At 63.7% G+C, this 55118-nt stretch carries 55 protein-coding genes and 1 pseudogene (2 of these 56 only partly in view); 31 read left to right on the top strand and 25 right to left on the bottom strand.

Annotated features, from left to right (window positions below):
• Positions 1-427: the 3' portion of a glutathione peroxidase gene (locus J4E58_RS04490; protein WP_007929844.1), read on the top strand. Its footprint begins 56 nt before the window's first position; 427 of the gene's 483 nt are visible here — the last part of the coding sequence; its start codon lies beyond the left edge, outside the window; the stop codon is at positions 425-427.
• 206 nt (positions 428-633) lie between these two features.
• The gene (locus J4E58_RS04485; protein ID WP_053259662.1) at positions 634-1737 is read left to right on the top strand and encodes an NADH:flavin oxidoreductase; all 1104 of its coding nucleotides are present in this window, start codon (positions 634-636) and stop codon (positions 1735-1737) included.
• A gap of 85 nt (positions 1738-1822) precedes the next feature.
• On the opposite strand, the gene J4E58_RS04480 is transcribed toward J4E58_RS04485, so the two are convergent.
• Both J4E58_RS04480 and cysZ read right to left on the bottom strand, forming a co-directional pair.
• A complete protein-coding gene (locus J4E58_RS04480) occupies positions 1823-3022 on the bottom strand; it encodes a glycosyltransferase family 1 protein (RefSeq protein ID WP_087091265.1) in 1200 nt (399 codons plus the stop codon).
• Positions 3023-3062: 40 nt separating this feature from the next.
• Positions 3063-3818: a sulfate transporter CysZ gene (gene cysZ, locus J4E58_RS04475; RefSeq protein WP_087091266.1), complete on the bottom strand. Its 756-nt coding sequence runs from the start codon at positions 3816-3818 to the stop codon at positions 3063-3065.
• Between the two features lie 312 nt (positions 3819-4130).
• On the opposite strand from cysZ, the gene trxB reads away from it, so the two are divergent.
• Entirely contained in the window at positions 4131-5087 is a 957-nt protein-coding gene (trxB, locus tag J4E58_RS04470) for a thioredoxin-disulfide reductase (RefSeq protein WP_007929833.1), read from the top strand.
• A 165-nt stretch (positions 5088-5252) separates the two neighbouring features.
• Here trxB and J4E58_RS04465 read toward each other — a convergent pair whose 3' ends face one another.
• From J4E58_RS04465 to J4E58_RS04440, 6 genes are all read right to left on the bottom strand, one after another.
• A complete protein-coding gene (locus tag J4E58_RS04465) occupies positions 5253-5591 on the bottom strand; it encodes a HopJ type III effector protein (protein WP_172963039.1) in 339 nt (112 codons plus the stop codon).
• Positions 5584-5880 carry a DUF1244 domain-containing protein gene (locus J4E58_RS04460; RefSeq protein WP_143481892.1) on the bottom strand — a complete coding sequence of 99 codons (297 nt, stop codon included), beginning with the start codon at positions 5878-5880 and terminating at the stop codon, positions 5584-5586. Before J4E58_RS04460 ends, J4E58_RS04465 begins: the two co-directional genes overlap by 8 nt.
• A 94-nt stretch (positions 5881-5974) precedes the next feature.
• Entirely contained in the window at positions 5975-6346 is a 372-nt protein-coding gene (gene folX / locus J4E58_RS04455; protein WP_007929829.1) for a dihydroneopterin triphosphate 2'-epimerase, read from the bottom strand.
• Positions 6347-6348: 2 nt separating this feature from the next.
• Positions 6349-6909 (bottom strand): GTP cyclohydrolase I FolE, encoded by a 561-nt coding sequence (gene folE, locus J4E58_RS04450; protein ID WP_007929828.1) that lies wholly within the window; start codon positions 6907-6909, stop codon positions 6349-6351.
• A gap of 21 nt (positions 6910-6930) precedes the next feature.
• Positions 6931-7641, bottom strand: coding sequence for a dihydromonapterin reductase (gene folM / locus J4E58_RS04445; protein WP_087091478.1), 711 nt, complete (start codon positions 7639-7641; stop codon positions 6931-6933).
• A gap of 158 nt (positions 7642-7799) precedes the next feature.
• Entirely contained in the window at positions 7800-8372 is a 573-nt protein-coding gene (locus J4E58_RS04440; RefSeq protein ID WP_087091268.1) for an antibiotic biosynthesis monooxygenase, read from the bottom strand.
• Positions 8373-8585: 213 nt separating this feature from the next.
• Here J4E58_RS04440 and J4E58_RS04435 point away from each other — a divergent pair, with 213 nt between their 5' ends.
• Positions 8586-9545 (top strand): MerR family transcriptional regulator, encoded by a 960-nt coding sequence (locus J4E58_RS04435; protein WP_087091269.1) that lies wholly within the window; start codon positions 8586-8588, stop codon positions 9543-9545.
• A gap of 31 nt (positions 9546-9576) precedes the next feature.
• On the opposite strand, the gene J4E58_RS04430 is transcribed toward J4E58_RS04435, so the two are convergent.
• Both J4E58_RS04430 and J4E58_RS04425 read right to left on the bottom strand, forming a co-directional pair.
• Entirely contained in the window at positions 9577-10182 is a 606-nt protein-coding gene (locus tag J4E58_RS04430) for a hypothetical protein (protein WP_087091270.1), read from the bottom strand.
• Between the two features lie 55 nt (positions 10183-10237).
• Positions 10238-10711 (bottom strand): PAS domain-containing protein, encoded by a 474-nt coding sequence (locus tag J4E58_RS04425; RefSeq protein WP_087091271.1) that lies wholly within the window; start codon positions 10709-10711, stop codon positions 10238-10240.
• A gap of 156 nt (positions 10712-10867) precedes the next feature.
• On the opposite strand from J4E58_RS04425, the gene J4E58_RS04420 reads away from it, so the two are divergent.
• Entirely contained in the window at positions 10868-11323 is a 456-nt protein-coding gene (locus tag J4E58_RS04420) for a flavodoxin (RefSeq protein WP_053259670.1), read from the top strand.
• Here the strand turns inward: J4E58_RS04420 and J4E58_RS04415 are convergent.
• Positions 11304-12200 carry a LysR family transcriptional regulator gene (locus tag J4E58_RS04415; protein WP_007929807.1) on the bottom strand — a complete coding sequence of 299 codons (897 nt, stop codon included), beginning with the start codon at positions 12198-12200 and terminating at the stop codon, positions 11304-11306. The genes J4E58_RS04420 and J4E58_RS04415 overlap by 20 nt on opposite strands.
• A gap of 109 nt (positions 12201-12309) precedes the next feature.
• Here J4E58_RS04415 and J4E58_RS04410 point away from each other — a divergent pair, with 109 nt between their 5' ends.
• From J4E58_RS04410 to J4E58_RS04365, 10 genes are all read left to right on the top strand, one after another.
• The gene (locus tag J4E58_RS04410; protein WP_007929806.1) at positions 12310-12696 is read left to right on the top strand and encodes a CidA/LrgA family protein; all 387 of its coding nucleotides are present in this window, start codon (positions 12310-12312) and stop codon (positions 12694-12696) included.
• On the top strand, positions 12686-13372 hold the full coding sequence (locus tag J4E58_RS04405) for an LrgB family protein (protein ID WP_087091272.1): 687 nt from the start codon (positions 12686-12688) through the stop codon (positions 13370-13372). Before J4E58_RS04410 ends, J4E58_RS04405 begins: the two co-directional genes overlap by 11 nt.
• Before the next feature lie 154 nt (positions 13373-13526).
• Positions 13527-14309 (top strand): class II aldolase/adducin family protein, encoded by a 783-nt coding sequence (locus J4E58_RS04400; RefSeq protein ID WP_053259672.1) that lies wholly within the window; start codon positions 13527-13529, stop codon positions 14307-14309.
• Complete coding sequence (locus tag J4E58_RS04395; RefSeq protein ID WP_087091273.1) at positions 14309-15211, top strand: alpha/beta fold hydrolase; 903 nt, start codon at positions 14309-14311, stop codon at positions 15209-15211. The genes J4E58_RS04400 and J4E58_RS04395 overlap by 1 nt, the downstream gene beginning before the upstream one ends.
• Positions 15212-15425: 214 nt before the next feature.
• Positions 15426-16337 (top strand): SDR family oxidoreductase, encoded by a 912-nt coding sequence (locus J4E58_RS04390; RefSeq protein ID WP_087091274.1) that lies wholly within the window; start codon positions 15426-15428, stop codon positions 16335-16337.
• A 114-nt stretch (positions 16338-16451) separates the two neighbouring features.
• Complete coding sequence (locus J4E58_RS04385) at positions 16452-16808, top strand: hypothetical protein (RefSeq protein WP_087091275.1); 357 nt, start codon at positions 16452-16454, stop codon at positions 16806-16808.
• A 24-nt stretch (positions 16809-16832) separates the two neighbouring features.
• Positions 16833-16973 carry a hypothetical protein gene (locus tag J4E58_RS04380; RefSeq protein ID WP_156376433.1) on the top strand — a complete coding sequence of 47 codons (141 nt, stop codon included), beginning with the start codon at positions 16833-16835 and terminating at the stop codon, positions 16971-16973.
• 424 nt (positions 16974-17397) lie between these two features.
• On the top strand, positions 17398-19191 hold the full coding sequence (locus J4E58_RS04375) for a DUF1302 domain-containing protein (protein WP_009042224.1): 1794 nt from the start codon (positions 17398-17400) through the stop codon (positions 19189-19191).
• A gap of 25 nt (positions 19192-19216) precedes the next feature.
• On the top strand, positions 19217-20584 hold the full coding sequence (locus J4E58_RS04370) for a DUF1329 domain-containing protein (RefSeq protein WP_087091276.1): 1368 nt from the start codon (positions 19217-19219) through the stop codon (positions 20582-20584).
• A 148-nt stretch (positions 20585-20732) separates the two neighbouring features.
• A complete protein-coding gene (locus tag J4E58_RS04365) occupies positions 20733-23276 on the top strand; it encodes a LuxR C-terminal-related transcriptional regulator (protein ID WP_087091277.1) in 2544 nt (847 codons plus the stop codon).
• Between the two features lie 197 nt (positions 23277-23473).
• Here J4E58_RS04365 and J4E58_RS04360 read toward each other — a convergent pair whose 3' ends face one another.
• Positions 23474-24265: an IclR family transcriptional regulator gene (locus tag J4E58_RS04360; RefSeq protein WP_087091278.1), complete on the bottom strand. Its 792-nt coding sequence runs from the start codon at positions 24263-24265 to the stop codon at positions 23474-23476.
• Between the two features lie 166 nt (positions 24266-24431).
• Between J4E58_RS04360 and hmgA the strand changes: the two genes are divergently transcribed.
• From hmgA to J4E58_RS04340, 4 genes are all read left to right on the top strand, one after another.
• Positions 24432-25736 carry a homogentisate 1,2-dioxygenase gene (hmgA, locus tag J4E58_RS04355; RefSeq protein ID WP_087091279.1) on the top strand — a complete coding sequence of 435 codons (1305 nt, stop codon included), beginning with the start codon at positions 24432-24434 and terminating at the stop codon, positions 25734-25736.
• Between the two features lie 3 nt (positions 25737-25739).
• On the top strand, positions 25740-27044 hold the full coding sequence (fahA, locus tag J4E58_RS04350; protein WP_087091280.1) for a fumarylacetoacetase: 1305 nt from the start codon (positions 25740-25742) through the stop codon (positions 27042-27044).
• 15 nt (positions 27045-27059) lie between these two features.
• The gene (maiA, locus tag J4E58_RS04345) at positions 27060-27698 is read left to right on the top strand and encodes a maleylacetoacetate isomerase (RefSeq protein ID WP_087091281.1); all 639 of its coding nucleotides are present in this window, start codon (positions 27060-27062) and stop codon (positions 27696-27698) included.
• A 231-nt stretch (positions 27699-27929) separates the two neighbouring features.
• Positions 27930-29300, top strand: coding sequence for an aromatic acid/H+ symport family MFS transporter (locus J4E58_RS04340; protein WP_087091282.1), 1371 nt, complete (start codon positions 27930-27932; stop codon positions 29298-29300).
• A gap of 12 nt (positions 29301-29312) precedes the next feature.
• Here J4E58_RS04340 and J4E58_RS04335 read toward each other — a convergent pair whose 3' ends face one another.
• The 3 genes from J4E58_RS04335 to J4E58_RS04325 all read right to left on the bottom strand — a co-directional run bounded on the left by J4E58_RS04335 (position 29313) and on the right by J4E58_RS04325 (position 31521).
• Complete coding sequence (locus J4E58_RS04335) at positions 29313-29780, bottom strand: GNAT family N-acetyltransferase (protein WP_087091283.1); 468 nt, start codon at positions 29778-29780, stop codon at positions 29313-29315.
• Between the two features lie 56 nt (positions 29781-29836).
• Positions 29837-30649, bottom strand: a complete 813-nt coding sequence (locus tag J4E58_RS04330) for a class I SAM-dependent methyltransferase (protein ID WP_172963040.1) — start codon at positions 30647-30649, stop codon at positions 29837-29839.
• A gap of 68 nt (positions 30650-30717) precedes the next feature.
• Positions 30718-31521 carry a SirB1 family protein gene (locus J4E58_RS04325; RefSeq protein ID WP_007932379.1) on the bottom strand — a complete coding sequence of 268 codons (804 nt, stop codon included), beginning with the start codon at positions 31519-31521 and terminating at the stop codon, positions 30718-30720.
• A gap of 183 nt (positions 31522-31704) precedes the next feature.
• On the opposite strand from J4E58_RS04325, the gene J4E58_RS04320 reads away from it, so the two are divergent.
• The 4 genes from J4E58_RS04320 to J4E58_RS04305 all read left to right on the top strand — a co-directional run bounded on the left by J4E58_RS04320 (position 31705) and on the right by J4E58_RS04305 (position 36017).
• Positions 31705-32724, top strand: coding sequence for a Glu/Leu/Phe/Val dehydrogenase dimerization domain-containing protein (locus tag J4E58_RS04320; protein WP_007932382.1), 1020 nt, complete (start codon positions 31705-31707; stop codon positions 32722-32724).
• A gap of 99 nt (positions 32725-32823) precedes the next feature.
• Entirely contained in the window at positions 32824-33918 is a 1095-nt protein-coding gene (gene pdhA, locus J4E58_RS04315) for a pyruvate dehydrogenase (acetyl-transferring) E1 component subunit alpha (RefSeq protein ID WP_087091285.1), read from the top strand.
• Positions 33911-34897, top strand: a complete 987-nt coding sequence (locus tag J4E58_RS04310; protein WP_087091286.1) for an alpha-ketoacid dehydrogenase subunit beta — start codon at positions 33911-33913, stop codon at positions 34895-34897. The genes pdhA and J4E58_RS04310 overlap by 8 nt, the downstream gene beginning before the upstream one ends.
• 10 nt (positions 34898-34907) lie before the next feature.
• Positions 34908-36017 (top strand): dihydrolipoamide acetyltransferase family protein, encoded by a 1110-nt coding sequence (locus J4E58_RS04305; RefSeq protein WP_087091287.1) that lies wholly within the window; start codon positions 34908-34910, stop codon positions 36015-36017.
• A 155-nt stretch (positions 36018-36172) separates the two neighbouring features.
• On the opposite strand, the pseudogene J4E58_RS04300 reads toward J4E58_RS04305, so the two are convergent.
• A pseudogene (locus J4E58_RS04300) lies at positions 36173-36430 on the bottom strand (YebG family protein); the annotation flags it as partial.
• A gap of 365 nt (positions 36431-36795) precedes the next feature.
• Here J4E58_RS04300 and J4E58_RS04295 point away from each other — a divergent pair.
• The gene (locus tag J4E58_RS04295) at positions 36796-37296 is read left to right on the top strand and encodes a phosphate-starvation-inducible protein PsiE (RefSeq protein ID WP_009042237.1); all 501 of its coding nucleotides are present in this window, start codon (positions 36796-36798) and stop codon (positions 37294-37296) included.
• On the opposite strand, the gene J4E58_RS04290 is transcribed toward J4E58_RS04295, so the two are convergent.
• The 3 genes from J4E58_RS04290 to J4E58_RS04280 all read right to left on the bottom strand — a co-directional run bounded on the left by J4E58_RS04290 (position 37293) and on the right by J4E58_RS04280 (position 40722).
• The gene (locus tag J4E58_RS04290; RefSeq protein ID WP_007932393.1) at positions 37293-37610 is read right to left on the bottom strand and encodes a DUF3509 domain-containing protein; all 318 of its coding nucleotides are present in this window, start codon (positions 37608-37610) and stop codon (positions 37293-37295) included. The genes J4E58_RS04295 and J4E58_RS04290 overlap by 4 nt on opposite strands.
• Before the next feature lie 218 nt (positions 37611-37828).
• Positions 37829-39130 (bottom strand): serine/threonine transporter, encoded by a 1302-nt coding sequence (locus tag J4E58_RS04285; RefSeq protein ID WP_087091288.1) that lies wholly within the window; start codon positions 39128-39130, stop codon positions 37829-37831.
• A gap of 215 nt (positions 39131-39345) precedes the next feature.
• Complete coding sequence (locus J4E58_RS04280) at positions 39346-40722, bottom strand: L-serine ammonia-lyase (RefSeq protein ID WP_087091289.1); 1377 nt, start codon at positions 40720-40722, stop codon at positions 39346-39348.
• A gap of 135 nt (positions 40723-40857) precedes the next feature.
• On the opposite strand from J4E58_RS04280, the gene J4E58_RS04275 reads away from it, so the two are divergent.
• Positions 40858-41805 carry a LysR substrate-binding domain-containing protein gene (locus J4E58_RS04275; RefSeq protein ID WP_009042241.1) on the top strand — a complete coding sequence of 316 codons (948 nt, stop codon included), beginning with the start codon at positions 40858-40860 and terminating at the stop codon, positions 41803-41805.
• Positions 41806-42017: 212 nt separating this feature from the next.
• Entirely contained in the window at positions 42018-42425 is a 408-nt protein-coding gene (locus J4E58_RS04270; protein ID WP_007932409.1) for an HPF/RaiA family ribosome-associated protein, read from the top strand.
• A gap of 239 nt (positions 42426-42664) precedes the next feature.
• Here J4E58_RS04270 and J4E58_RS04265 read toward each other — a convergent pair whose 3' ends face one another.
• The 5 genes from J4E58_RS04265 to J4E58_RS04245 form a co-directional block, all read right to left on the bottom strand.
• A complete protein-coding gene (locus J4E58_RS04265; RefSeq protein WP_087091290.1) occupies positions 42665-44005 on the bottom strand; it encodes an ABC transporter ATP-binding protein in 1341 nt (446 codons plus the stop codon).
• Positions 43989-44738: a DUF6875 domain-containing protein gene (locus tag J4E58_RS04260; protein ID WP_087091291.1), complete on the bottom strand. Its 750-nt coding sequence runs from the start codon at positions 44736-44738 to the stop codon at positions 43989-43991. Before J4E58_RS04260 ends, J4E58_RS04265 begins: the two co-directional genes overlap by 17 nt.
• Before the next feature lie 595 nt (positions 44739-45333).
• Positions 45334-47694, bottom strand: a complete 2361-nt coding sequence (gene fecA, locus J4E58_RS04255) for a TonB-dependent Fe(3+) dicitrate receptor FecA (RefSeq protein WP_087091292.1) — start codon at positions 47692-47694, stop codon at positions 45334-45336.
• A 231-nt stretch (positions 47695-47925) separates the two neighbouring features.
• Positions 47926-48891: a FecR domain-containing protein gene (locus J4E58_RS04250; RefSeq protein ID WP_087091293.1), complete on the bottom strand. Its 966-nt coding sequence runs from the start codon at positions 48889-48891 to the stop codon at positions 47926-47928.
• The gene (locus J4E58_RS04245) at positions 48888-49376 is read right to left on the bottom strand and encodes a sigma-70 family RNA polymerase sigma factor (protein WP_087091294.1); all 489 of its coding nucleotides are present in this window, start codon (positions 49374-49376) and stop codon (positions 48888-48890) included. The genes J4E58_RS04250 and J4E58_RS04245 overlap by 4 nt, the downstream gene beginning before the upstream one ends.
• 220 nt (positions 49377-49596) lie before the next feature.
• Here J4E58_RS04245 and J4E58_RS04240 point away from each other — a divergent pair, with 220 nt between their 5' ends.
• The 4 genes from J4E58_RS04240 to dacB all read left to right on the top strand — a co-directional run bounded on the left by J4E58_RS04240 (position 49597) and on the right by dacB (position 53386).
• Entirely contained in the window at positions 49597-49902 is a 306-nt protein-coding gene (locus J4E58_RS04240; RefSeq protein ID WP_087091479.1) for a DUF3649 domain-containing protein, read from the top strand.
• On the top strand, positions 49899-51473 hold the full coding sequence (locus J4E58_RS04235; RefSeq protein WP_087091295.1) for a PepSY domain-containing protein: 1575 nt from the start codon (positions 49899-49901) through the stop codon (positions 51471-51473). The genes J4E58_RS04240 and J4E58_RS04235 overlap by 4 nt, the downstream gene beginning before the upstream one ends.
• Entirely contained in the window at positions 51474-51797 is a 324-nt protein-coding gene (locus J4E58_RS04230) for a DUF3325 domain-containing protein (RefSeq protein WP_087091296.1), read from the top strand. It abuts the gene before it with no gap.
• Between the two features lie 140 nt (positions 51798-51937).
• Positions 51938-53386, top strand: coding sequence for a D-alanyl-D-alanine carboxypeptidase/D-alanyl-D-alanine-endopeptidase (gene dacB / locus J4E58_RS04225; RefSeq protein ID WP_087091297.1), 1449 nt, complete (start codon positions 51938-51940; stop codon positions 53384-53386).
• Between the two features lie 133 nt (positions 53387-53519).
• Here dacB and J4E58_RS04220 read toward each other — a convergent pair whose 3' ends face one another.
• Positions 53520-54395 (bottom strand): helix-turn-helix domain-containing protein, encoded by an 876-nt coding sequence (locus tag J4E58_RS04220; protein WP_087091298.1) that lies wholly within the window; start codon positions 54393-54395, stop codon positions 53520-53522.
• Between the two features lie 260 nt (positions 54396-54655).
• On the opposite strand from J4E58_RS04220, the gene J4E58_RS04215 reads away from it, so the two are divergent.
• Positions 54656-55118, top strand: partial view of a DMT family transporter gene (locus J4E58_RS04215; protein WP_053259695.1) — the 5' end (the start) only. The gene runs 509 nt beyond the window's last position; only the first 463 of its 972 coding nucleotides appear in the window; it begins with the start codon at positions 54656-54658; its stop codon lies off the right edge, out of view.

Below are 55118 nucleotides of genomic sequence, written 5' to 3'. Positions count from 1 at the left end.
CGCGCCTTTCAAGGGGCACGTCGTGCTGGTGGTCAACGTCGCCTCCAAGTGTGGTCTGACACCACAATACGCGGCGCTGGAGAACCTCTACCAGCAATACAAAGGCCAGGGGTTCAGCGTGCTGGGCCTGCCGTGTAATCAGTTCGCCGGGCAGGAGCCGGGCTCCGAGCAGGAGATCCAGGAATTCTGCAGCCTCAACTATGGGGTGACCTTTCCGTTGAGCAGCAAGCTGGAAGTCAACGGTCCGGAGCGCCATCAGTTGTACCGTCTGCTGGCGGGCGAAGGGGCGGAATTCCCGGGCGACATCACCTGGAATTTCGAGAAATTCCTGCTGGGCAAGGACGGCCGCGTCCTGGCGCGTTTCTCACCACGCACCGCGCCCGACGATTCGACGGTCATCCAGGCCATCGAAAAAGCCTTGAGCTGAATCTGCACGCCGGGCCCCGCTGCCCGGCCGGTTTTACCGCGCGTTCGCGCACCTTCGCTTTCCTCCGCTTTGGCACCTTAATCACCCCGATCAATAGTGCTGGGCGTTGCCTGGGGCACGGAATATTATCGCCATCATAAGGCCGTCGGTGTACCCGCCCGACTTGCCATTTCCCGCGATTAAGACCGTCAGCCCTGGAGTACCGCATGCCCGTTCAAGCCTTGTTCAAACCCTTTCAGCTGGGTGCCCTGGAGCTGTCGACCCGGGTGGTGATGGCGCCGATGACCCGCTCGTTTTCCCCGGGTGGCGTGCCGAACTCGAAAGTCATCGAGTACTACCGTCGTCGCGCCGCGGCCGGGGTCGGCCTGATCATCACCGAAGGCACCACGGTCGGGCACAAGGCCTCCAACGGCTATCCGAACGTTCCGCGCTTTTATGGCGAAGCGGCCCTGGCCGGCTGGAAGAAGGTGGTGGACGCGGTGCACGCCGAAGGCGGCAAGATCGTTCCGCAGCTGTGGCATGTGGGCAATGTGCGCCGCCTGGGCACCGAGCCGGACGCCAGCGTGCCGGGTTACGGCCCGTCGGAAAAACTCAAGGATGGCCAGGTGGTGGTCCACGGCATGACCCGGGACGACATCGGCGAAGTGATTGCCGCCTTCGCCCAGGCCGCCAAGGATGCCCAGGACATCGGCATGGACGGCGTGGAGATCCACGGTGCCCACGGCTATCTGGTCGACCAGTTCTTCTGGGAGGGCAGCAACCAGCGTACCGACGAGTACGGTGGCGACCTGGCCCAGCGTTCGCGGTTTGCCATCGAGCTGATCCAGGCCGTGCGCGCCGCGGTGGGCCCAGGCTTCCCGATCATCTTCCGTTTTTCGCAGTGGAAGCAGCAGGACTACAGCGCCCGCCTGGTCCAAACCCCCGAGGCCCTGGGCGAGTTCCTCAAGCCGCTGGCGGACGCTGGTGTGGACATCTTCCACTGCTCCACCCGGCGTTTCTGGGAGCCGGAGTTCGAGGGTTCCGAGCTGAACCTGGCCGGCTGGACCCGTCAGCTCACCGGCAAGCCGACCATTACCGTGGGCAGCGTCGGCCTCGACGGCGAGTTCCTGCAGTTCATGGTCAATACCGACAAGGTGGCGCAGCCGGCGAGCCTGGAAAAGCTCCTGGAGCGTCTGAACAACGACGAATTCGATCTGGTAGCGGTAGGGCGCGCATTGCTGGTGGACCCGGACTGGGCGCAGAAGGTGCGGGACGGTCGCGAGCAGGACATCCTGCCGTTCAGCCGTGAGGCGTTGATGACGCTGGTCTGAGTGCAGCCCGGGAAACGTTATCGCGAGCAAGCTCGCTCCTACAACGGGCACTGTCTATGTAGGAGCGAGCTTGCTCGCGATGTTTTCAGGGCAACAACCGCCCCTCAGGCACCACCACTTCTTCCGTGCAAGCGCCGCGCAGCTGGGTTTCAAACTGCTCGATGATCGCCGCCCAGCCCTGGCGGCTGGCGTGCTGGCGGGCATTGAGGCGCACCCGGCGCAAGGTCTCGGGATCTTCCAGCAGCCAGCTGGCTGCATCGCAGAACGCGCATTCGTCCCCGGGCATCGCCAGCACACCGTTGTAGCCATGGCGAATATGCTGGGCCGCCGCAGCCTGGTCGTAAGCCACCACGGCCAGCCCCGAGGCCAGGGCCTCGAGCACCACGTTGCCGAAGGTTTCGGTCAGGCTCGGGAACAGGAACAGATCCCCCGACGCGTAGTGACTGGCCAGCGCTTCGCCGCGTTGCGAGCCGCAGAACACTGCGTCCGGCAACTCCTTCTGCAGGACCGCGCGTTGCGGGCCATCGCCCACCACGATCAATTTCATCGACTGCTGTGGATAAGTGTCCTGCAGCTGAGCGAAGCAGCGTTTGAGCAGGCCCAGGTTCTTCTCCGGCGCCAGGCGGCCAACGTGAATCACCGCGATATCGTCATTGCCCAGACCCCAGCCTTGGCGCAGTTCGTTGAGGCGCTTGGCCGGGTGGAACAGCTGGCTGTCGACCCCGCGCGACAGCAGCGCCAGGCGTTCGAAGTTGCGCCGCTCCAGCTCCAGGCGCTGGCTGGCGCTGGGCACCAGGGTCAGCTTGGAACGGTTGTGGAACCAGCGCAGGTAGTGGGTCAGCAGGCGGGTCAGCAAACCCAGGCCGTACTGGCTGGAGTACTGCTGGAAGTTGGTGTGGAAACCGCTGACCACGGAAATCCCCAGGCGCCGCGCCGCCCGCAGCGCGGACAGGCCCAGCGGGCCCTCGGTGGCGATGTACAGCACATCCGGGCGATGACGTTTCCAGCGCCGCAACAGCTTGTGCATCGACGACTGGCCCCATTGCAGCCCCGGATAACCCGGCAGCGGCCAGCCACGGCACAGCAGCAGACCCTCGTCGCTGATCCGGCTCTGATCGGCGCCCTGACGCGGGCGGATCAGTTCCACCTGGTGTCCACGGGCGCGCAATCCATCGCACAGGCGGCCAAGGGTATTGGCCACGCCATTGATTTCCGGTGGGAAGGTTTCGGTGATCAGAGTGATATGCAGAGCTGTCGTCATGGCCTCAGTTTCAACCGAGGCCATGTCGTCATTGTGACGTTGCGATGATGGATTTGTGACCCGCTCAGCGCTGCTGGGTCACCAGGCTTTCCGCGCCGCGCTCACTCACCCAGAACAGCGTCGCCCCGGCCACCGCCGCCGGCATCATCAGGATGTTGACCACCGGGATCAGCAGCACCAGATAGACGATCCCGCCAAAGCTCATGCTCTGCCAGCGCTTTTCCCGCAGCCAGGCGAGCATCTCGTTCCAGCCCAGCTTGTGGTTGTCCGCCGGGTAGTCGATGTACTGGATCGCCATCATCCATACGCCGAACAGCAGCCACAGCGGCGCGGCCACCAGGTTCACCACCGGGATGAAGGACAGGATGAACAGGCCGATGGCCCGCGGCAGGAAATAACCCAGCTTGCGCATTTCCCGGGCCAGGGTGCGCGGGATCATGGCCAGCAGTTCGGCCCAGCTGAAGGGCGGGAAATCGTCGGTGCCACGGACCACCACTTCGACTTTCTCCGCGAGAAACCCGTTGAAGGGCGCGGCAATCACGTTGGCCAGCATGGTGAAGGTGAAAAACACCATCAGCAGCACCAGCACCACGAACAGCGGCCAGAGGATGTAGCTGAGAAAGCTCAGCCAGTCCGGCAGGGACGGCATCAGGGTGTCGACCCACAGGCTGAACTGATGGCCGGCGAAATAGATCAATCCGACGAACAGCACCAGGTTGATGGCCAGGGGCAAAAGGACGAACAGACGCAGGCCGGGGCTGAGCACCAGCTTGAGGCCTTCGCGCAGGTATTGCGGGCCGGACAGAACGGGGGCGGGCATAGGGAGCTCCGTGCAGGGGGAAAACGCGCCGACCTTACCGGCTTTGCCCCACCGGCGAAAGCGCGGTCGTTAGGTCGACATCAACTGTAACAAAGGCGCCGGTAAATACGCCGATACAGGATAGAGACCTCCTATGAGCTGGATTGTTAAACCGTATTTCCTTAATCTTCGCCCCCTCTATACGCTGCACCCATTATTTTTCGGACGGGCGAACCTGAAGCCTTCCCCAAGTGCTTTCGCCGTCCTTTTTTATTCCAGCCGGCAATCCGGCGTTCCGCGCCAGTGATCCGGGCCGGTCGATAGGAGTGAGTCATGTCTGATGTACGTCATTCGCGTGTGATTATTCTCGGTTCCGGCCCTGCCGGTTACAGCGCCGCGGTCTATGCCGCCCGCGCCAACCTGAAGCCGCTGCTGATTACCGGCATGCAGGCCGGCGGTCAGCTGACCACCACCACCGAAGTCGACAACTGGCCGGGCGACGTCCATGGCCTGACCGGCCCGGCGCTGATGGAGCGCATGCGTGAACACGCCGAGCGTTTCGAGACCGAAATCGTCTTCGATCACATCAATGCCGTGGACTTCGCCGCCAAGCCTTACACCCTGACCGGCGACAGCGCGACCTACACCTGCGACGCCCTGATCATCGCCACCGGCGCCAGCGCCCGTTACCTGGGCCTGCCTTCGGAAGAAGCGTTCATGGGCAAGGGCGTGTCGGCCTGCGCGACCTGCGACGGTTTCTTCTATCGCAACAAGCCAGTGGCCGTGGTCGGTGGCGGCAACACCGCTGTCGAAGAAGCCCTGTACCTGGCCAATATCGCCAGCAAGGTCACCCTGATCCACCGTCGCGATACCTTCCGCGCCGAGAAGATCCTGATCGACAAGCTCAATGCCCGGGTTGCCGAAGGCAAGATCGAACTCAAGCTGAACGCTAACCTGGACGAAGTGCTGGGCGACAACATGGGTGTCACCGGCGCGCGCCTGAAGAACAACGATGGCAGCTTCGACGAAATCAAGGTCGACGGTGTGTTCATCGCTATTGGCCACACCCCGAACACTTCGCTGTTCGAAGGCCAGCTGGAGCTGAAGGACGGCTACCTGGTCGTGCAGGGCGGCCGTGAAGGCAATGCCACCGCCACCAGCATCGCAGGCATCTTCGCCGCCGGCGACGTGGCCGACCACGTGTACCGCCAGGCCATTACCTCGGCCGGCGCCGGCTGCATGGCCGCCCTGGACACCGAGCGTTACCTGGACGACCTGCAGAACGCTTGATTCTCAGACCGTTGCAATGAAAAAACCGGCCCAGGCCGGTTTTTTTGTGTCTGTTGTTTCCGTAGGAGCGAGCGGGCGGCGATCCGACTTGCCCGCGATAGGCTCCACGCGGTCTATCTGCAGCACCGTGTTGTCTGGATCGCGGGCAAGCCTCGCTCCTACAGGTCAGCGGCGCTTGAGTGGCTGCTGGGCAAACTTCACACCCGCCAGGCCATGGGCGATCAGCGCGCGGATATTGCCGTGGTCGCTGCCTTCAGGGGTGGCCAGCACCGAGCGGTAATGCTCGCCGAACGCCAACAGCGCTTCCTCGTCGCTCAAGCCTTCCAGCAGGGCCAGGCCCAGGGTCTTGCACGAACCTTCGTTCTGCCCGGCGGCGTTTTCCACGCCACCGTTGTTGAAGGCCTGCGGCTGGTAGTCGTAGCCGGCGGCGATAAAGGCCAGGGTGTCGGCGAAGGCGTGCTCGCCGCTCTTGAGGCTGGCGCGCAGGGTGTTCAGGTCAGCCATGGGGTTTTCCTTTGGCGAACGCCGCTTGCTGCTCGGCGCTGGCTTCTTTCTGGTAGAGGTTCTTCCACTCGGCGTAGGGCATGCCATACACCACTTCACGGGCGTCATCGAGGCTGACCTCGATCTGGCGCTCGTCGGCCTCGGCCTTGTACCACTTGGAGAGGCAGTTGCGGCAAAAGCCGGCGAGGTTCATCAGGTCGATGTTCTGCACGTCCTTGCGGCTGTCCAGGTGCGCGACCAGGCGGCGGAAGGCGGCGGCTTCGAGTTCCAGGCGTTGTTGGGGGGTCATAGGTCTCTCTGAGACAGCTTCAAGCGGCAAGCTTCAAGCTGCAAGATGGATTGCGGTGGCTGGAAGTTTACAGCTTGAAGCTTGCCGCTTGTAGCTAGCGGCTCGCTGCAAGCGTGATCGATACCGACTCGGCGAAACGCAGGGCGTGGGGTTTGTCGACTTCGACCTCGGCGTACAGCACCGACTCGTTGGCCATGATCAGATCGAGGATTTCCTGGGTCAGGCGCTCGAGCAGGGCAAAGCGGTTGCCCTCCACGTGGGCGATGATTGCCTTGGTGATGGTGCGGTAGTTCAGCGCATGGTCGATGTCGTTGTCGCGCACGGCTTCTTGCGCGGCATACAGGATGGTCAGGTTGATCAGCACATCCTGCTTGTTGAGGATCTCGTCCTCGTTGATTCCGATGAAGGTCCGCAGGCACAGGTCCTTGACCCGGATGCGAGCCATTCCTGGCTGAAGTTGTGGCATTGCTACTTGCTCCGTCCGATCAATTGCAGGAATTCCTGGCGCGTGGTGCTCGAATCGCGAAAGGCGCCGAGCATCACCGAAGTGTGCATGGTCGAGTTCTGCTTCTCGACACCGCGCATCATCATGCACATGTGCTGGGCTTCGACGACCACCGCGACGCCGGCGGCCTGGGTTACCCGCTGCACCGCGTCGGCGATTTCCCGCGTGAGGTTTTCCTGGATCTGCAGGCGGCGGGCGAACATGTCGACGATCCGGGCGATCTTCGACAGGCCCAGCACCTTGCCGGTGGGAATATAAGCCACATGGGCCTTGCCGATGAAGGGCAGCAGGTGATGTTCGCACAGGGAGTAGAGTTCGATGTCGGCGACTATGACCATTTCATCGTTGTCAGAGGCGAACAGCGCGCCATTGACCACCTCATCCACCGACTGGCTGTAGCCATGACACAGGTACTGCATGGCCTTGGCCGCGCGTTGCGGGGTGTCGAGCAGGCCTTCGCGCTCGGGGTCTTCGCCGAGACCCTTGAGGATCTCGCGGTAGTGCTGGGGCAGGGAAAGCGTCATGCAACGTCCTCGCGGGAAGCCTTACTTGAGGTGCCGCCCGCCGTTGACGGTCAGGGTCGTGCCGGTGACATAAGGGTTGTCGAGCAGATAACGCAGGCTCTGGTAGACCACCTCGCAACCGGGTTCGATGCCCAGGGCGGACTTGGCCAGGGCCTTGGCGCGGTACGCCGCGTCGTCGTCGGGATTGAACATTAACAGAGCCGGGGCGATGCCGTTGACCTTGATTGTCGGGGCATATTTCGCCGCGAAGGACAGGGTCAGGCTGTCGAGGCCGGCCTTGGTGGCGCAATAGGCGATGTGCTTGCTGCTGCCGCGGCGCGTGACGTCGTCGCCGATGTGCACGATGTCGGCGGGGCTGGAGCGCCGCAGCAGGTCGGCGCAATGCAGGTTGATCAGGTAGGGCGCGAGCATGTGCACGCTGAACATGTCGGCGAAGGCCGCGCTTTCCTGGCCGGGCGTTTCCTCCAGCCATTGCGAGGCGTTGTGCACGATCGCCCGCAGGCTGTCGGTGTGCTCGTGCAATTGGCTGATGAAGGCCTGGATCCCGGCTTCGCTGGAGAAGTCAGCGAACAGGGCAGTCGCGCCACGCTCGCGCAAGGCCTGCACGCCGGGGCGTTCGGTGCGATAGCTGATGATCACCCGGTGACCGTCTTCCAGCAGGCGCAACGCGCAATGCAGGCCGACACGCTGGCCGGCGCCGGTGATCAGGATCGGGGCAGGGGAAGTAGTCATGAACGGCTCGCGTCGCAGGTAGAGCAAAACTATACCAGCGCGGGGCGGGGTTCGCCCAAGCCGCTGCAGGAGCGAGCGGCGATCCGACTTGCCCGCAATGATGGCGCCGCGGTCTATCTGGCAGACCGCGTTATCGTTCATCGCCGGCGAGCCGGCTGCTAGATGTGGCTCTGTGGGGAAGGTGTTGCCGGCAGCGGACGGGGCGGCGTGCTGTTCAGCCACCCGGACAACAGGCGGGTGGACAGTGGAATGAACCAGTAGACCATCAGCGGCGTCAGGGCCAGGGTGCTGACGAGCACCCGCGGCGCCAGGCTGAGTTCGCCCAGCAACGGGCTGAGGATGAAGTTGAAAATCAGTGACACCGGGAAGAACGCCAGCCAGATGGCCACCGCCTGCTTCCAGCGCGGAGGGCGCTGGCCGGCCGCGCCGAACCAACCGTCGATGCCGCTGACCCGGTGTTCATGGGGATGGGCGAACAGGTCGCTGCCGCGGGCCAGCCAGGCGGTGCGCGAGGCGGAGTGCTCCCAGACGTGCAGGGTCTGCTCGTCGGCGAAGCGGAAGATGATCTGGAATTCGTCATCGTCGGGCGGCGGAGCGAGCACGCCGGAGCCGAGATAACCGGGGAAATCGGTGGCCAATTGTTCGCCTTCGCGCAGCCAGGCGATCAGGTCCTGGTAACGGCCATCGGCGACACGCCGGGCGACCATCAGGGTGACGGGTGAGGTAGACATTATGTATCTCCGTAAAACCAATGCGCTGCCTGGGTAAGGCCGTACGCCGGACGCAGCACCGGGGTGTTGGGCTGCGTCGTGAAAGCAAGCAAGGATTATTCCTGATTGTGACAAATACACCAGAGGCAGCGGTCGATTCGCCCTGTGTTGAAGAACTGTCACCGATGGGGAGTAGAATGGCTGTCACTTTATCCATCGGTGTTTTCTGCCCAGATGCCCGTTATTACTGAACTTTCCCGCCCGACACAGCCCCTCGACCAACCCTCGCAGGACGATCTGTTTCCAATCCGGGAAGTTTCACGGTTGACGGGGATCAACCCGGTGACCCTGCGGGCCTGGGAGCGTCGTTATGGATTGATCCAGCCGACGCGCACCGAAAGTGGGCACCGTTTGTATTCGATGCACGATGTCGAGACGGTCCGCGAGATCCTCGGCTGGATCGATCGGGGTGTTGCGGTCAGCAAGGTCGGCAAGATCCTCGCCAAGACCCGGGCCGCCCGCGAGGCGCCGCAGGCCATGCCGGGCAACAGCGCATCGGACGATTACCTGCAGTGGCAGGGGCAACTCAAGCGGGCGGTCGGCGGCTTCGACGAGCCGCACCTGGAGCGGCTGTACGGCCAGATCTTCTCCAGCTATTCGCTGTCAGTGGTGTTCCAGGACATCCTCATGCCGTTCTGGCGGCAACTGGCGCAGCACCAGGAACCTTACGGCCACACCAGCGAATGGCTGTTCTTCGATCACTTCCTGCGTTCGCGGGTCTCCCAGCGCCTGCTGTTGCAGCGCGGCCAAGCGCTGCACCCGGTGCTGCTGGCGGCGCTTGCCGGGCAATGCCGGGAGCTGGAATTGCTGGTGGCGGCGCTGATGCTGGGCAGTGCCGAGTTGGAAGTCCGGGTGTTGGCGCTGGGGCAGCCGTTCGACGAGCTGACCCTGGTCTGCGAGAAGATCAAGCCCCAGGCGCTGGTGCTGTTTTCCAATCACGCGCCGGCGCCGGAGTTGCCTCGACGCTTGAACCGCCTGGCGCTGACCCTGGAGTGTCCGCTGATGCTGGCGGGAGATGTCGCCGAGCTGGCCCAGGACAGCCTGAGTGCTTCGCCGGTGGGCTGCCTGGGGAGTGACGGGCGTTTGATGATGCAGCGCCTGCGGCAGTTTCTCAGCGGTACGCTCGATACCTGAGCGCATACCCAGGCAGCCAAAAGCTGCGATTTCAGATATGCAGGTTGGGGTGTGCCAGGCGGTGCTGTTGCAGGATGAACTGGCGCAGGCGCTCGGTTTCATCCGTGTCGCTCTGGTTCAACCGATAGGCATAGAAACCGGCGTTGGTCTGGCGCTCGAGGCGGCCGCGCAGGGCGATGCGCTCGTAGCCCGACGGGCTGAACCACTGGGCGAACTGCTTTGGCGCTTTGGCCCGGTTGCGGATTTCCAGCAACACGCTGTTGAACGACACCTCATGCACCCACAGCGCAGTGGGCTGCCCCTTGGCGTTTTCCAAGGCCACCGGCTCCGCCAGCGTCAGGCGCCAGGGGCGGACCCTCGGCCCATCCTCGAAGATGCTCGGCACGCCCAGGCGCAGATGCAGCGCGTGGAACTCGTCTTCCACCAGGTGCAGGGGAAAGGTCATCTGCTGGTTTTCAAAGTGCGCCTGAATGGTCACTTGCTCATTGGCCGCCAGGCGGGTGAGCAGGTCGCGGATCTGTGAGCCCCCATTCACCAGCAGGCTCGAGTTCGCATCCCGCATGTTGAGTTGCGGGTTGTGCTGCATGGTCTGAATGAAGTCCAGTTCATCCTGGGTGAGGAGAGCGTCACGGCGCATGATGTTGCTCGAAGGGGAAGGTGAAAAAATCATTGGTGATTAAGCGTACTGACAACTAATTCGGCATCTTGTTAGAGCCGCTCGTCGCCTGGAAAGCGGCGAGTTCCGCGCGGGTTTCGGCCAGCTCCTTTTCCACCTGCGCCAGCCGTTGCTGGGCCTTGACCTGGGCCGTCACATCTTTCTGCACCCCGACAAAATAGGTCAACTGGTCGCTTTCGTTGAACACCGGGGTGATCGACAGTTCGTTCCAGAAGTGACTGCCGTCCTTGCGGTAGTTGCGCAGCACCTGGCGGCAGGGCTGGCCGCTATCCAAGGCCTGGCGAATCAGCGGGATTGCCGGCTGGTCCCGGTCGCCCGACTGGAGAAAGCGGCAATCCTGGTACAGCACCTCGTCGGCGCTGTAGCCGGTGAGCCGTTCGAACGCCGGGTTGACGTAGATGATGATGTTGTCTTCGCCTTCCTGTTCGGCCACGACAATCCCGTCGTTGGAGGCGTTGATCACCAGTTGCAGCAGATGGGCGTTGATCATCGGAGGCTTTCCGCAGTCGATCGGCAGATGGCGGCAATTCTAAGACATGGCGCGAAGCTGTCCACTGGCCATTATGGGTAAATCGCGCTACAAGGCTGGATTTTTTCGCGCAACTGTTAATATCCCAGTCTTTTACTCAGCTTCAGGATCAGATTGATGAAAGTCGCCATCCTTTCCGGCTCGGTGTACGGCACGGCTGAAGAAGTCGCCCGGCACGCCGCCAAACTCCTCAATGCCGCAGGTTTCGAGGCCTGGCACAACCCGCGTGCGACCCTGGCGGATGTCCAGGCGTTCGGCCCCGAGGCGTTCCTGGCCGTGACCTCGACCACCGGCATGGGCGAGTTGCCGGACAACCTGCTGCCGCTGTATTCGGCCATTCGTGATCAACTGCCGGCGGCCTGGCGCGGTTTGCCCGGCGCGGTGATCGGCCTGGGCGATTCGAGTTATGGCGACACCTTCTGTGGCGGTGGCGAGCAGATGCGCGAGCTGTTCGCCGAGCTGGGCGTGCGTGAAGTGCTGGCAATGCTGCGCCTGGACGCCAGCGAAAGCGTGACCCCGGAAACCGACGCCGAGCCTTGGCTGGCCGAGTTGATCAGCGCTCTGCGCGGCTGACCGGCCGCTCGCGCAAAAGCGCCAGCCAGGCTTGCGCGGCCTTGGACAGATAGGCGCCCTGGCGCCAGATGAAGGCGATGTCCCAGCGCAGGTAGTCGGGCGCTTGCAGCGTCAGGCGTACCACGCCGGGCCGCACCAGGCCGCGCGCCACCACGCTGGGCAACAGCACCACGCCTTGCCCGGCGGCCACCAGGGCGGCGAGAAAGTCCGCCTGGCCGCTGCGCCCACCTTCCTTCGGGGTGAACCCCACCTGCTGACAGGCCTGCAACAGCCGGTCGTTGAGCACGAAACTGCGCTGATAAAGCAGGAACGGCGTGTCCGCCAGTTCCTCCAGGCGCACCTGAGCCTTGATCGCCAGTGGATGATCGGCCGGTAGCAAGGCATCCAGCGGTTCGTCGCAGAAAGGCTGGTAGGCGAAGGTTGGATCCTTGGGTGTCAGGCTGCCGCCGATCTCCAGTTCGCCGTTGAGCACCGCCTGCTCGATATTCAGGCTGCCGCCTTCAAGCAACTGCACGCTGATGTTCGGGTAGCGCCTGCGGTACTCGGCGAACAGGCCGGCGAACAGTGCGTCGCTGCCCAGCAGGGGCAGGCCCAGGCGCAATTCCCCACGGGCCAACAGGCTCAGGTCGTCCAGCTCGCTGAGCAACTCATTGCGCAGGCGCAGCATGCCTTCGGCGCGTTGCAGCACCACGCTGCCGGCGGCGGTGAGATGAATGTGCGAGCCCTGGCGATCCAGCAATGGCGTGCCCAGGCTCTGCTCCAGCTGGGCGATTTGCTTGCTCACCGCCGACTGGCTGATGTGCAGGGTCTTGGCGGCCTGGGTGAAGCCGCCCTGGTGAATCACTTCGACAAAACTGCGCAGTTGTTTGAAGTCCATGTTTTGGGTCCGTGCCTTAATTCTATTCTGGAATGGCTTCTAGTCTAACAATTCGCTTCGGTGATGGCAGGCGCTTGCCTAAAATGCAGGCCTGCGAGGACCGAATTCCATGAACGCTTCCACCTTGAAACACCTGGGTCGCCTGTTATCCGAACTGGCGGTGTTGCTGGCTATTTATCTGTTCGGCTGCCAGCTGGCCGGGTGGCTGGCGTGGCCGATTCCTGGCGGCGTGATCGGCCTGGCCCTGCTGTTGCTGGCGTTTGCCCTGGGCTGGGTCAAGCCGGCGGCGCTGCAAATGGGCGCGGGCCTGCTGATGGCCGAGATGCTGCTGTTCTTCATTCCGGCGCTGATGAGCCTGCTGGACTACGGCGGCCTGCTGCGCCAGGACGGCTGGCGGATCCTGCTGGTGATTGGCGTCAGTACGCTGATGGTGATGCTGGTCACCGCGTTCACGGTGGAGTGGGTGTGCCGCTGGAGAATGCGCCATGACGCTTGAACCCATGCCGATGTTCTGGCTGCTGCTGACGCTCGCGGCCTATCTGTTCAGCCGCTGGATCTACCGGCGCACCGGGCGCTACCTGCTGTCGCCGCTGATCCTGGTGCCGGCCCTGCTGTTGGCGATCGCCGTGCCGCTGCACACCGCCTATGCCGAATACGCCGCCAATACCCATTGGCTGATGCTGGTGCTGGGGCCGGTCACCGTGGCTTTCGCAGTGCCGATCTGGCAGCAGCGGCAGCTGTTGGCGCGGCATTGGTCGGCCTTGCTCCTGGGCATGCTGACCGGCAGCGCGGCGTCTATCGCCAGCTCCTTCGGACTGGCGCGGGTGCTGGCCCTGGACAGCTCGGTGACTATGTCGCTGGTGCCGCGTTCGATCACCACGCCCTTCGCCATGCCGCTGGCCCATGACCTGGGCGGCGTGCCCGAACTGACGGCGGTGTTCGTGATGTTTACCGGGGTGTTCGGCGCCATGCTTGGCGGTGTCCTGCTCAAGTGGCTGCCGCTGCGCAGCGCCCTGGCTCGCGGTGCTTTGTTCGGGGTCGGCGCCCACGGCGCGGGGGTCAGCCGCGCCCATGAAGTCGGCGGCGAAGAGGGCTCGGTGGCTGGGTTGGTGATGGTCCTCACGGGCCTGCTGAACCTGTTCGCCGCCCCTTTATTGGCGTCGTTGCTTTGACGTTTGACCTGTGCCGATTGCAACTAAAATAACCACTGACCCGCTCGGTCAGTAAGCTGGCTGCCAAGGCAACTACCTGAACCCGAGGGGCTGACTAGACTGACCCCACGTCCGAAAAAATAATAAAAAAACTGCCGTCACTGAGGTCCTTGCCGTGAGCCTATCCTCCGTTCAATCGACATCGAGTGTGAAAGACCAGGTCAGCACCGCCGAATGGCAAACCCGCGTCGACCTGGCCGCCTGCTACCGCCTGGTGGCGATGCATGGCTGGGACGATCTGATCTTCACCCACATTTCCGCCAAGGTCCCTGGCACCGAAGATTTCCTGATCAACCCGTTCGGCCTGATGTTCCATGAGATCACCGCCTCCAGCCTGGTGAAGGTCGACCAGGCCGGCAACAAGCTGATGGACAGCCCCTACGAGATCAACCCCGCCGGCTACACCATCCACAGCGCCGTGCACGAAGTGCGGCACGATGTGGCCTGTGTGCTGCACACCCACACCGCGGCCGGGGTCGCGGTGTCCGCGCAGCAGCAGGGGGTGTTGCCCATCAGCCAGCAATCGCTGTTCGTGCTGTCGAGCCTGGCCTATCACGCCTATGAGGGCGTGGCCCTGAACCACGAGGAAAAGGCCCGGCTGCAGGCCGACCTCGGCGACAGCAATTTCCTGATGCTGCACAACCACGGTCTGCTGACCTGTGGCGGCACCATCGCCGACACCTTCCTGATGATGTTCACCTTCCAGCGCGCCTGCGAGATCCAGGTGCTGGCGCAGAACGGTGCGGCGCAACTGATCGCCATCGAGCCGCAGATTCTGGCCGGGGCCAAGGCGATGATCGCCGGGGTCACCAAAAGCGCTCAAGGCATGGGCGGCGCGCTGGCATGGCCGGCACTGCTGCGCAAACTCGATAAACAAGACGCGGGTTATAAACTCTGATGCCTATGGCCGAGATTCCTCTGTGCGTGTGGCGCAAGCGCGGACATAGCTTCGCGTTTCGCGGCCATGCCATTCGCTACTGGACCGCGGGGCAGGGCGAGCCGCTGCTGCTGATCCATGGTTTTCCCACCGCCGCCTGGGACTGGCATTACCTGTGGCAGCCCCTGGCGCAGCGCTATCGGGTGATCGCCTGCGACATGCTGGGGTTTGGCGATTCGGCCAAGCCGCGGGACCACGAGTACAGCCTGCTGGAACAGGCGGACCTGCAGCAGGCCTTGCTCGAGCATCTGGGGATCGATAGCCCCGTGCATCTGCTGGCCCACGACTATGGCGACAGCGTCGCCCAGGAAATGCTCGCCCGGCACTACGAAGAGCGTTGCAACATGGCCAGCTGTGTGTTCCTCAACGGCGGCCTGTTCCCGGAAACCCATCGCCCGGTGCTGACGCAGAAGCTGCTGCTCAGCCCGCTGGGCTGGATGCTCGGTCGCGCCTTCAGCCGTGAGGGCCTGGCCAAGAGTTTCAGCCAGATTTTCGGCCCGCAGACCCGGCCCAGCGAAAGCGTGCTGGATGACTTCTGGAGCCTGGTGGAGGCCAATAACGGCCCGCGGATCCTGCACAAGTTGATCGGCTACATTCCCGAGCGCCGGGTGCAGCGCGACCGTTGGGTGAGTGCGATGCAGCGCGGCGAGGTGCCGCTACGGGTGATCGACGGCGCGGTGGATCCGATTTCCGGGGCGCACATGGTCGAGCGCTACTGCCAACTGATCCCCGCCCCGGATACCGTGCTGCTGGCCGGGATCGGTCACTACCCGCAGACCGAGGCCCCGGTCCAGGTGCTCAAGCATTATCTGGCCTTTCGCGAAAGCCTGGAGTTTCCACCGCGAAAACTGGCCTGCTCCTGAGCGCCCCGCGCTGTCCGTAGCTACCGCGGTTCTGCGGCCTTGGCCTGTGCATGCCAGACGCCGATGCGGCCCACGCCGTCGTTCCCCCTCGATCATCCCCCTGCCTTATTGCGCACCATTCAGCTTCAGCCGTGTTTATTGTGACCGCCAGCCGCGTGCCTGACACTCGAAGCCATTGTCCGTCTGTTGTCCATCTGGCCTGTGGGAGTTCGGTATGAGTGAGTCTGTGCGCTTCGAGAATAAAGTCGTGATCGTCACCGGTGCCGGCGGCGGTCTGGGGCAGGCTCATGCATTGCTGTTCGCCCGGCACGGGGCGAAGGTCCTGGTCAACGACCTGGGCGGTTCGACCCAGGGCGAGGGCGCCAATGCCTCGGCGGCCGACCGGGTGGTGGCGCAGATTCGCGAAGCCGGCGGCATCGCCGAGGCCAACCACGACTCGGTGACCGACGGCGACAAGATCGTGCAGAACGCCCTGGATGCCTTCGGCCGGGTGGATGTGGTGGTGAACAACGCCGGCATCCTGCGCGACAAGACCTTCCACAAGATGGAAGACGCCGATTGGGACCTGGTGTACCGCGTCCATGTCGAAGGCGCCTACAAGGTGACCCGCGCCGCCTGGCCGTACATGCGCGAGCAGGGTTATGGCCGGGTGATCTTCACCGCGTCCACCTCCGGCATCTACGGCAACTTCGGCCAGTCCAACTACGGCATGGCCAAGCTCGGCCTCTACGGCCTGACCCGCACCCTGGCCATCGAAGGCCGCAAGAACAACATCCTGGTCAACGCCATCGCGCCAACCGGCGGCACGCGGATGACCGAAGGGCTGATCCCGCCCCAGGTGTTCGAGCAACTCAAGCCGGAACTGGTCAGCCCGCTGGTGGTGTACCTGGGCAGCGAGAACTGCCAGGAGACCTCCGGCCTGTTCGAGGTCGGCGGCGGCTGGATGGGCAAGGTGCGCTGGGAGCGCAGCCTGGGCCTGGGCTTCGATCCGCGTGAAGGTTTTTCCCCGGAAGATGTCGCCGCCCACTGGCAGCAGATCTGCGACTTCGAAGGCGCGGCGCACCCCAAGGACAACATCGAAGCCTTGAAAGAGATGATGCAGAACCTGCAGAAATACGCGATCTGAAGGCTTCCCCCAGCCAAGCTTGCACCGTCCCCACAGCCGCGTCCTGCGCGGCTGTACTCCTTATGCGTGGGTCCCTATCCTCGACGAACATCGACCGCATAAGGAAGGCAGCCCATGTACGAATCAAAAAACCAGCCGCTGTTGTCGCACCTGCTGTTTCTGCGTCGCTTGTTCCTGCACGTCCTGGCCACCCTGGGCCTGATCGGTATCTCGCTGTTGCTGGGGATTGCCGGGCATCTGTATTTCGAGCCGGGCGTCAGCTGGGACGACGCCTTGTTCAATGCCGCGATGGTTCTTGGTGGCATCGGCCCCGCGGCCATGCCCGCCACGGCGGGGGGCAAGCTGTTCTTCGCCAGTTACGGCCTCTATACCAACCTGGTGTTCGTCGCCGCTTTCGGTCTGATCCTGGCGCCGGTGGCCCATCGTCTGTTGCATCGCTTCCACTGCGAACCCGATGAGCGCAAAGGCTGAAATGCCTCCTCTGTAGGAGCGAGCTTGCTCGCGAAGATCGTCAACGATGATGCAATGTGGCTGATGGAGCGCCGCTTTGCGGCTATCGCGAGCAAGCTCGTTCCTACAGAAAACCCCGGGCATAAAAAAGGCCGCTGCAAGGCAGCGGCCGAAGGAAGACGTTAGATCAAGGAGCAACAAATCAACGTCAGTGAACACCCGGTGAAGATCTGAATATCGTTGCTTCAAACCTTCTGAATCCTCTTGCCCCCAAGGTGGCGTGATCACACCTCTGGGCGACTCTGCGTGGCGGTTTGCCGTGAGAGCGAGGCCAGAATAAGGGCTGGCTGTGCAATGAAAAATAGCGATTGTGGACAAGGACTGTTACAGCCTGGGCAATAGTAGTGCACGTCGCGCGGACATGCCCTGCAAGGGCGCAATCCATCCACCTGATACCCGTCCATCCAGCCCGTCGATGCACCGCGCAAAGGCCCGGCTGGCGAGGGCATTCATCCTTTTGGGCGACAACGCGAATACCTCCTTGGTGCGCTTATCGCTCCTGTGCGCCGGCAGTAGGGTGAGGCCTTCTGTCACTCACCGGGGAAGACGCATGACAAAAACAACAATGCGCGCCATCTTCACACCGCGGGCGCTGGCCGTCGCGGTGGCCTTGGGGGGCTGCGCCCAGGCGCAGGCCGTTTCATTCAACATCGGGGAGATCGAGGGGCAGTTCGATTCTTCGCTGTCCATCGGCGCCAGCTGGGGCATGCGCGATGCCGACAAGGACCTGGTGGGCGTTTCCAACGGCGGTCGCGGGCAGTCTTCCACCGGCGACGACGGGCGCCTGAATTTCAAGAAGGGCGAGACCTTTTCGAAGATCTTCAAGGGCATCCATGACCTTGAACTGAAGTACGGCGACACCGGCGTCTTCGTCCGTGGCAAATACTGGTACGACTTCGAACTCAAGGACGAAGACCGCGAGTTCAAGCCCATCAGCGACCACAACCGCAAGGAGGGCGCCAAGTCGTCCGGCGGGCAGATCCTCGATGCCTTCATCTATCACAACTACTCCATCGCCGACCTGCCGGGCACCGTGCGCGCCGGCAAGCAGGTGGTCAGTTGGGGCGAAAGCACCTTCATCGGCAACTCGATCAACAGCATCAACCCGATCGACGTCTCGGCGTTTCGCCGCCCGGGTGCCGAGATCAAGGAAGGCCTGATCCCGGTGAACATGCTGTTCGCTTCCCAGGGCCTGACCGACCAGCTGACCGTGGAAGGTTTCTATCAGCTGGAGTGGGACCAGACCGTGGTCGACAACTGCGGCACCTTCTTCGGCAACGACGTGGTGGCGGACGGCTGCACCACTGGCTACACCGTCGGCAGCCCGGCGATCCGCCCGCTGCAACCGATTGCCGCAGCGTTCGGCCAGGGCTTCACCGTGGCCCCCGAAGGCGTGGTGATCGGCCGCGCCGGCGACCGCGATGCCCGCGACTCCGGGCAGTGGGGCACCGCCTTGCGCTGGCTGGGCGACGACACCGAGTACGGGCTGTACTTCATGAACTACCACGCGCGCACCCCGACGGTTGGCACCATCACCGCCGGGAGCAGCACTCTGGCGAGCATTCCGGGGATCGTCAGCACCGCCAACCGCATCGCCCCGGGCACCGGTTCGGCCCTGGCCCAGAGCGTGATGCTCGGGCGTGGCCAGTACTACCTCGAGTACCCGGAAGACATCCGCCTGTACGGCGCCAGCTTCTCCACCACGCTGCCCACCGGCACCGCCTGGACCGGCGAGATCAGCTACCGGCCCAACGCCCCGGTGCAGATCAACACCAACGACCTGACCCTGGCCCTGGTCAACCCCATCGCCGGTGGCCTGGCGTCGCCGGTGCGGACCTCGGCGGGCGCCGACAACACCGGTTACCGGCGCAAGGAAATCACCCAGGTCCAGAGCACCCTGACCCAGTTCTTCGACCAGGTGCTGGGCGCCGACCGCCTGACCCTGGTGGGCGAGGCGGCGATCGTGCATGTCGGTGGCCTGGAGTCGAAAAGCCAGCTGCGCTACGGCCGCGATTCGGTCTACGGCCAGTACGGTTTCGGTGGCGATACCGACGGTTTCGTCACCGCCACGTCCTGGGGTTATCGCGCCCGGGCGATCCTCGATTACAACAACCTGATCGCCGGGATCAACCTCAAGCCCAACCTGTCCTGGTCCCACGACGTCAATGGCTACGGGCCCAATGGCCTGTTCAACGAAGGCGCCAAGGCGGTGAGCCTCGGGGTCGATGCCGACTACCGCAACACCTACACCGCCAGCCTCAGTTACACCGACTTTTTCGGCGGTGACTACAACACCCTCAAAGACCGCGACTTCCTCGCGTTGAGCTTCGGCGTGAACTTCTGATCCGGCCCTGAAGAAGGACAACTTTATGCGCAAGACGATTTTGCAATGCGGTGCCCTGGCCTTGACCCTGTTGGCGGTCAACGTGATGGCGGCGGTCACCCCGCAGGAAGCGGACAAGCTCGGCACCAGCCTGACCCCGCTCGGCGCGGAAAAGGCCGGCAATGCCGACGGCTCGATCCCGGCCTGGACCGGTGGTATCGGCAAGAACGCCGGGGCGGTGGATGCCAAGGGCTTCCTCGCCGACCCGTTCGCCAGCGAGAAGCCGCTGTTCACCATCACCGCGGCCACTGTCGACAAGTACAAGGACAAGCTGTCCGACGGCCAGGTGGCGATGTTCAAGCGCTACCCGGAAACCTACAAGATCCCGGTCTACCCGACCCACCGCACGGTCGGCCTGCCGGCGGACATCTACGAGTCGGCCAAGCGCAGCGCGTTGAACGTCACCTCGATCAACGAAGGCAACGGCCTGGCCAATTTCACCGGCAATCGCTACTACGCCTTCCCGATTCCGAAGACCGGCGTGGAAGTGCTGTGGAACCACACCACCCGTTATCGCGGCGGCAACCTGCGCCGGATCATCACCCAGGCCACGCCGCAGACCAACGGCAGCTACACGCCGATCCGCTTCGAGGAAGAGGTGGCGGTGCCGCAGCAGATCCCCGACCTGGACCCGGAGAAAGGCGCCAACGTGCTGACCTTCTTCAAGCAGGCGGTGACCGCTCCGGCGCGCCTGGCCGGTAACGTGCTGCTGGTGCACGAAACCCTCGACCAGGTGAAGGAACCGCGCCTGGCGTGGATCTACAACGCCGGCCAGCGCCGTGTGCGCCGCGCCCCGCAAGTGGCCTACGACGGGCCGGGCACCGCCGCCGACGGCCTGCGCACCTCGGACAACTTCGACATGTTCTCCGGCGCGCCGGACCGCTACGACTGGAAGCTGGTGGGCAAGAAGGAGATGTACATCCCCTACAACAGCTACAAGCTGGATTCGCCGAGCCTCAAGTACGACGACATCATCAAGGCCGGGCATATCAACCAGGACTTGACCCGCTACGAGCTACACCGGGTCTGGGAAGTGGTCGGCACGGTCAAGCCGAGCGAGCGGCATATCTACGCCAAGCGCCACATGTACATCGACGAGGACAGCTGGCAGGTGGCGCTGGTGGACCACTACGACGGTCGCGGCCAGCTGTGGCGGGTGGCCGAAGGGCATGCGCAGTTCTATTACAACGCCCAGGTACCGGCCTACACCCTCGAAGCGCTGTACGACATCATCGCCGGGCGCTACCTCGCCCTGGGGATGAAGAACGAAGAGAAGCACAGCTTCGAGTTCGGTTTCGCCGCCAAGGCCGCCGACTACACTCCGGCCGCCCTGCGCGCAACCGGCGTTCGGTAAGGCCCGGGATACAAACGATGGCAAAAGGCGACCGATTGGTCGCCTTTTTTATGGGCGCGGATCAGCGCGCTGAATACTTCTCAACAAGCACCGGCGACAAGGCTAGGGTGGGGGCACGCAGGCTAAAACTATAAAAAGGCACGCCGCAATGACCGCCATGACTCCCTGTCCTGGATTCCTGCCCCGTTTGTCCTCCCATCACCTGTCCCGCAGCCGTTTGAGTGCCCCGCTCCTGGCATCGCCCGCCCGGGTGAAATTGCTTTGTGCGCCGGCTGGCAGCGGCAAGACGGCCCTGCTCGCCGAATGCCTGTTGCAGGCGCCGGCCGGGTGCCGGGTGTGCTGGTTGCCCCAGGCCGGGGCCGCGCAGACACCGCAGCAACTGTGCGGCGAGCTGGCGCGGACGTTGGGTCTGGCCGTATCGGACGAGGCCGCCGTGCTGGACCATCTGGCGCAGGTGCAGAGCCCGACCTGGCTGTTCCTCGATGATTACTGCCGGGTCGCCGCGCCGCCGCTGGACCTGCTGCTCGACCGCCTGCTGGCGATCAGCAATCCGGCGCTGACCTGGTGGCTGGGCGGCCGCCGCCGGCCGCAATGCAACTGGCCGCGGCTGCTGCTCGACGACCAGCTCTACGAATGCACGGGGCCCGAGCTGGCGTTCACCCAGGAGGACATCGAGCGACTGCTGCAACAATTGCCGCAGCCTTTGTCGATCCACACCGCCAGCCGGATTTTCCAGCGCAGTGCCGGCTGGTGCGCCGGGGTGCGCATCGCCCTGCTCGAAGGCAGCGAGCTGGTGGCCACGCCATGCCGGCAGGGGCGACCCAATACCCTGCTGGAATACCTGGAGCACGAGTTGTTCAGCGTGTTGCCGGCGGAGCTGTCCGAGGTCTGGCATGTGCTGGCGCACCTGCCGCGCTTCAATGCCGCGTTGTGCGAGCACTTGTTCGGCGCCGGGGAGGGTGCCCAGTACCTGCGGACATTGCAGGAACTGGGCTGCTTCATCGAACCCTGGGAGGCTGCGCCGGAGTGGCTGCAAGTGTTCGCGCCCCTGGCCCTGCTGATGCGCGACGAGCCCTGGCCGGCGGGACGCTCCTGGCATCGCCGCACCTGCCAGTGGTTCGCCGCGCAGGAGGACTGGCAGGCGGCGTTCGAGCAGGCGTTGCTGGCGCAGGAATACGAAGTGGCGGTCAGCCTGTTGCAGCACTTCAGTTTCGAGCACCTGTTCGAGCAGCAGAATGTGGTGTTGCTGTTGCGTTTGCATGAGCAGCAGGGCGAGGAACTGCTGCTCGGCAGCCCGCAGTTGGTCGGGCTGTTGACGGCGGCCTTGCTGTTCGCCGGGCGTTTCGACCAGGCGCAACACTGCGTGGCGCAGATGGCGCGTTTCACGCCGCAGCCGACGGCCTCCGGGCAGCGGCAACTGGTGGCGCGCTGGCAGGCGCAGCAGGGCTGGCTGCTGCATCTGCAAGGGTTGATGGAACCGGCGCGGATGCATTTTCTCGAGGCGCTGACCGAACTGCCGGCCCATGCCTGGCCGACCCGCCTGCTGTGCCTTTCGGGCCTGACCCAGCAGGCCTTGCTCCGGGGCGAACTGGACGTGGCGCAGATGCTCAACCGCGAGGCGCTGTGCCTGGCCCGGGCCCAGGGTTCATTGCTGTTCGAAGCGCTGTTGGAGCTGGACCATGCCCAACTGCTGGAGCAGCGTGGGGCGCCCCACAGGGCGCAGAGCCTGCTGGACGATGTGCAGCAATTGTTGAGTCGCCAGGCTTATCGGGTCGGCCCGCTGCTGGGTCGTATCGCCTTGCGCCAAGGGCGCCTGGCCTTGCGCCAGGGGCAGGCGGAACAGGCCGCCGGGCATTTCCAGAGCGGGCTCGAACGCTGTCTGCTCAGTCACGACAAGCGCGCCCTGTACGGGTTTCTCGGCCAGGCGTTCCTGGCCGCCAACCAGGGCGACTATGCCCACGCGTTTGTGCGCCTGCGCGATGCCGAGCGGCTGATGCAGCAACGGCAGATCCCGGACACGGTGTACCGCGCCGTGCTGCTGCAGGTCAGCAGCGTGTTCTGGTTGCAGCAGGGGCGGCCGGAACTGGCCCAGGAGGCCTTGAGCCGGGTGCTGCGTCACTATCGCGGGCCCCAGGCGCGCCAGGCGCCACCGGCCACCCTCGAACTGATTCCGCGTATCGAGTACCTGCTGGTGCTGGCCGAGGTGTACCTGCAGCGTGCCGAGGCACCGGTGGCAAACTTGCAGCGCCTGCTCGAACAGGCCCGGCAACGGGGCATGCTGTGCCTGCAGACCGAGTTGCACCTGGCCCTGGCCGAGGTCGCTTTCCTGCTGGGGGATCGGGCGTTGTCCGCCCGTGCCTTGCAGGAGGGGCTGGAACTCGGTGCCCGGTGCAACCTGCACCAGGCGCTGCATGAGTTGCGTCTGCGTCAGCCGCGGATGTTTGACGTCCAGCCGGTGGCCGAACCCGAAGCGCCCATGCCGTTGCCGGCGGCAGGGGAGAGCCCGCTGAGCCAGCGGGAACTGGAGGTGCTGCAACTGATCGCCCTGGGCAGCTCCAACCAGCAGATCGCCGAGCAATTGTTCATTTCCCTGCACACGGTGAAGACCCATGCGCGGCGCATTCACAGCAAGCTCGGGGTGGAGCGCCGCACCCAGGCCGTGGCCAAGGCCAAGGCGTTGGGATTGATGTAGTGGTCGGACAGCTATCAGGGCCGCCAACCTGACGGCGCGGTGCATCTGCTAAACCGCGTGGCCCTCTTTTACGACGGCTGCGCCGCCGATCGCAGCCTTCGGCAGCGGCTACAGAGGTCGGGGTTGTTGTAGCCGCTGGCGCAGCCTGCGATCGGTCGCGCAGCGGCCGCAAAGCTGACGATTGGATGGATCCGCGTCTAGGGTTGGTAACCCATGCGCCAGCTCACCGCCTGGGACGCGGCCAGCAGGCGTTGCGCCGCCGGGCCGTTTTCGTCGGCGTGGAACAGCGAGGTCGGGCCGACCACCGTCAGCACGGCGGCGACCTTGCCGGTGGCGTCGAACACCGGTGCCGACAAGGCATCCACGCCGGGCATCAGCAGGCCGTGCACATGGTGCAGGCCGCGCTGGCGGATCTGCTCGCACAGGGCGGCATAGGCCTGCTCGTCCGCCAGCGCATGGGGCGCGTGGGCCTTGAGTTCCTGCTCGCGCAAATCGACGGTTTCGCGATTCGGCAGGTAGGCGGCGAACACCAGCCCGGTGGACGAGCTGAGCAAGGGCAGCACCGAACCCAGTTGGGTCACCACCGTCACCGCCCGCACGGCCGGTTCGATATGCACCACGGTCGCGCCCTGGTTGCCCCATACCGCGAGGAAGCAGGTCTCGTTCAATTCATCGCGCAGCTCGGCCAGGGGCAGGGCGGCGACCTTCAACACGTCCATGCTGCCCAGCGCCGCCATGCCCACCCGCAAGGCCTCGCGGCCCAGGCCATAGTGGTTGGTGGCGGTGTTCTGTTCGGCGAAGCCGCTGGCGATCAGCGCCTGCAGGTAACGGTGAACCTTGCTCGCCGGCATCTGCACATGTTCGGCCAGGCGCGACAGCGAGGTCGCCGGCGACAGCTCGGCCAGGGCCTTGAGGATGTCGGTGCCGACCTCGGCCGAGCGGACTTTCTGTTTACCGTTGCTGTCGCTGGTGCTGCGCGGCTTTTCCATGGAGGCGGTGTGATCCCGGGACGAATGGGCGTCTTTATAGCTTGACGGTCAATACCAATCAAATTACGTTATCCGTAATTGGATTACGATAAAAATAACGCAGGCGTGCCCAGAGCTCTCCCCATGGAGTCGCAGGCCGCTGCCAACTCCACTTCCAGGAGGCTCCATGAACCTCGATTCCACGGCGTCCGGGCTTGCGTACCAGTCGGGCTTCGGCAACCAGTTTTCCAGCGAGGCGCTGCCAGGCGCCTTGCCCGTCGGCCAGAACTCCCCGCAAAAAGCCCCTTACGGCCTCTACACCGAACTCTTCTCCGGTACGGCCTTCACCATGGCCCGCAGCGAAGCGCGGCGCACCTGGATGTACCGTATCCAGCCATCGGCCAACCACCCGGCCTTCGCCAAGCTGGATCGCCAGCTGGCAGGCGGGCCGCTGGGCGAGATCACGCCCAACCGGTTGCGCTGGAACCCGCTGGATATTCCGAGTGAGCCGACCGACTTCATCGACGGCCTGGTGAACATGGTCGCCAACTCGGCAGCGCAGAAACCGGCCGGGATCAGCATCTACACCTACCGCGCCAACCGCTCCATGGAGCGGGTGTTCTTCAACGCCGACGGCGAGTTGCTGCTGGTGCCCGAACAGGGTCGCCTGCGCATCGCCACCGAGCTTGGGGTGCTGGAAGTCGAACCGCTGGAGATCGCGGTATTGCCCCGCGGCCTGAAGTTCCGCGTCGAACTGCTGGACCCGCAGGCGCGCGGCTATATAGCCGAAAACCACGGCGCGCCCCTGCGCCTGCCCGACCTGGGGCCGATCGGCAGCAACGGCCTGGCCAACCCGCGGGACTTCCTGACCCCGGTCGCCCATTACGAAGACCTCAAGCAGCCGACGACCCTGGTGCAGAAATTCCTCGGCGAGCTGTGGGGCTGCGAGCTGGATCATTCGCCGCTGAACGTGGTGGCCTGGCACGGTAACAACGTGCCGTACAAATATGACCTGCGCCGTTTCAATACCATCGGCACCGTCAGCTTCGATCACCCGGACCCGTCGATTTTTACCGTGCTGACCTCGCCCACCAGCGTGCACGGCCTGGCCAACCTCGACTTCGTGATCTTCCCGCCGCGCTGGATGGTGGCCGAGAACACCTTCCGTCCGCCGTGGTTCCACCGCAACCTGATGAACGAATACATGGGCCTGATCCAGGGCGCCTACGATGCCAAGGCCGAAGGTTTCGTACCCGGCGGCGCTTCGCTGCACAGCTGCATGAGCGCCCACGGCCCGGATGGCGAAAGCTGCACCAAGGCCATCAACGCCGAGCTGCAACCGGCCAAGATCGACAACACCATGGCCTTCATGTTCGAGACCAGCCAGGTGCTGCGTCCGAGCCAGTACGCCCTGGAGTGCCCGCAATTGCAGAACGACTACGATGCTTGCTGGGCCTCGCTGCCCGCCACCTTCAACCCGAATCGGAAATAACCCATGAATCAGCCAACCATCACCCGCAGCTGGGTTGCCTCCGCCAACGATCACGCCGACTTCCCGCTGCAGAACCTGCCGCTGGGGGTGTTCAGCCACAAGGGTTCGGCGCCGCGCAGCGGCGTGGCCATCGGCGAGCACATCTTCGACCTGGAAGCGGCGCTCGACGCCGGGCTGTTCGAGGGCCCGGCCAAGGCCGCGGTGGATGCCACCCGTGGCGGCCAGTTGAATGCCTTTTTCGAACTGGGCCGCCCGGCCCGCGTGGCCCTGCGCGAGCGCCTGCTGGAATTGCTCGGCGAAGGCAGCAGCCTGCGCGGCAAGGTCGAGGCCCAGGGCGCGAAACTGCTGCCCCTGGCCGCCGATTGCCAGATGCACCTGCCGGCAAGGATCAATGACTACACCGATTTCTATGTCGGCATCGAGCACGCGCAGAACGTCGGCAAGCTGTTCCGCCCGGACAACCCGTTGCTGCCGAACTACAAATACGTGCCGATCGGTTACCACGGCCGCGCTTCCACCATCCGTACTTCCGGTGCCGACGTACGCCGGCCCAAGGGCCAGACCCTGCCCGCCGGCCAGAGCGAGCCGACCTTCGGCCCATGCACGCGGCTGGACTACGAACTGGAGCTGGGCATCTGGATCGGCCAGGGCAATGAGCTGGGCGAGCCGATCGCCATTGGCGACGCTGCCGAGCACATCGCCGGCTTCTGCCTGCTCAACGACTGGTCGGCGCGGGATATCCAGGCCTGGGAATACCAGCCGCTGGGCCCGTTCCTGTCGAAAAGCTTCATCACCAGCATCTCGCCCTGGGTGGTGACGGCCGAAGCCCTGGAGCCGTTCCGCCGTGCCCAGACGCCACGTCCCGAAGGCGACCCGCAGCCGCTGCCGTATCTGCTGGACAAGCGCGACCAGGCCGCCGGTGGTTTCGACATCGAGCTGGAAGTGCTGCTGCTCACCGAAGCGATGCGCGAGCAAGGCCTGCCGGCCCACCGCCTGACCCTGAGCAACACCCAGTACATGTACTGGACCGTGGCGCAGATGGTCGCTCACCACAGCGTCAACGGCTGCCAGTTGCAGGCCGGCGACCTGTTCGGTTCGGGCACCCTGTCGGGCCCGCAAATCAACCAGTTCGGCAGCCTGCTGGAAATCACCGAAGGCGGTAAGAAACCGATCGAACTGGCGTCCGGCGAAGTGCGTAAGTTTCTTGAGGACGGCGACGAAATCATCCTGCGCGGCCGCTGCCGCCGCGAGGGTTTCGCCTCCATCGGTTTCGGCGAATGCCGCGGTAAAGTCCTGCCTTCCCGTTAAGAAGAGGTGCGCGTTATGGAGCTCTATACCTACTACCGTTCGACCGCGTCCTACCGGGTGCGCATCGCGCTGGCGCTCAAGGGCCTGGACTACCAGGCGCTGCCGGTCAACCTGCTGGTCGCCGGGGGCGGTGCCAACCGCCAGCCGGAGTACCTGCGGATCAACCCGCAAGGCCGCGTGCCGGCCTTGCGTACCGACGACGGCGAGCTGCTGATCCAGTCGCTGGCCATCGTCGAATACCTGGAAGAACGTTATCCACAGGTGCCGCTGCTCTCCCAGGAGCTGGCGGCCCGCGCCCACGAACGGGCGGTGGCGTTGCTGATCGGCTGCGATATTCATCCGCTGCACAACTCCAGCACGCAGAACCTGCTGCGCCAGTGGGGCTACGATGAGGCACGGGTGCTGGAGTGGATCGGCCACTGGATCAGCACCGGCCTGGCGGCTGTCGAGCAGTTGATCGGCGAGCAGGGGTATTGCTTCGGCGAGCAACCGGGGCTGGCCGACACCTTCCTGATTCCCCAGTTGTACGCGGCCGAGCGCTTCAAGGTGCCATTGGACGCCTACCCGCGGATTCGCCGGGTCGCCGCCCTGGCCGCCGAACATCCGGCGTTCCAGAAGGCCCATCCGGCCAACCAGCCCGATACGCCCGCCTGACCTGTGTAGCCGCTGCCGCAGGCTGCGATCGACCGGAACGGTCGCGAAGATCTCAGGATCGCTGAAGGCCTTCGGCCTTATCGCAGCCTGCGGCAGCGGCTACAGGAGACAGGTCCGCGGGAGCAACGTGTTCCCGCGCCTGAATGATGTACACAAGACCGATCCTTGCCGCCCAAGAGCAATGACGGTCTGCCGGCTCCCATAACCATAAAAACCAGCAGGTACCTTGCGATGCACAATCAGATTGCCAGCTTCCGGGCGGCCCTCGACGCCCGTCCCGTGTCGCGTTATCAGTGGTTGCTTCTTCTGCTCCTGGCCCTGTTGCTGGTCACCGACGGCTACGACGCCCAGGTGCTGGGTTATGTGGTGCCGGCCCTGGCCCAGGATTGGGGCCTGGAAAAGGCCGCGTTCGGTCCGGTGTTCAGTGCCAACCTGCTGGGCCTGACCCTGGGCTCGCTGGCGGTGACGCCGCTGGCGGACCGGTTTGGCGTGCGGCGGATTCTGCTGGCCTGCGTGCTGATCTACGCCAGCCTCACGGTGATGATGGTGTTCGCCGATTCGCTGAACAGCCTGATGGTCGCGCGTTTTATCTGCGGCATCGGCATGGGCGGGGCGATGCCCAGCGCCATGGCGCTGATGTCGGAATATTCGCCGCCGCGCCTGCGTACCCTGATGGTGACCCTGGCCGCCTGCGGTTTCTCTTTCGGCGGCGCGGCCGGCGGTTTTGTCGCCGCGGGCTTCATCGACCGCTTCGGCTGGCAGGCGGTGTTCCTCGCCGGCGGCGTCACGCCGTTGCTGCTGTTTCCCTTCCTGGCCTGGTTCCTCCCCGAATCGTTGCCGCGCCTGCTGCGCGATCAGCCGCCTTATGCGCGCCTGCGCAGGGTCACCGCGCGCATGCTGCCGGACTGGCAACCACCGGCCGCCTCGGCCGCGCAGAACCAAGCCGAGCAGGGCAGCAAGCTCACGGTGATCGAGCTGTTCCGCCACGGTTATGCGCGCCCGACGCTGCTGATCTGGTCGACCTTTTTCGTCAGCCTGATCCTGCTGTATTTCATGATCAGTTGGTTGCCGTCGCTGCTGCTGGAAAGTGGCCTTGGCCTGAACGAAGCGAACCTGGTGACCTCGATGTTCCTGTTCGCCGGCACCCTGGGGGCGATCTGCATGGCCTGGTTCGCCGACCGCCTGCAACGCAAGGTACGGCTGCTCTCGGCGGTGCTGGCCGGGGCGGCGCTGTGCACCCTGCTGTTGGGCCTGAACCACGATAATCCGCGTTACTTGGTGGCCTTCGTCTTCGCCGCCGGCTTCTGCATCATCGGCGGCCAACTGACCCTCAACGCCTTCGCTAGCAACTTCTACCCGGCCCATGTCCGCGCCACCGGCACCGGCTGGGCCCTGGGCGTCGGTCGCTTCGGCTCGATCCTCGGCCCGCTGTTCGGCAGCCTGCTGCTGGCAATGCACATCCCGGTGCAGCAGATCTTTTTCTTCTGCGCGATTCCGGCGGTGATTGCGGCGCTGCTGATCATCCAGGTGCGCTCGCCGTCCGAGGCTTCTTCGGCAGGCGCGGAGCCTGCCCCAGAACTGCAGGCGCCGCTCAAACCCTGAAGGTGTGCGGGCTCAGCGTGCCAGATGCTTGATCATCGGCACGCAGGCCAGGGTCAGGCCCCGGGGCGAATGGTACTGGGCAACCTGCTCGCCGACGAAGCCGCAGTGGCGATAGAAGTCTGCGGCGTTCAGGGTCGAGTCCAGGATCAGGTGCGGCAGGCCGGCCTGCAGTGCCAGTTGTTCGAGATAGTCCATCATCTGCCGGCCGATCCCGCGGCCCATGTACGCCGGATCGACAAACACCGCATCGACCTGCCCCGACTCCGGATCGAGCATGCCGCTGGCGGCGATCTGGCCGTCGATGACGGCTACGTGCCCGGTCTTCTCCAGGACTTCGATGAAGTAGTCCCCCAGGCTGCCGGCGGTCCAGACCTGCAGGTCGGCGGCGGGGTAATGGCCGCTGCACTGCTGGTTGATGGCTCGGTTGCGAATGACGAAGACGCGTTGCGCGTCGTCGCCATGAGCTTTTCTGATCAGCATGCTGTGCCCATTCCTTGGTGTGAGCCGAGCATCCTGCCAGAGCCCGGACGGGGCTGTCATGCCGCCCTGGCCTGGATCAGCAGCAGCCCCCAGCCGGTCAGCAGCGTGCCGTCCGCCCGCAGTAAGGGTTGTGTGGCCGTGCGCAGTTCGCTCTTCATCAATGCGCGATTGGCGGGTGTCAGGCGATCCAGGTCGTAGGTTTCTGCCAACGAGTCCCAGAGTTCCTCAAAGGTGGGCGTCCACTCAAGGTCCAGTTCCTCGAAGTGCAGCGAGGTGAAGCTGTGGCCCAACAGCGTCCGCCATCCACGCTGTGACTGAGTACGGGGATCCATCAGGGGCAGGGGACGGAGCTGGTCGCGTCGGGCGGCGGCGCGAAAGGCCTGCAAGTAGTGCTGGCCCGGTTCGCCCAACAGAAAGGCCCGGCTGACGATGGCCGAGAGTTGCCCACCCTTGGCCAGGACCCGATGGATCTCCCCAAGCACCTGTTCGATATCGCTCATCAGCATCAGGGCCAGGTGCGATACCACGGCATCGATGCTGCCGGTGGCAATCGACAGGCACTGGGCCCGCTCATTGAGCAGCACACTGCGGTTCGCGAGGCGGGTGCGGGCCGCCTGCAGTTCGGTCGCGCTCATGTCCACGCCGGTCAACCGGACTTCGGGATATTCCCTGGCCAGCAGATCCAGCAGGAAACCGTCGCCGCAGCCCAGGTCCAGCACCCGGGCGCCGGGCTGAGCGGTGGCGAGCGTGGCTGCCAGCATCTCGTAGGATGAACCGCGCCCCGGCAGGCTAAGCCCGGAAAAAGCCGGCGGCGTGGTGCCGGGGCGACGTTGGTGAAAGTCCTGAAGAAAGCGTTCGGCGCTGTTCATGCTGTTCATCCTTGAAGCAAACGGAGAGTTGTCGCCGGGCATTGTGGCATGGGAGGCAGAGCGCCCCATCAGTGCACGATGGTATTGGGTGGCAGGTGCCCCAGGCGTTCGGTCAGGCGCAGGCGCTGGATCGGGTCTTCGCTGAGCAGCAGGGCGTGCTCCAGGTCGAAGCGTTCGGCGTTGGGGCAGTCCAGGTGCTGGTAGAGGCTGGCGCGGGCCAGGTAGTCGGAGGCGCTGCCATTGCCCAGTTCCAGGACCCGCTCGGCATCGATCAGCGCATTGAGGTGGTCGTCGTGGCTCAGGTGCAACTGGCGCAGGTTGCGCGACAGGCGCTGGAGCATTTGCTGCGGGCTGGCGGTGGCCAGGTGCTCGGCGGCCAGCTTGATGTTCGGTCCGTACTGGCGCTCCAGCAGTTCACGGCAGTCGTTGGGGTACAGGCGGCGCCCGCCGCAAGGGTCGAGCAGATGATCGGCACCGGGCACGCGCAATAGAAAGTGCCCGGGGAAGTTGACCCCGACCATGGGGATTTCCAGGCGCCGCGCCAGCTCCAGGGCGATCAGCCCCAGCGCCAGTGGTTGCCCGCGCCGGGTGTGCAGCACCTTGTCCAGCAGCGCCGCCTGCGGGCGCAGCGGCAGGAACTCGTCCTGCTGGAACCCCAGGTCGTTCATGCGCCGCAGCAGCGGCTGGCCCAGTTCGCTGACCGGCAGCAGCGGCAAGCCTGCGCTGACCCGCTGTTGCAGTTCCTTGAAGTCTTGCAGCAACTGCTCGGGCGACACCTCTTTGTCGTGCTCGGCGGCGATCCACAGCGCCGCCTCGAAAAGGGCGGGCGGGGACTGTTGCAGGCAGGCGAAAAAAGCTTGACGCGGGTTCATCGAAATCTCCGGCGAATGCCTCGTTTTAGCCCCGTCGCGGGCGTTCGTCCAGTGCCGCACACATGCCGTAGCAGGTTATTTCCTAAAGCCCGGTAAGGCAGCGGGCTTATTCCCGCGCGCTCCAGCAATTTTCATGCACAAGCCTATACTGGCGACTACAAGAAGTGATTCGGGAGCCCGACGATGTTCGCTCTCATGCAAAGCACTCGCCTTGAATCGCTGCACCTGAGCGTCGACCCGGCCACCGGGTTGAAGGCGGTGATTGCCATTCATAGCAGCCGCCTGGGGCCTGCCTTGGGAGGCTGTCGTTACCTTGCCTACCCCGACGACGAAAGTGCCGTGGTCGATGCCGTGCGCCTGGCCCAGGGCATGAGCTACAAGGCCGCCCTGGCCGGCTTGCCCCACGGTGGCGGCAAGGCGGTAATCATCCGTCCGCCACACGTCGAAAGCCGCGCCGCATTGTTCGAAGCCTTCGGGCGCTGCGTCGAGCAACTCGATGGCCGCTACATCACCGCCATCGACAGCGGCACCTCGGTCGCCGACATGGACTGCATCGCCCAAACCACCCAGCACGTCACCAGCACCACCGCCTCCGGCGATCCGGCACCGCATGCCGCCATGGGGGTGTTCGCCGGCATCCGCGCCACCGCCATGGCGCGCCTGGGCAGCGACAACCTCGAAGGCTTGCGGGTGGCGATCCAGGGCCTTGGCAATGTCGGCTTCGCCCTCGCCGAGCAACTGCATGCCGCGGGCGCCGAACTGCTGGTCAGCGATATCGATTCCGGCAAGGTGCAACTGGCCATGGAGCAACTGGGCGCCCATCCGATCGCCAACGAAGCCTTGCTCAGCACCCCGTGCGACATCCTCGCGCCCTGCGGGCTAGGTGGCGTGCTCAACAGCCACAGCGTGGCGCAACTGCGCTGCTCGGCGGTGGCCGGTTCGGCCAACAACCAGCTGACCAACCTGCAGGTCGCCGACCAGCTGGAAAACCGCGGCATCCTCTACGCGCCGGATTACGTGATCAACGCCGGCGGGCTGATCTACGTTTCGCTCAAGCATCGCGGTGAAGACCTGGCGACCATCACCGCCCACCTGTCGAAGATCAGCCAGCGGCTCACCGAGGTCTTCGCCCATGCCCAGGCTGAAAAGCGCTCCCCGGCGCGGGTGGCCGACGACTTGGCGGAGCGCGTGCTGTACCGCTAGGCGCGAGGGCCTTACCCGGCCATTTCGCCCTGTAGGCCCCGCGCCACAAGCGCGAGGCGCAACAACTGCACGCTGACCCGGCGTGCCAGGAGCCATGTGATGCCGCACAAGGTTGCACTTCCCTATACCCGCTATTTGTCCCCGGACGGCCAGTTGCTCGGCGACCTGCCGGCCTGGGCCGACGACTTCAATCTGCTGACCCGGCTCTACCGGCAGATGCTCTTGACCCGCCTGTTCGACCAGAAAGCCGTGGCCCTGCAACGTACCGGACGCATCGGCACCTATGCGCCGACCCTCGGCCAGGAAGCCATTGGCGTGGCCATCGGCAGCCTGATGCGGCCCGAAGACGTGCTGGTGCCCTATTACCGCGACACCGCCGTGCAATTGATGCGCGGGGTGCGCATGGAAGAGATCCTGCTGTACTGGGGCGGCGATGAGCGCGGCAGTGATTTCGCCGACCCGGCGGTGGCCGAGGATTTCCCGATCTGCGTGCCGATCGCCACCCAGGCCCTGCATGCCTGCGGCGTGGCCAGCGCGTTCAAGATCCGTGGCGAGCACCGGGTGGTGGTGACCACCTGTGGCGACGGCGCCACCAGCAAGGGCGACTTCCTCGAGGCCCTCAACGTGGCGGGCACCTGGCAGTTGCCGGTGGTGTTCGTGGTCAACAACAACCAGTGGGCGATCTCGGTGCCACGGCGTATCCAGTGCGGCGCGCCGACCCTGGCACAGAAGGCCATCGGCGCCGGCTTCCACGGCGAGCAGGTCGATGGCAACGACATGCTCGCGGTGTACGACCGGGTGCAGGCCGCCCTGGAGCGTGCCCGGCATGGCAAGGGACCGGTGCTGCTGGAGTGCCTGAGCTATCGCCTGGGCGACCACACCACCGCCGACGATGCCACGCGCTATCGGGCCGCGGATGAGGTCAAGCAGGCCTGGCTGGAAGAACCGGTCAAGCGCTTGCAACGCTTCATGGTCGGGCAGGGCGTCTGGGACGGAAACCGCGAGCAGGCGCTGATGGTGGAATGCCAGGCGCTGGTGCAGCGTGCTGTGGATAACTTCGAGGCGGCGGGCACCCAGGCCCCCGAGTCGGTACTGGACTACGTCTACGCACAGTGGCCGGCGGCCCTGGCCGAACAGCGCGAGGTGTTCCTCGAACGGCTGGCGCGGCGTGCGGGAGGTGCGGACCATGAGTAACGGCACATTCAGCCTGCTGGAAGCGGTGAACCTGGCGTTGCACCGGGCCATGGCCGAGGACGAGAACGTGATTGTCCTGGGTGAGGACGTTGGCGTGAACGGCGGGGTGTTCCGCGCCACCCTGGGGCTGCGCGACAGTTTCGGCTTCAAGCGGGTGATCGATTCGCCGCTGGCGGAAACCATGCTCGGCGGGCTGGTAGTGGGCATGGCCGCCCAAGGCCTGAAGCCGGTGGTGGAAATCCAGTTCATGGGTTTTATCTACGCGACCATGGAGCACCTGGTGTCCCACGCCAGCCGCATGCGCAACCGCACCCGCGGACGCATCACCTGCCCGATGGTGTTGCGCACGCCCATGGGCGCGGGCATTCGCGCACCGGAGCATCACAGTGAAAGCACCGAAGCGTTGTTCGCCCACATTCCGGGGCTGCGGGTGCTGGTGCCGTCCTCGCCGGCGCGGGCCTACGGCCTGCTGCTGGCGGCCATCGACGACCCCGACCCGGTGCTGTTCCTCGAGCCGACCCGCCTCTACCGCATGAACCCGCAACTGCTGGTGGATGACGGCAAGCGCCTGCCGCTGGACAGTTGTTTCACCCTGCGCGAAGGCAGCGACATCACCCTGGTCAGCTGGGGCGCGAGCATCGTCGAGACCCTGCAGGCCGCCAGCGCGCTGGCCGAGCAGGGCGTGTCGGCGGAGGTGATCGACGTCGCCTGCATCAAGCCGCTGGACCTCGACACTCTGGAAGCCTCGGTGCGCAAGACCGGGCGCTGCGTGATCGTGCACGAGGCGCCACGCACCTGCGGCGTCGGCGCGGAAATCGCCGCCAGCCTTTACGAGCGGGTGTTGCTGGAATTGCAGGCGCCGATCCTGCGGGTCACCGCGCCGGACATTCCACCGCCGCTGTATCGCCTGGAGTCGCTGTACATCCCCGGCGTCGAAGACATTCTTCACGCCTGCGACAGCACCCTGAACTTCGCCTGAGGAGGCTGCGATGAAATATTTCAAACTGCCCGATCTGGGCGAAGGCCTGCAGGAAGCGGAGATTGTCGAATGGCACGTCAGGGCCGGCGATGCGGTCAAGGCCGATCAGTTGCTGGTGTCGGTGGAAACCGCCAAGGCCCTGGTGGACATTCCCGCGCCCTATGACGGTGTGGTGGCGAAAACCTACGGTGCGCCGGGCGACATCCTGCATGTCGGCGAACCCTTGCTCGGCTACGAAGGCGAGGCGGATGCCGGCACCGTGGTCGGCCGCCTCGAAGGTGGCGGGGCCAGTCAGGAAGACCGGTTTTTTGTCGGCGCCGCGCCCTCGACCCGCGAGCATATGGCGGTCCGCGCCACGCCGGCGGTGCGCCAACTGGCCCGGCAGTTGGGCGTGGACGTGAATGCCCTGAGCGGGTCGGCCAAGGATGGGCTGATCAGCCGCGGCGATGTGGAAAGCGCCGCGCAGCAGGCGCGCGAGCGGTTCGGCGGCGACCGACTGCGCGGGGTACGCCGGAGCATGGCGCTGAACATGGCCCGCTCCCATGCCGAGGTGGTGCCGGTGACGATTTACGGCGATGCCGACCTGCACCGCTGGGGCGAGGCCCGCGATCCGCTGATCCGCCTGGCCAAGGCGCTGGCGGCGGCCTGCGCGGTGGAACCGGTGCTCAACAGCGCGTTCGATGGCAAGAGCCTGTCGATCAAGCAGCACCAGCACCTCGACCTGGGCATTGCCGTGGACACCCCCGATGGCCTGTTCGTGCCGGTGCTGCGCAATGTCGGCCAGCGCGACGCGGCGGACCTCAAGGCCGGGGTGACGCGCTTGCGCGCCGACGTGCAGGCACGCTCGATCCCACCCCAGGAGATGATGGGCGCGACCCTGACCCTGTCCAACTTCGGCACCCTGTTCGGCCGTTACGCCAACCCGGTGGTGGTACCGCCGCAAGTGGCGATCCTCGCCGCCGGGGTGATCCGCGACGAGCCGGTGGCCGTGAATGGTGCGGTGGCGGTGCATCCGTTGCTACCGCTGTCCCTGACCTTCGATCATCGGGTGGTTACCGGCGGCGAGGCGGCGCGGTTTTTCAAGGCGCTGGTAGAGGCGCTGGAACAACCTGAGCTTTAGTCTTCCACAGGCATGAAAAAGGCCCTGGGCGCAAACCCAGGGCCTGTTCAATTCGAGCCTGCTTACTTGGCGGCTTTGCTCGCCTTGGCGGGCTTGGCCGGTGCTGCGGGTTCCGCGGCTTCGGGCGCTGCCAGCGGAGCCTCTGGCTCGGCCGCCGCAACCGGCGCGCTGAGCAGTTCGGACAGGGCGTCTGGCTGGCTCTTGAAGGCCTTGGCGAATACATCGCGATTCTTCGCCATGTAGATCCCGGCTTCTTCCACCTGCTGCTCGCTTAGGGACGGCACAGCTTTTTGCAACACTTGCGCCAGCAATTCAGCCAGTTCGAGCATTTTGTCATGACGGTCAGCTTCGGCTTTATCCATGAACAAGCGCTCCAGATCTCGGCTGCTGCGGTATACCACTTCGACGGCCATTCACCACCTCACATGCCTTCACGATAATGGGTATTTGCTACTACTGTATTTATATACAGGCGAGAAGAATAAGCGAATCCTTATGCTTTGAATAGTGGCTTTTTAATCTAGACGGGTTTCCGGGTTTGTCAGCTTTCCCCTGTAGGAGCGAGCTTGCTCGCGATCCGCGCAGCGGCCATTCAGTACCTTGTCTGAACAGACGCTATCGCCAGCATGCTCGCTGCTACAGATTGCCGCCGGCCTGAACGTGCCTTGTCTGCATCAGCCACCATCTCACCCCAGACGCTGGCCTTTTTTCTGCATGCAGAGCAACCGTCACGTCCAACCCGCATCATCCGGTCGAGTCGACCTAAGGAAAAACCATCGTGAAAATCAATTGGGCCGAGAAACTGCGGCAGAACGTCCATCAGCTGGCCGAGTCCCTGGGCAACCTGTTCGTGGAGACCTTTCACTACCTGGCGCTGTTCGCCATCGGCGCGGTGACGGCCTGGGCGGCGGTGATGGAGTTTCTCGGGATGCTCGAAGAAGGTCATATCAAGATCGATGACATTCTCCTGCTGTTCATCTACCTCGAACTGGGCGCCATGGTCGGCATCTACTTCAAGACCAACCATATGCCGGTGCGCTTCCTGATCTACGTGGCGATCACCGCGTTGACCCGCCTGCTGATCTCCAACGTGTCGCACCACAACCCGCCGGACCTGGGGATCATCTACCTGTGCGGCGGTATCCTGCTGCTGGCGTTCTCGATCTTGGTGGTGCGCTACGCCTCGTCGCAGTTCCCCTCGGTGAAGATCGAACACCCGCAACGCAAAGTCGGCGCGGGTTCCAGCGAGCACCCGGAAGTCGAGAAGGGCGAGCTTTAAATCGCCACGCTCAGGGGCGGCCGGCCCTTGGCGGCCGGCAGCGGCAGCTTGAAGCTGTCGCTGTTGGTCATGGCTTCGAGGATGGCCACGGCGCTGTGGCCCTGCTCGATGGCGATGCCGAACTGAATGCTTTGCACCAGGCGCTTGAGCCGCTGCGGATCGTTGCGCTGCTCGGCGCTGATCATGCGTTTGGCCACGACCCGGCCGGCCTTGGAGAGGGTCAGCATGATGCTGCCGTCCAGGCCCTGGATGCTCAGGTTGACCCGGTATTCCGGGGCGAAGGCATCGGTAATCAGCTGAAAGGGGTTGTCCATGTGCGTCACCGCCTGATTGTATCGTGCAGTCATTGACCGGCTGGGATCGGGATTAGTTCGCATTTCCAGACCACTGGCAGGCCGTTCGCTGAGGTTTGATAACGTCCGTATTCCTCGGGTCTTGCAAAGCAAAGGGCATGCCGGGAAAAGCGCCGCCCAATAAACCCGGGGGCGAAAAAAAACGGACCAATAGGTCCGTTTTTCTTTGGCTACCCGTTTCAGGGCATGAACGAATAAATGATCGCTGACAGTGCGATCAGACCGATCAGCACCACGAACAGATTCGACAGCTGGCCCGAATACTGGCGCAGCGATGGCACCCGCCGGATCGCGTACATCGGCATCAGGAACAGCAAGCAGGCGATCACCGGTCCGCCCAGGGTTTCGATCATGCCGAGGATGCTCGGGTTGAAGGTGGCCACGGCCCAGCAGGTCAGGACCATGAACAGCGCGGTGCAACGCTCCAGCCAGCGCGACGACAGGGTCCGGCCGCGGCTGCGCAGGCTTTTCACGATCAGCCCCTGGAAACCTTCGCTGGCGCCGATGTAGTGGCCGAGGAAGGATTTGGTGATCGCCACCAGCGCGATCAGCGGCGCCGCATAGGCGATCACCGGCGTCTGGAAGTGGTTGGCCAGGTACGACAGGATCGAGATGTTCTGCGCCTTGGCCGCGGCCAGGTCGGCCGGCGACAGGGCCAGTACGCAGCTGAAGCAGAAGAACATCACCGTCAGCACCATCATGCCGTGGGCCACGGCGAGGATGCCGCTGCTCTTGCCTTCGGCCTGGGCGCCGTAGTGGCGCTTCTGGTCGACGGCAAAGGCCGAGATGATCGGCGAATGGTTGAACGAGAACACCATCACCGGGATCGCCAGCCACAGGGTCTTGAGGAACAGCGGCATGGACATGCCGTCATTGGCCGAGGCGAAGAAGGCGCCGTTCCAGTTCGGGATCAGGCTGAGGGCCAGTAGCAACAGCGCGGCGACAAAGGGATAGACCAGCACGCTCATGGCCCGCACGATCACGCCCTGGCCACAGCGCACGATGGCCATCAGGCCGAGGATCAGCACCAGCGACAGGATCGCCCGTGGTGGCGGCGTCATGTGCAGCTGGTGCTCCATGAAGCTGCCCAGGGTGTTGGTCAGCGCCACGCTGTACACCAGCAGGATCGGGAAGATGGCGAAGAAGTAGAGCAGGGTGATCAGCTTGCCGGCGCCGATGCCGAAGTGCTCTTCCACCACCTCGGTGATGTCGCCGGAACGCCCGGACAGCACGAAGCGGGTCAGCCCGCGGTGGGCGAAGAAGGTCATCGGGAAGGCCAGCAGCGCCAGCACGATCAGCGGCCAGAAGCCGCCGACCCCGGCGTTGATCGGCAGGAACAGGGTGCCGGCGCCGATGGCGGTGCCGTACAGGCCGAGCATCCAGGTGGTGTCGTGCTTGCTCCAGCCCTGGTTGGCGGTCGTGGTGTCGCGGGCAGTCTCTACGGCAGGGTTTTCGGCAGCGGGTGTTCGTACATCGGTCATCGGTATTGCCTCGTTATTATTTTTGCTCGGGCTCACGTAGTACAGGCGGTCAGGCCGTTTGAGAACGTAGCGAGCGAAGGCAAGACAAGGCAAAAACAGGCGAGGAACGGCCGGGGTCGCGTTCGACTGTAGGGGCCTACATGAGCATTCCGAGCCTGTTTTTAACGCAGTATTGCCGAGCGCAGTCGTTTTCATACGGCCTGGTGGAATGCTCCTCAGCACTCCACCCAGCTCACGGCCAGGCCGCCCCGTGAAGTTTCTTTGTATTTGTCATGCATGTCGGCGCCGGTATCGCGCATGGTGCGGATCACCCGGTCCAGGGAAATGAAGTGTTTACCGTCGCCGCGCAGGGCCATCTGGGTGGCGTTGATCGCTTTCACCGCGGCGATTGCGTTGCGCTCGATGCAGGGCACCTGCACCAGGCCGCCGACCGGGTCGCAGGTCAGGCCGAGGTTATGTTCCAGGCCGATTTCGGCGGCGTTTTCCAGTTGCTCCGGGGTGGCCCCAAGCACCTCGGCCAGGCCCGCGGCGGCCATGGCGCAGGCGGAACCCACCTCGCCCTGGCAGCCGACTTCGGCGCCGGAGATCGAGGCGTTTTTCTTGCAGAGGATGCCCACCGCGGCGGCGCCGAGGAAGAAGTCGACCACGTCGTCGTCCGACGCTTCGGGGTTGAACTTCATGTAGTAATGCAGCACCGCCGGGATGATCCCCGCCGCACCGTTGGTCGGCGCCGTCACCATGCGCCCGCCGGCGGCGTTTTCCTCGTTCACCGCCAGGGCGAACAGGTTGACCCACTCCATGGCCGACAGGGTCGAGCTGATGACGTTGGGCTTGCCGATTTCCAGCAGGTTGCGATGCAGCTTGGCCGCGCGGCGCGGCACATCCAGGCCGCCGGGCAGGGTGCCTTCGTGGCGCAGGCCCTGCTCGACGCATTCGCGCATCACCGCCCAGATGTGCAGCAGGCCGCTGCGGATTTCGGCGTCGCTGCGCCAGGCCCGTTCGTTGGCCATCATCAGTTCCGAGACCCGCAGCTGGTGCCGTTGGCACAGGGCCAGGAGTTCCACCGCGCTGTTGAAGTCGTAGGGCAGTTCGACGCCGTTGGCCGCCGGGGCGCCTTCGGCCACTTCGGCTTCCTCGACGATAAAACCGCCGCCCACCGAGTAGTAGGTCTGCCGCCACAGCAGGCCGTCCGCAGCGAAGGCCGACAGCGACATGGCATTGGGGTGGTAGGGCAGGCTTTCGTCGAGCAGCAACAGGTCGCGGTGCCAGTCGAAGGCGATGCGCGAACGGCCGCCGAGGCTCAGCTCGCCGCTTTCGCGCAGTTGCTGGATGCGTGGGCCGATGCTGCTCGGGTCGATGCTGTCGGGCCATTCGCCCATCAGGCCCATGACGCAGGCGCGGTCGGTGGCATGGCCGACGCCGGTGGCGGACAAGGAGCCGTACAGGCGGATTTCCACCCGCTGCACCTGCTCCTGCAACCCTTGCTCGAACAGCCCCTGGGCGAAGGTCGCGGCGGCGCGCATCGGGCCGACGGTGTGGGAGCTGGATGGGCCGATACCGACTTTGAAGAGATCGAAAACACTGATAGCCATGCTAAAGCCTTACAAGCAATGGAAGAGAAATCGCTGCCATTTTTTGTAGGCCGAGCGTCAGGTCGGCGATACTGCCTAGCTCGGTCAAGACTGACCAACGAATTTTCCTAAGACAGCCTTTAGCAGGACTAAACGATGAGTCGTCAGTTTCATGCCCAGACCTACGTCTGGCTGCATGTGTTTTCCTGTGCCGCGCGGCACTTGTCGTTCACCCGTTGCGCGGAAGAACTGCACATCACCCCGGGGGCGGTCAGCCAGCAGATCCGCCTGCTGGAAGAGCGGCTCGGCTTTCGCCTGTTTCACCGGCGCGCCCGTGGGGTGGAACTGAGCGCCGAGGGGCAGCGGCTGGCGATCACGGTGAACGAGGCCTATGGCAGCATCGACGCCGAATTGCGCCGGCTGGATGCCGGAATGATCAGCGGCACCTTGCGCCTGCGCTCGATCCCGTCGTTTCTCGGCAAATGGCTGACCCCGCGTTTGCCCCGGCTGCAGCAGCGTTTTCCGGACATTCAGCTGCGGCTGGTGGCCGAGGACAGCAGCGTGGCCTTGCACGAAGGCGATTTCGACCTGGCCATCGACCTCAACGACGGCAGCTATCCGGGGTTGTTATCCACAGCCCTGCTGGATGAACAGATCTTTCCGGTCTGTGCCCCGGGCCTGTTGCGCGGGCGACCGCCGTTGCACGGCCCGGCGGACCTGGTGCATTTCCCGTTGCTGCACGACATCACCGCCTGGCGCGGCAGCTATGAGTACGCGGAGTGGGAGTTCTATCTCAATGCCATCGGCTGCGAGGGTGCGGATGTGCGGCGTGGGCACACCTTCAATCGCAATCACCTGACCATCGAGGCGGCGATCGCCGGGATGGGGGTGGCGATTGCCCGGCGTACTCTGCTTAACGACGAACTGGAGCGCGGCACCCTGATCGTGCCGTTCGGCCTCGCGGTGCCCAATCACAAGCGTTATGTGCTGCTGTATGCGCCGGGTGCGCTGAGCCATCCGGGCGTGCGCGCGGTGCACGACTGGTTGGTGGAGGAGGCGGGGATTTTTCGCAGCCAGCACCCTCTGGGAGAGGGGCAGTTGTGAGTGAAAAAGGCCAGGGACAGAGGCGACCCAACTCCCGACATTAACAGCGCTTTTGCTCCTTGTCCGGCTTTATTTGCGAATAGATATTTATCTTTTTTTAGGGGTTGAATTGTTCCGCGCTCTGCCCAACTCTGTAACCAAGAGGCCGCAAAAAGTACGCCCTCAGGGGCACGCGGTTCCTCTCGCGAGCTAGCTGAAATAAGGGAAGAACTATGCAAATCCAGGTCAATAGCGATAACCATATTCAAAGCAGCATCCGACTGGAGGAGTGGGTACGTACTACCATTGAGAGCACGCTCGAACGCTACGAGGAGGACCTGACCCGAGTTGAGGTTCACCTGCGGGACGAGAACGGCGACAAGCCCGGTCCCCACGATTTGCGCTGCCAACTGGAGGCGCGGCCAAAAGGCCATCAACCGATTTCCGTGACCCACAAAGCCGAATCCCTGGAACTGGCCATCGAAGGAGCGGCCACCAAGCTGGAGAATTCCCTGGAACACTTGTTCGGCCGGTTGCGCAACAAGCGCGCCGCGGCAGCGCCAAGCGCCCGCGAAGGCCAGGCCGACGCCTTGCTTGAAGAGGAGTTCTTGGAAAACGAACAGGCCGCGCTCAATAGCTGACGGCTGAGTTACTGTTCAAAAACATGCGCCTGCTGCGCAGCTGATGTTTGTAGGTGCTGGATATCCAATGCAGGCCCTCATTATTGGGGGAGACACATAAAGGCCATCGCTGCGATGGCCTTTTTTTTGTAGTTCAACCCAGGCTCATCCTGCTGTGTTCGCGAAAGGTCGTTGGCTGATCGGGCAAATGCGGATACCTGCGTGGCAAGGGGCTCGACAGTAGGCATTTGGAGTCGATTTCAGATCGCCTCTTGAATATGCCGCACTTCAATAATCAATATTTCCTCGGCTTTCTGACTCAGGATGTTGCCGATTCGTAGCTTGTTCTGGCTGTCCAGATTTGCATCCCACTCATCGAGCAGGATTATCCGGGCCTTTTGATTCAGTACATGAAGGAGCTTTTGAACCTGACTTTCTCCAGTGGAAAGTGGAGCGTCGGTTTCATGAAAACTTACGTGGTTTGGCAGCAAAATGGACTCGGCAAACTCTGATTTGATCAGTTTTAAAAAAGACGACTTTCCAGAACCATTCTTGCCTGACACGAGAAACCTTCCTTTAAGGCTGGCGATTGTGCGAATGTCATCGAGCAATTGATCAATGGGGATGGTCTTTCCATTCACGGTATTGCAAATCGATATATCTTCGCGAACGACTTGTTTGTTGAGGTTCAGTGGCTCCAATGTATCGGTGAAATTCAACAGATTGCTGATTCTTTTGCAAAAGTATACGTACTTGCTGTTATACAAACTCATTGAGTGAACATTTCCGAATACCTGCAGGGACCGCGGTAAAACCGCAACGATCATCCCCCAAGGGACAGACTGGCTCAGAGGCAGTCCTTGCAGGTATATCAGAATTATTGCGACGGCTATACATATCGGCAAGCACGCGGCCAATTGCTCAAGCCTGGTGTAGTACAGGGAGGATTTAAGGAAGTCCGCGATCAATGATCTTGAAGAAGCCTCCGAGTAGCCAATCATGGATGAGTTTGCATTCAGGTAGTAATCCCAAAGCGAACTTGCACGCTTGACTACGTTGAGCCTCTTCTGTTGTATTTCTGTGGCGGAGACACTTATTCTGCTTTTCATGGCCTTTACTAGGAAGTATGAAATCAGAATGGAGCTTGCCATTAGTATGGCGATGTGGGTCCCGAGCACCCAATAAAATACATAGAGGGTGACTATGATATTGCTATACACGGAAGTCATGCCGAAATAGAGATTGACTGTGCCATCCAGCGTTGTCGGTACTTCACTGCCCAGCCAGCTCTGGACATTCTTGCGGTTTGCTTCAGACGAAAGAGGTTGATTGTGGCGAAGATGCTCGTAAACGGAGAAGATGTATTTCTCCCATAAATCAATCTTGAGCTTTGCAGAAATGAACTCTACTGCGGAACTGATCAGGTATCCCAGCAAGGCAAATGAGAAGAAAAGGATTATCCGAGTCTTTAGCAGTTGGTAGTCTTGCAGCGAAAGAGCCGCGCCAGCCATGGCAATATAATAGGTTGATATGCCCAGGGAGACTTGCTGAGAGATGATCAGCACAATGCCTGAAATGAAATACCTATTGGAGGTAAACATGCGCGGCTCCTTTAAGAGCTACAGTGATGCTGCCGATGATGATAGAGAGCAATGCCAGTCGGAAAAGGCAATCCAAAACTATTTTTATGCTGTATTGCTTGATGATCTTCCTTGAAACAGAGGCCTGGCGCATTTCGTACGCTGAAGATTTGTCGCTTTCGAAGCGACGAACATATGATTTAAGAAACTTCAGTCGGGTAAAAATGCTGTAATGCTTAGGTTCAAGAAAAACTAAGTCCCCCGCGGTAATTTCTCGCATCACAAGAGTTGGGGTGGGTGTTCTCAGAGGGAAAAAGTCAGGGCTGTGAAGGCTTTTTGCATTGCTGTCTTTGTAGAGGGCACCAAGCATTAAAAAGGACTCTACACATTTTACTTTGTTATTTACATGAATTCGTAACAAGGCCTCCAGGTCGAAGTCGTCGGGAAGCAGGATGATCAAGGCACGACCAAGCTTACTATCACTCCGCTTGCTTTCCATGAATCTGATGCATTGTTCTATGAAGGCGGACCAGTCGTGATGGTCATGAAAGTCGGCAAAGCTGAAATACAGCGTTTCGTTTTTAAGAGCGCCAGCGATAAATGGACAGACAGCGCCATTTCGATGCGGGTGTCTGGCTATCAAGAATTGAGTAACATAAGGCAGTGTCAGTTTGTAGGCTTTTGCTGCGAAGCCAGGGACGCTATCTTCATCAAAGTCGGTAATAGAGTAGAAGTTTGAACTCATATTGATCATGCTCGCTTTCAACCAATTATCAGAACCTCTTTGCAAGCAAAGAGGTTCTCCACTGTCAAACGATCATGTTTACCACTTCCACCCTTCGCAGCCGCCGGCTGCGAGAGACTGACTGCAAATGGAGGTTTTAGATATGATTCTCATCAGGATATTTTTCTTCCTGGGTTTGAACTCGATATCTGCACCTCGGTTAGAAAAGGCAACAGAGGTTGGGGACGTAAAGTCGTTTTGCATAGCAAGCTCCAATTGAGGTTGTCCGTGAGATCGATACTCCTGAAAAGGATGGCATCACGTGACTGACTACTGCCTTCAATTCATCGTCATTGTTGTGTGCAACCAACATCGGATTTTTATAGGTTTGATTTGTTATATGGTTATTTCTGAATGACAGGGTGCAAGTTATCAGCGGCTGATTTTTGACGCCGTTGTAATTGATTACTGATCTTTTGGCTTGAACGCCTTGATAAACATGTCGAGCGGAATGATTTGCTGTTCTGTAGGAGCCAGGCTTGCCGGCGATGAAGGCGGCGCGGTGTGTCAGGCCGGACGCTATCGCGAGCAAGCTTCGCTCCTACTGCCAGGCGGTGGCCGTGGATCAGAACGCCACGGAGGTCTGTACGTACAGGGTCCGCGGTTCGCCCACGTACTTGCCTTTGTTGTTGTCGTCGAACGAGCGGGTGAAGTACTGGTGGTTGAAGATGTTCTTCACCCCGACCGCCACGCTCAGGTCCGACAGTTGCGGGCCGAAGTCGTAGGCGGCGCGGCTGCTGAACAGCATGTAGCCGGGAATCCGCCCGGTGCTGCCGTCGGCGCTTTCGGCCCAGGTGTTGGCATTGTCGGCGAACTGGCTGCTCTGGTAGCTGCTGTCGAAGTTCAGCTTCCACGGGCCCTCGGTATAGCCGATGCCGAGGGTGCCCTTGTGCTTGGACGAGAACGGCACGCGGTTGCCCTTGTTCGGCCCGTCCTCACGGATGGTGGCGTCGACGTAGGCGTAGGTGGCGTACAGATCGAAACCGGCCAGCGCCGGGCTCAGGCCGTCCAGTGCGTAATTGACGCTGGTCTCGATGCCCTGGTGGCGGGTTTCGCCACGGGCGATCACCGAGTCGTTGGTCTGGTTGCTGTCGTACTGGTTGTCGAAGTTGATCAGGAACGCGCCGATCTCCGCCCGCAGGGCGCCGTCGTCATAGCGGGTGCCCAGTTCCCAGGTGCGGGCCTTCTCCGGTTTCACTTCGCCGCTGCTCACGCGGTTGGGCATCTGGCTGTACTGCACGCTGCCGAACGAACCTTCGGTGTTGGCGTAGAGGTTCCAGCTGTCGGTCAGGTGGTACATCACGTTCAGCGCCGGCAGCGCGGTGTTGTAGTCGCCCTTGTATTTGACGTTGGTCAGGTTGTTGGTCTGCTGGGACTCGATCATCTCGTAGCGGATGCCCGGGGTGAGGGTCCACTTGCCGATGTCGATGCGGTCGTCGACGAAGAATGCATTGGCCTCGGTGCCGCCGCGGGTATCGCGGTCGTTGCGGCTGCTGGTGCTGGGCAGTTGCTGGTTGGCGCTGATCGGCGTGCGGTAGCGCAACTCGTGGCCGGCCTCGTTGACGTAGCGGTAGCCGATGCCCAGCTCATGGCTGGTCGGCCCCAGGTCGAAGCCTTGGGCGAAGCGGGTTTCGACGCCGCGCACCCAGTATTCGCGCGGCGACAGCGACAGGAAGCTGCCCTGGTCCAGGTAGCCGCTGCGCAGGGTCTTGGTGAAGAAACTGTTGACGGTGAATTCGCGACGATCTTCCTGGTAGCGATAACCGAAGTTGATCAGCGTGCGGCGGCCCCAGAACTTGTCGTACGGGCGGGTCGACTGATAGGGATCGGCCTTGTAGTCGGCGACGTTCAGGCCGCCGGGCATGTCGGCCTCGCCCTCGTAGTACTGGGCCATGGCGTTGAAGCTGTTGGCGTCGTCGAGTTGGTAGTGGCCCTTGAGGATCAGGTCGTCGATTTGCGTGTCGCTGTGTTCGCGCCAGTCACCGCCACGGGTGCCGGAGTACAGCAGGGCACCGCCCAAGCCGTTGTCGGCGGTGCCGCCGGCCAGCAGGTTGCCGGTGGTCTTGAAACCGTCGTGGCTGGAGGACGGGCTGGTCTCGGTCTGAAAGCCGCCCTTGACCGTGGGTGCATCGGGGATGGCGCGGGTCACGAAGTTGACGATGCCGCCGACGTTCTGCGGCCCGTAACGCACCGCGCCACCGCCACGCACCACATCCACCGCGTCCATGTTGCCCATGCTGACCGGGGCGAAGGACAGCTGCGGCTGGCCATAGGGCGCGAAGGGCACCGGAATGCCGTCCATCAGTACCGTGGAGCGCGAGGCCAGGCGCGGGTTGAGCCCGCGAATGCCGAAGTTCAGCGCCATGTCGTGGCTGCCGGTGCCGTTGTTTTCCGGGGCGTTGACCCCGGGGATGCGGTTGAGCACGTCGCGGGCCTGGGTCGCGCCCTGGCGTTCGAATTCTTCGCGGCGGATCACGTCCCGCGCACCCGGGTGTTCGAAGACGTTGCTCTGCGCCGCGTCGCCCAGCCAGTCGCCGACCACGCTGGAGGCGCCCAGCTCCAGGGCCGCCGGTGCGCCCTCGGCGCTCACCGGTTGCAGGCTGAAGGCATTGTTGCCTTCGGCGCGGGCTTGCAGGCCGGTGCCCTTGAGCAGGGCATTCAGACCTTCTTCGGTGGTGTAGCTGCCTTCCAGGCCCTGGCTCTGCACGCCGCTGGTGACCTGGGAGCCGAAGGAAATCAGCACCCCGGCTTCACGGCCGAACTGGTTCAGGGCGTTTTCCAGCGACGCTGCCGCGATGTGGTAATCGCGCGTCGGGCCGTCGGCGGCGATGGCCAGCGGCAGGGCGGAAAAGCTCAGGCTGGCGCCCAGCAGCAACTGGCGCAGGGTACGGGCAAGGGGCGTAAGGTGAGTGGGGTGCTGGGGCATGGACATCGATCCTGAGAAGGTTGCAGTCAAGGGGGCTTTCCTTCTCTGTCACGCGAGTGCTGGAAAACGGCTCACACAAAATGAAAATAATTCGCACGTCGGAAAAAACATTGAATCGGCGCTGATTTGTAGCCGCTGCCGAAGGCTGCGATCGGCCCCGAAGGGGACGTGCTCTTGAGGCCCTCGAAGGTCCTTCTGACCTTATCGCAGCCTGCGGCAGCGGCTACAGGTTCAGGCGCGGGCCTCGACCGTGACCCAATAACGGGTGAAGCGCCGGACCTTCACCGGCAGGCTGATTTCCAGCAGGTCGAGGATCCGTTCGCTGTCGTCCAGTGGGTAACTGCCGGAGATCAGCAGGTCGGCGACCCGTGGATCGCAGTTGAGCTGGCCGCGACGGTAGCGGCCCAACTCGTCGAGGAAGTCCGCCAGGCGCATATGGGCAGCCACCAGCATGCCCTCGCTCCAGGCGCCGCTGCCGGCGTCCAGCGGCCGCGGGTTGTCCCAGGCGCTGCGGGTGAAGCTCAATTGTTGCCCCTTGCTTACCTGCAATGGTGCTGCCGAATAATCCGACGGGCTGAGGCTGACGTTGCCCTCGAACACCGCCAGCTGGGTGCGCTGGCTGAACTGGCGCAGGTTCAAGCGTGCGCCTTGCGGGCGCAGCAGGCCCTGGGCACTCTGGATCAGCAGCGGCCGGCGGTCGGCCGCGGCGGTCAGCAGGATCTCCCCGGCCAACAGCCGGATCAGCCGTTGCTGGCCATCGAAACTCACGTCCACCGCGCTGTCGGTATTGAGCTGCAGCTGGCTGCCATCACTCAATTGCAGCGTGCGCCGCTGGCCCACCGGGCTGCGGTAGTCGGCCATCAGCGGGGTCAGCGGATTGTGTTCGCGCAAGCCCCAGGCCGCGGCGGAACCGGCGCCTAGGATCAGCAGCAGTTTCAGCGCCTGGCGCCGGCTGGAGGACTTCGGCGCGTTGAGCGCGGCATGGGCCAGGGGCGAAGACAGGCCGCGCAGCCGCTGGTTGACCCGCTGGATATGTTCCCAGGCCCGTTGATGTTCGCTGTGGGCGTCGTGCCATTGCTGCCAGGCCAGTTGCTGGCGCGGGTTGAGCGGTCCCGCCTGCATTTCGAGCAGCCAGTGCACGGCCTGTTCGGCGACCTGGGCGCCGATGTCCGGCGGACGGGGGAGTGCAGCGTTCACAGGGCGAAGTAACAGCGCAGGGCTGCCTTGTGCAGGTGGCGCTTGACCGTGGCGATGGAAATCCCCAGCTCGCGGGCGATCTCGCTGTGTTTCAGGCCATCGACCTGGGCCAGCAGGAACGCGCGTTTCACCAGGCGCGGCAAACCGTCGAGCAACTGGTCCAGCTCCATCAGGGTCTGCAGGATGATCGCCTTGTCCTCCTCGGACGGCGCCAGCAGTTCCGGCATCTGCGCCAGCGTGTCGAGGTAGGCCCGTTCCAGGTCCTGGCGCCGGTAGTGGTTGCACAGCACCCGTTTGGCGATGGTGGTGAGGAACGCCCGTGGCTCGACGATCGACGGCGTTTCCCGGGCGCTGAGCACCCGCATGAAGGTGTCCTGGGCCAGGTCGGCGGCGCTGTCGGGGCAGCCGAGCCGACGCCGCAACCAGCCGTTCAGCCAGCTGTGATGGGCGTGATAGAGGACTTCGACGGTAGAGGAGTGAGCCAAGCCGAACGCTCCGGCAGCATGAAAATGCTTAAGAGAACAAGAATTGTTCGCATTGTAGTGGCCGGGCATGGCATTGGGCAATCAACCCGGACCGACGGAAGAGCTCTCGGTGGGTTGGGGATTTTTTGCACATGAGAATATTTATCATTAATATTGCGCCGACTTGAGCCCGCGTGAGGTATTTGCCAATGCCGGGCTGTCCTGGTTTCAAGGTCGAAACATGAAAAGCAAAGTTGCTGCGATCCCTTTTTCCTATCGTCTGGCCGTGACTTCGCGGGTGCTGGCCGCGGTGTTTGGCGGTTACCTGCTGGCGGCGTTGTCCAGCATTTGCCTGACCCTGCTGCTCCCTGTGTCCCGCGCCGATGCGGTATTCGGCGGCATGATGGCGTCCTTCCTGTTCTACCTGATGGCGGTGCTCTGGTGCTTCGCCTGCCGCACGGCCTGGCAGGCCTGGTTCGGGTTGCTGCTGCCAGCGCTGGTGTTGGCGGCGATGTCTGCGTTGGCGTATTGGATGAATCTCTCATGAAGGAGGGATTTCGCCAGTCCATGGCTTGGTTGCACACTTGGGTCGGACTGGTATTCGGCTGGCTGCTGCTGGCGATTTTCCTGACCGGCACCCTGGCCTACTTCAAGGATGAAATCAGCCATTGGATGCAGCCCGAAGTGCCGTCGCGCTCGGTCAGCAACGAGACCAGCCTGATCCTCGCCCAGAGCTACTTGCAGCAGCACGCCCAGGGCGCCTCGCGCTGGTTTATCAACTTGCCCGATGCCCGCGAGCCGGTGTTGTCGGTGATGTGGCAATTTCCGGGCAAGCCCGGCGAGCGCGGCGCCTTCACCCAGAAACTACTGGACCCGGCCACCGGCGCCGAGCTGCAGGCCCGCGATACCCGCGGCGGCGAATTCTTCTACCGCTTCCATTTCCAGTTGCAGATGCCCTATCCCTGGGGCCGCTGGCTGTCCACCGCGGCGGCGATGCTGATGTTCGTCGCCTTGATCAGCGGCATCATCATCCACAAGAAAATCTTCAAGGACTTCTTCACCTTCCGCCCTCGCAAGGGCCAGCGCTCCTGGCTCGACGGGCACAACGCGGTGGGTGTGCTGGTATTGCCGTTCCATCTGATGATCACCTACAGCAGCCTGGTGATCTTCATGTCGATGGTCATGCCGGCGAGCATCCTGGCCACCTACGGCGAAGATAGCCGGGCACTGTTCAATGAGGCGTTTCCCGCCACCAGCAACGCACCGGCCGCGGGCCGGCCGGCGCCCCTGGTGCAGCTCGAACCGCTGTTGCAGCAGGCCCGCGAGCAGTGGCCGGGCGGCCGCGTGGGGCGTATCACGGTGAACAATCCAGGGGATGCCCATGCCTCGGTGAATGTCATGCGCCACGGTGGCGACCAGGTGGTTCGCGATTTTGGCAGTGCGGTTTCGTTCGACGGCGTCAGTGGCAAGCTGCTGCAGGTTGCCCCGCCGCAGTCGCCGATCGTCGCTATCCGAGGCGGTTTCTACGGGCTGCACATGGGCCTCTTCGCCGGGCCGCTGTTGCGCTGGCTGTACTTTATCTGCGGCCTGGCCGCCACCGCGATGATCGGCACCGGGCTGGTGATCTGGCTCGGCAAGCGCCAGCTCAAGCATGCCAAGAGCGGCGTGACGCCCTTCGAGTTGCGGCTGGTGGAAGTGCTGAACATCGCCAGCATGTCCGGCCTGGTGCTGGCCGTCGCCGCCTTCTTCTGGGCCAACCGCCTGTTGCCGGTGAGCTTCGCCGAGCGGGCGGACTGGGAAGTGAACAGCTTCTTTATCGTCTGGGGCCTGAGCCTGTTGCACGCCGCTCTGCGTCGCGGGCGCAAGGCCTGGGTCGAGCAGTTGGGCCTGGCGGCGTTGCTGCTGGCCAGTGTGCCGCTGCTCGATGCGCTGACGGTGCCCGATGTGCTGGATGGTTTCCTGGTGCATGGCGACTGGGTTCGGGCCGGGTTCGACCTGACCTGCCTGGCGGCGGGGCTGTTCCTGGCCTGGGCGGCCTGGAAGATGTCGCGTCCTGTCGTCTATCCCTCCGCTGCCGCCCGCTCGCGACGGGCCGCCCTTGAAACCGAGGTGAACTGAATGCTCCTGGCGCTGCTGTTGTGTTACCCCGGTTTTGCCGGGTTGTGCCTGTCGATGGACCGTCACCACGCCGAACTCCTGGGCTACAAACCCACGGCCCGGCGCCGCAGTGGCCTGCGCTTCGGCGGCTGGTTGCTGCTGGCGGGTTCGCTGTGGGCGGCGATCGCGGCGGCCGGTTGGGCTTTCGGCTTGGTGCAGTGGTGCGCGGTCTTGATGCTCAGCGCCTTGTCGCTGGTGCTGTTGTTGCCCTATCAGCCGCGTCTGGCGCTGCTGGCGGCCGGGTTGGGGTTGCTGGCCAGTCCACTGGCCGCGTTGGCGCGATGAGCGTTGCGCAACGCCCGGCCTGAGGTGTCGGCTGCGATTGTTCGTTGACACGGGCCCCTCGCCAATCGTTATCTGGGCGCCCGCCACAGCCGCGAGGCTGTCGGCGGTGGGTTCGAGGTCATCAAGGAAATACCTTTCTCATGGGTTCAGTACATCGTTTTTACACTCGCGGGCTGGGGTTGTTCCTGGCCTTGTCGCTGGCGGCTTGCGCCAGCCATCCCGGCGCCCGGTACGCCGCCGACCTGGATCAGGTCCTCGCTGACCCGGCGCTCCAGGGCGCCACGGTATCGCTGACGGTGCGCGATGCCGAGAGCGGTGCGGCCTTGTATCAGCACAACCCCGACAGCCGTCTGATCCCGGCTTCGAGTCTCAAGCTGCTGACCACCGCCGCCGCGCTGGACGTCCTCGGCCCCGACTACCGTTTCGCCACCGCGGTGCTGGGCGACGGTGCGCAACAGGGCGAGCGGCTGCACGGCAATCTCTACCTGCGCGGCTCCGGCGACCCGAGCATGCAGGCCAAGGATTATCAGGAGTTGGCGGCGGCGGTGGCGCGTACCGGCATTCGTCAGGTCGCGGGTGACCTGGTGCTCGACGACACTGCCTTCGACGATCAACGACTTGGCGTCGATTGGGCCAGCGACGATGAAAGCCTGTATTACGCGGCGCAGATTTCCGCGCTCAATATCTCCCCCAACGATGACTTCGACGCCGGCAGCGTGCTGGTTGTTGTAACGGCCCCGACGTTGCCGGGAGCGCCGCTGGCGGTTCGCGTCAGCCCGGAAAACCGGCTGATGAGCTTGCGCAATCAGGGCCGGGTCGGAACGGCGGACAGCCTGCAGGTCGGCCGTGAGCATGGCAGCAATCTGCTGCTGGTCAGTGGCGCCTTGCCGCCGGGGCAGTCGCGGCGCAATTGGGTCAGCGTGTGGGAACCGACCCGCCTGGTGGCGGACGTGTTCCAACAAGCGCTGGCCGAGCAGGGCGTGACGGTGCTGGGCCAGGTGCGCCTCGGCCAGCCCACGGCGCCCGCCGCCCGGGTGCTGGCCAGCCACTCGTCGATGCCGCTGGCGGGCCTGATCACGCCCTTGCTCAAGCTGTCGAACAACAACATGTCCGAGGTGCTGCTCAAGGCCATGGGCCGCAAGACCGCCAATGCCGGCACCGCCGCTGCCGGGGTGGCGGCCATCGAGGGCTTCTTGCGGCGCCAGGGCCTGAGCTCGCAAGGATTGGTGCAGGTGGACGGTTCCGGGCTGTCGCGGCGTAACCAGATTTCCAGCCAGAGCCTCAGCGACCTGTTGCTGGTGGCGCGCAAGCAGCCCTGGTTCGCCACCTGGTACGCGGCGCTGCCGGTGGCTGGCGATGCCCAGCGCATGACCGGCGGCACCCTGCGTTATCGCCTGCAAGGCACCGGGGCTGTGGATAACCTGCACGCCAAGACCGGCTCGATGCAGGGCGTGTCGTCGCTGTCCGGGTATCTGCGAGCGGCCGATGGTCGCCGGTTGGTGCTGGTGATGCTGTCGAACAACTACCGTGCCGATGGCGCGCAGATCAAGGCCCTGGAAGACCGGGTGACGCGGGTGCTGTTGCAGTAAAAGCCTGGAACGACGGAGGGTAACCGATACACTGTCTTCGCGGGCAAGCCTCGCTCCTACAGGCGCCGCGTTCGTAGGAGCGAGGCTTGCCCGCGAAAAGGTGCGATGCAGTACGCCTGCCGATCACTCGCCGTCAGCCGAGAAACGCCTGGCGATATTCCCCGGGCGTGCCGCCCAGGGCCTGGCGAAAGCGGTTGGTGAAGTGGCTGGCGCTGGCGAAGCCGCAGGCCAGGGCAATCTCGCCCAGGGGCAGGCGGGTGCCGCGCAGCAGGTCGCGGGCATGCTTCAGGCGTCGCGCCAGCAGGTATTGATGGGGTGGCAGGCCGAAGCTTGCGCGGAACATCCGCGCGAAGTGGTATTCCGACAAGGCGCAGCGCGCGGCCAGTTGGCCCAGGCTGATCGGCTCGGCCAGCTGGCTGTCGATGTATTCCACCAGTTGCCGGCGCTGGTGCGCCGCCAGCCCGCCCTTGAGGCGCAGGCCCTGGCGCTGGCCGACCTGGGTCAGCAGGGCGTGGCTGAGCATCTCGTGGGCCAGGCTGCTGGTCAGCAGGCGCTCGCCGGGCTCGTCCCAGTTCAGCTGGATCAGTTGCCGAAAGCGCCTGGCCTGCTGCGGGTCGTCGAGGAAGGTGGTTTCCTGCAATTGCAGCTCGCGGGGTTCGCGGTCCAGCAGGGTCACGCAGCCCAGGGCGAATTGTTCCGGGCTGAAATACAGGTGGGCCAGGCGGATCCCGCCGTTGATCACCCAGGCTGACTGGTGCTCGGCGGGCAGGATGCACAGCTTGTCCGGGCCGCCCTTGGTCCCCGGCTGGCCGCGGCGAAAGGTCCCGGTGCCGCCGGCGATGTAGCACGACAGGGTGTGATGGCTCGGCGCTTCGTAGTCCTGGGCGTCGTGATGGTTGCTCCACAAGGCTGCGGCCAGGCCGTCACCGAGCTCGGCGCTGTGCTCCAGGCGAGCATTGGGCGAGCGGTTCAGGGCTTGAAAGACTTGCAGGGTTTCCAGTGCGGGCATGGCGGTCAGGTCTGAAATTGAACGGCATTCTGTAGCCGCTGCCGATAGGCTGCGATAAGGCCGAAGGCCTTCAGCGATCTCAAGGGCACGTCTCCTGCGGAGCCGATCGCAGCCTGTCGGCAGCGGCTACACGATGTTCTGCATCCTACTCCGTGGGCGGCGCGCTGCCAGCCCGGCAACCGACAAAAGCGCAAGTTTATGCAAGCGCCAGGGCACGCAATGGCCTGAGACTGGGTTGCCCTGCACAGGAGTCCCGCGCCATGAACCTCTCGCTTTATCTGCTCACCGTCCTGATCTGGGGCACCACCTGGATTGCCCTCAAGTGGCAGCTGGGAGTGGTGGCGATTCCGGTGTCCATCGTCTATCGCTTCGCCCTGGCGGCCCTGGTGCTGTTCGTCATGCTGCTGCTCAGCCGCAAGCTGCAGGTGATGAACCGCCGCGGGCACCTGATCTGCCTGGCCCAGGGGCTGTGCCTGTTCTGTATCAACTTCATGTGCTTCCTGCACGCCAGCCAGTGGATTCCCAGCGGCCTGGTGGCGGTGGTGTTTTCCACGGCGACCCTGTGGAACGCCCTGAATGCCCGGGTGTTCTTCGCCCAGAAGATCGCCCGCAACGTACTGCTGGGCGGGGCGTTGGGGCTGCTGGGGCTGGGCCTGCTGTTCTGGCCGGAACTGGCGGGGCATAGCGCCAGCCCGCAAACCCTGCTCGGCCTGGGCCTGGCGC

This window comes from Pseudomonas sp. FW305-25 (genome assembly GCF_017351415.1).
GTDB lineage: Bacteria > Pseudomonadota > Gammaproteobacteria > Pseudomonadales > Pseudomonadaceae > Aquipseudomonas > Aquipseudomonas chlororaphis.
The sequence above is the reverse complement of the archived record's forward strand: the minus strand, read 5'-3'. Positions and strand labels throughout refer to the sequence as shown.

Bases quoted from the DNA above. Each gene is read 5' to 3' on its own strand.
- J4E58_RS04340 (WP_087091282.1), top strand. From the start codon at position 27,930: ATGCACAATCAGATTGCCAGCTTCCGGGCGGCCCTCGACGCCCGTCCC.
- J4E58_RS04275 (WP_009042241.1), top strand. From the start codon at position 40,858: ATGAGTCGTCAGTTTCATGCCCAGACCTACGTCTGGCTGCATGTGTTT.
- fahA (WP_087091280.1), top strand. From the start codon at position 25,740: ATGAATCAGCCAACCATCACCCGCAGCTGGGTTGCCTCCGCCAACGAT.
- J4E58_RS04270 (WP_007932409.1), top strand. From the start codon at position 42,018: ATGCAAATCCAGGTCAATAGCGATAACCATATTCAAAGCAGCATCCGA.
- J4E58_RS04320 (WP_007932382.1), top strand. From the start codon at position 31,705: ATGTTCGCTCTCATGCAAAGCACTCGCCTTGAATCGCTGCACCTGAGC.
- J4E58_RS04285 (WP_087091288.1), bottom strand. From the start codon at position 39,130: ATGACCGATGTACGAACACCCGCTGCCGAAAACCCTGCCGTAGAGACT.
- J4E58_RS04385 (WP_087091275.1), top strand. From the start codon at position 16,452: ATGTACGAATCAAAAAACCAGCCGCTGTTGTCGCACCTGCTGTTTCTG.
- J4E58_RS04440 (WP_087091268.1), bottom strand. From the start codon at position 8,372: ATGTCTACCTCACCCGTCACCCTGATGGTCGCCCGGCGTGTCGCCGAT.
- J4E58_RS04230 (WP_087091296.1), top strand. From the start codon at position 51,474: ATGCTCCTGGCGCTGCTGTTGTGTTACCCCGGTTTTGCCGGGTTGTGC.
- J4E58_RS04235 (WP_087091295.1), top strand. From the start codon at position 49,899: ATGAAGGAGGGATTTCGCCAGTCCATGGCTTGGTTGCACACTTGGGTC.
- J4E58_RS04410 (WP_007929806.1), top strand. From the start codon at position 12,310: ATGAACGCTTCCACCTTGAAACACCTGGGTCGCCTGTTATCCGAACTG.
- folE (WP_007929828.1), bottom strand. From the start codon at position 6,909: ATGACGCTTTCCCTGCCCCAGCACTACCGCGAGATCCTCAAGGGTCTC.
- folX (WP_007929829.1), bottom strand. From the start codon at position 6,346: ATGCCACAACTTCAGCCAGGAATGGCTCGCATCCGGGTCAAGGACCTG.
- J4E58_RS04420 (WP_053259670.1), top strand. From the start codon at position 10,868: ATGAAAGTCGCCATCCTTTCCGGCTCGGTGTACGGCACGGCTGAAGAA.
- J4E58_RS04310 (WP_087091286.1), top strand. From the start codon at position 33,911: ATGAGTAACGGCACATTCAGCCTGCTGGAAGCGGTGAACCTGGCGTTG.
- hmgA (WP_087091279.1), top strand. From the start codon at position 24,432: ATGAACCTCGATTCCACGGCGTCCGGGCTTGCGTACCAGTCGGGCTTC.
- J4E58_RS04435 (WP_087091269.1), top strand. From the start codon at position 8,586: ATGCCCGTTATTACTGAACTTTCCCGCCCGACACAGCCCCTCGACCAA.
- J4E58_RS04260 (WP_087091291.1), bottom strand. From the start codon at position 44,738: ATGATCAATATGAGTTCAAACTTCTACTCTATTACCGACTTTGATGAA.
- J4E58_RS04460 (WP_143481892.1), bottom strand. From the start codon at position 5,880: ATGACCCCCCAACAACGCCTGGAACTCGAAGCCGCCGCCTTCCGCCGC.
- J4E58_RS04220 (WP_087091298.1), bottom strand. From the start codon at position 54,395: ATGCCCGCACTGGAAACCCTGCAAGTCTTTCAAGCCCTGAACCGCTCG.
- J4E58_RS04425 (WP_087091271.1), bottom strand. From the start codon at position 10,711: ATGATCAACGCCCATCTGCTGCAACTGGTGATCAACGCCTCCAACGAC.
- J4E58_RS04465 (WP_172963039.1), bottom strand. From the start codon at position 5,591: ATGGCTGACCTGAACACCCTGCGCGCCAGCCTCAAGAGCGGCGAGCAC.
- J4E58_RS04330 (WP_172963040.1), bottom strand. From the start codon at position 30,649: ATGAACAGCGCCGAACGCTTTCTTCAGGACTTTCACCAACGTCGCCCC.
- J4E58_RS04365 (WP_087091277.1), top strand. From the start codon at position 20,733: ATGACCGCCATGACTCCCTGTCCTGGATTCCTGCCCCGTTTGTCCTCC.
- pdhA (WP_087091285.1), top strand. From the start codon at position 32,824: ATGCCGCACAAGGTTGCACTTCCCTATACCCGCTATTTGTCCCCGGAC.
- J4E58_RS04335 (WP_087091283.1), bottom strand. From the start codon at position 29,780: ATGCTGATCAGAAAAGCTCATGGCGACGACGCGCAACGCGTCTTCGTC.
- J4E58_RS04415 (WP_007929807.1), bottom strand. From the start codon at position 12,200: ATGGACTTCAAACAACTGCGCAGTTTTGTCGAAGTGATTCACCAGGGC.
- J4E58_RS04375 (WP_009042224.1), top strand. From the start codon at position 17,398: ATGACAAAAACAACAATGCGCGCCATCTTCACACCGCGGGCGCTGGCC.
- dacB (WP_087091297.1), top strand. From the start codon at position 51,938: ATGGGTTCAGTACATCGTTTTTACACTCGCGGGCTGGGGTTGTTCCTG.
- J4E58_RS04430 (WP_087091270.1), bottom strand. From the start codon at position 10,182: ATGCGCCGTGACGCTCTCCTCACCCAGGATGAACTGGACTTCATTCAG.
- J4E58_RS04480 (WP_087091265.1), bottom strand. From the start codon at position 3,022: ATGGCCTCGGTTGAAACTGAGGCCATGACGACAGCTCTGCATATCACT.
- maiA (WP_087091281.1), top strand. From the start codon at position 27,060: ATGGAGCTCTATACCTACTACCGTTCGACCGCGTCCTACCGGGTGCGC.
- folM (WP_087091478.1), bottom strand. From the start codon at position 7,641: ATGACTACTTCCCCTGCCCCGATCCTGATCACCGGCGCCGGCCAGCGT.
- J4E58_RS04390 (WP_087091274.1), top strand. From the start codon at position 15,426: ATGAGTGAGTCTGTGCGCTTCGAGAATAAAGTCGTGATCGTCACCGGT.
- J4E58_RS04305 (WP_087091287.1), top strand. From the start codon at position 34,908: ATGAAATATTTCAAACTGCCCGATCTGGGCGAAGGCCTGCAGGAAGCG.
- J4E58_RS04280 (WP_087091289.1), bottom strand. From the start codon at position 40,722: ATGGCTATCAGTGTTTTCGATCTCTTCAAAGTCGGTATCGGCCCATCC.
- J4E58_RS04265 (WP_087091290.1), bottom strand. From the start codon at position 44,005: ATGTTTACCTCCAATAGGTATTTCATTTCAGGCATTGTGCTGATCATC.
- J4E58_RS04395 (WP_087091273.1), top strand. From the start codon at position 14,309: ATGCCTATGGCCGAGATTCCTCTGTGCGTGTGGCGCAAGCGCGGACAT.
- J4E58_RS04405 (WP_087091272.1), top strand. From the start codon at position 12,686: ATGACGCTTGAACCCATGCCGATGTTCTGGCTGCTGCTGACGCTCGCG.
- J4E58_RS04240 (WP_087091479.1), top strand. From the start codon at position 49,597: ATGAAAAGCAAAGTTGCTGCGATCCCTTTTTCCTATCGTCTGGCCGTG.
- J4E58_RS04485 (WP_053259662.1), top strand. From the start codon at position 634: ATGCCCGTTCAAGCCTTGTTCAAACCCTTTCAGCTGGGTGCCCTGGAG.
- cysZ (WP_087091266.1), bottom strand. From the start codon at position 3,818: ATGCCCGCCCCCGTTCTGTCCGGCCCGCAATACCTGCGCGAAGGCCTC.
- trxB (WP_007929833.1), top strand. From the start codon at position 4,131: ATGTCTGATGTACGTCATTCGCGTGTGATTATTCTCGGTTCCGGCCCT.
- J4E58_RS04370 (WP_087091276.1), top strand. From the start codon at position 19,217: ATGCGCAAGACGATTTTGCAATGCGGTGCCCTGGCCTTGACCCTGTTG.
- J4E58_RS04325 (WP_007932379.1), bottom strand. From the start codon at position 31,521: ATGAACCCGCGTCAAGCTTTTTTCGCCTGCCTGCAACAGTCCCCGCCC.
- fecA (WP_087091292.1), bottom strand. From the start codon at position 47,694: ATGCCCCAGCACCCCACTCACCTTACGCCCCTTGCCCGTACCCTGCGC.
- J4E58_RS04360 (WP_087091278.1), bottom strand. From the start codon at position 24,265: ATGGAAAAGCCGCGCAGCACCAGCGACAGCAACGGTAAACAGAAAGTC.
- J4E58_RS04290 (WP_007932393.1), bottom strand. From the start codon at position 37,610: ATGGACAACCCCTTTCAGCTGATTACCGATGCCTTCGCCCCGGAATAC.